The sequence below is a fragment of the Streptomyces parvulus genome (assembly GCF_014648855.1).
In the GTDB taxonomy this organism is placed as follows: domain Bacteria; phylum Actinomycetota; class Actinomycetes; order Streptomycetales; family Streptomycetaceae; genus Streptomyces; species Streptomyces parvulus.
On sequence record NZ_BMRX01000009.1, the window covers coordinates 1 to 55586 of the forward strand.

General features: G+C 73.2%; 56 protein-coding genes and 1 riboswitch (1 of these 57 running past the window's edge). Of the genes, 21 read left to right on the plus strand and 35 right to left on the minus strand.

The window, feature by feature from the left end; all coding sequences use genetic code 11:
• Positions 1–349 precede the first annotated feature (349 nt).
• A complete protein-coding gene (locus tag IE108_RS18215; RefSeq protein ID WP_064729472.1) occupies positions 350–1240 on the plus strand; it encodes a L,D-transpeptidase family protein in 891 nt (296 codons plus the stop codon).
• 139 nt (positions 1241–1379) lie between these two features.
• Here IE108_RS18215 and IE108_RS18220 read toward each other — a convergent pair whose 3' ends face one another.
• From IE108_RS18220 to IE108_RS18245, 6 genes are all read right to left on the minus strand, one after another.
• Positions 1380–2579, minus strand: coding sequence for a hypothetical protein (locus IE108_RS18220; protein WP_064729471.1), 1200 nt, complete (start codon positions 2577–2579; stop codon positions 1380–1382).
• A complete protein-coding gene (locus IE108_RS18225; protein ID WP_064729470.1) occupies positions 2579–3241 on the minus strand; it encodes an RNA polymerase sigma factor in 663 nt (220 codons plus the stop codon). The genes IE108_RS18220 and IE108_RS18225 overlap by 1 nt, the downstream gene beginning before the upstream one ends.
• 307 nt (positions 3242–3548) lie before the next feature.
• Complete coding sequence (locus IE108_RS18230; protein WP_107420255.1) at positions 3549–3956, minus strand: hypothetical protein; 408 nt, start codon at positions 3954–3956, stop codon at positions 3549–3551.
• Positions 3957–4082: 126 nt separating this feature from the next.
• Entirely contained in the window at positions 4083–4646 is a 564-nt protein-coding gene (locus tag IE108_RS18235; protein WP_064729468.1) for a hypothetical protein, read from the minus strand.
• An 87-nt stretch (positions 4647–4733) separates the two neighbouring features.
• Entirely contained in the window at positions 4734–5270 is a 537-nt protein-coding gene (locus IE108_RS18240) for a hypothetical protein (RefSeq protein ID WP_064729467.1), read from the minus strand.
• A gap of 95 nt (positions 5271–5365) precedes the next feature.
• Entirely contained in the window at positions 5366–6982 is a 1617-nt protein-coding gene (locus IE108_RS18245; protein WP_229852137.1) for a beta-N-acetylhexosaminidase, read from the minus strand.
• A 229-nt stretch (positions 6983–7211) separates the two neighbouring features.
• On the opposite strand from IE108_RS18245, the gene IE108_RS18250 reads away from it, so the two are divergent.
• The 5 genes from IE108_RS18250 to IE108_RS18270 all read left to right on the plus strand — a co-directional run bounded on the left by IE108_RS18250 (position 7212) and on the right by IE108_RS18270 (position 11360).
• On the plus strand, positions 7212–7763 hold the full coding sequence (locus tag IE108_RS18250; RefSeq protein WP_308433789.1) for a 2-oxo-4-hydroxy-4-carboxy-5-ureidoimidazoline decarboxylase: 552 nt from the start codon (positions 7212–7214) through the stop codon (positions 7761–7763).
• A 181-nt stretch (positions 7764–7944) separates the two neighbouring features.
• Positions 7945–8325: a succinate dehydrogenase, cytochrome b556 subunit gene (gene sdhC / locus IE108_RS18255; protein WP_079163643.1), complete on the plus strand. Its 381-nt coding sequence runs from the start codon at positions 7945–7947 to the stop codon at positions 8323–8325.
• A 5-nt stretch (positions 8326–8330) separates the two neighbouring features.
• Positions 8331–8813, plus strand: a complete 483-nt coding sequence (locus IE108_RS18260; RefSeq protein WP_064729465.1) for a succinate dehydrogenase hydrophobic membrane anchor subunit — start codon at positions 8331–8333, stop codon at positions 8811–8813.
• A 19-nt stretch (positions 8814–8832) separates the two neighbouring features.
• Positions 8833–10587, plus strand: coding sequence for a succinate dehydrogenase flavoprotein subunit (gene sdhA, locus IE108_RS18265; protein WP_064729464.1), 1755 nt, complete (start codon positions 8833–8835; stop codon positions 10585–10587).
• On the plus strand, positions 10587–11360 hold the full coding sequence (locus tag IE108_RS18270) for a succinate dehydrogenase iron-sulfur subunit (protein ID WP_064729463.1): 774 nt from the start codon (positions 10587–10589) through the stop codon (positions 11358–11360). Before sdhA ends, IE108_RS18270 begins: the two co-directional genes overlap by 1 nt.
• 104 nt (positions 11361–11464) lie before the next feature.
• Here the strand turns inward: IE108_RS18270 and IE108_RS18275 are convergent, their stop codons facing one another.
• From IE108_RS18275 to IE108_RS18285, 3 genes are all read right to left on the minus strand, one after another.
• Positions 11465–11731, minus strand: coding sequence for a TM2 domain-containing protein (locus IE108_RS18275; protein ID WP_064729462.1), 267 nt, complete (start codon positions 11729–11731; stop codon positions 11465–11467).
• Between the two features lie 204 nt (positions 11732–11935).
• On the minus strand, positions 11936–12352 hold the full coding sequence (locus IE108_RS18280) for a DUF2752 domain-containing protein (protein WP_079163642.1): 417 nt from the start codon (positions 12350–12352) through the stop codon (positions 11936–11938).
• A complete protein-coding gene (locus tag IE108_RS18285) occupies positions 12345–12809 on the minus strand; it encodes a TM2 domain-containing protein (protein ID WP_064729461.1) in 465 nt (154 codons plus the stop codon). The genes IE108_RS18280 and IE108_RS18285 overlap by 8 nt, the downstream gene beginning before the upstream one ends.
• A gap of 167 nt (positions 12810–12976) precedes the next feature.
• Between IE108_RS18285 and IE108_RS18290 the strand changes: the two genes are divergently transcribed.
• The 4 genes from IE108_RS18290 (at position 12977) to IE108_RS18305 (ending at position 15159) form a co-directional block, all read left to right on the plus strand.
• The gene (locus IE108_RS18290) at positions 12977–13387 is read left to right on the plus strand and encodes a VOC family protein (protein WP_064729460.1); all 411 of its coding nucleotides are present in this window, start codon (positions 12977–12979) and stop codon (positions 13385–13387) included.
• A 117-nt stretch (positions 13388–13504) separates the two neighbouring features.
• Positions 13505–13912 carry a hypothetical protein gene (locus IE108_RS18295; protein ID WP_064731938.1) on the plus strand — a complete coding sequence of 136 codons (408 nt, stop codon included), beginning with the start codon at positions 13505–13507 and terminating at the stop codon, positions 13910–13912.
• A gap of 4 nt (positions 13913–13916) precedes the next feature.
• Positions 13917–14405, plus strand: coding sequence for a thiol-disulfide oxidoreductase DCC family protein (locus tag IE108_RS18300; protein ID WP_064729459.1), 489 nt, complete (start codon positions 13917–13919; stop codon positions 14403–14405).
• A gap of 10 nt (positions 14406–14415) precedes the next feature.
• Complete coding sequence (locus IE108_RS18305; protein WP_064729458.1) at positions 14416–15159, plus strand: TetR/AcrR family transcriptional regulator; 744 nt, start codon at positions 14416–14418, stop codon at positions 15157–15159.
• On the opposite strand, the gene IE108_RS18310 is transcribed toward IE108_RS18305, so the two are convergent.
• Together IE108_RS18310 and IE108_RS35415 are read right to left on the minus strand one after the other, a co-directional pair.
• Positions 15150–16550 carry a metallophosphoesterase gene (locus IE108_RS18310; RefSeq protein ID WP_064729457.1) on the minus strand — a complete coding sequence of 467 codons (1401 nt, stop codon included), beginning with the start codon at positions 16548–16550 and terminating at the stop codon, positions 15150–15152. The two genes, IE108_RS18305 and IE108_RS18310, sit on opposite strands and share 10 nt — an antisense overlap.
• Before the next feature lie 36 nt (positions 16551–16586).
• Entirely contained in the window at positions 16587–17027 is a 441-nt protein-coding gene (locus IE108_RS35415; protein ID WP_505383702.1) for an SCO4848 family membrane protein, read from the minus strand.
• Between IE108_RS35415 and IE108_RS18320 the strand changes: the two genes are divergently transcribed.
• Positions 16918–18192: a D-alanyl-D-alanine carboxypeptidase family protein gene (locus IE108_RS18320; RefSeq protein WP_064729455.1), complete on the plus strand. Its 1275-nt coding sequence runs from the start codon at positions 16918–16920 to the stop codon at positions 18190–18192. The two genes, IE108_RS35415 and IE108_RS18320, sit on opposite strands and share 110 nt — an antisense overlap.
• Here IE108_RS18320 and IE108_RS18325 read toward each other — a convergent pair.
• The 4 genes from IE108_RS18325 to IE108_RS18340 are packed head-to-tail and all read right to left on the minus strand — an operon-like array spanning position 18140 to position 20988.
• Positions 18140–19084 (minus strand): YihY/virulence factor BrkB family protein, encoded by a 945-nt coding sequence (locus tag IE108_RS18325; RefSeq protein ID WP_229852140.1) that lies wholly within the window; start codon positions 19082–19084, stop codon positions 18140–18142. The two genes, IE108_RS18320 and IE108_RS18325, sit on opposite strands and share 53 nt — an antisense overlap.
• Positions 19072–19542, minus strand: coding sequence for a GtrA family protein (locus IE108_RS18330; RefSeq protein ID WP_064729453.1), 471 nt, complete (start codon positions 19540–19542; stop codon positions 19072–19074). The genes IE108_RS18325 and IE108_RS18330 overlap by 13 nt, the downstream gene beginning before the upstream one ends.
• Positions 19536–20486: a decaprenyl-phosphate phosphoribosyltransferase gene (locus tag IE108_RS18335; protein ID WP_064729452.1), complete on the minus strand. Its 951-nt coding sequence runs from the start codon at positions 20484–20486 to the stop codon at positions 19536–19538. Before IE108_RS18335 ends, IE108_RS18330 begins: the two co-directional genes overlap by 7 nt.
• On the minus strand, positions 20479–20988 hold the full coding sequence (locus IE108_RS18340) for a phosphatase PAP2 family protein (protein WP_064729451.1): 510 nt from the start codon (positions 20986–20988) through the stop codon (positions 20479–20481). The genes IE108_RS18335 and IE108_RS18340 overlap by 8 nt, the downstream gene beginning before the upstream one ends.
• Positions 20989–21121: 133 nt before the next feature.
• Here IE108_RS18340 and dprE1 point away from each other — a divergent pair, with 133 nt between their 5' ends.
• A complete protein-coding gene (gene dprE1 / locus IE108_RS18345; protein WP_064729450.1) occupies positions 21122–22483 on the plus strand; it encodes a decaprenylphosphoryl-beta-D-ribose oxidase in 1362 nt (453 codons plus the stop codon).
• Positions 22484–22498: 15 nt separating this feature from the next.
• Entirely contained in the window at positions 22499–23254 is a 756-nt protein-coding gene (gene dprE2, locus IE108_RS18350) for a decaprenylphospho-beta-D-erythro-pentofuranosid-2-ulose 2-reductase (protein WP_064729449.1), read from the plus strand.
• Positions 23255–23279: 25 nt separating this feature from the next.
• Here dprE2 and IE108_RS18355 read toward each other — a convergent pair whose 3' ends face one another.
• From IE108_RS18355 to pdxR, 6 genes are all read right to left on the minus strand, one after another.
• Positions 23280–23858, minus strand: a complete 579-nt coding sequence (locus IE108_RS18355; RefSeq protein ID WP_064729448.1) for a 2'-5' RNA ligase family protein — start codon at positions 23856–23858, stop codon at positions 23280–23282.
• 176 nt (positions 23859–24034) lie between these two features.
• Positions 24035–25048 (minus strand): tryptophan--tRNA ligase, encoded by a 1014-nt coding sequence (trpS, locus tag IE108_RS18360; protein WP_064731937.1) that lies wholly within the window; start codon positions 25046–25048, stop codon positions 24035–24037.
• A 58-nt stretch (positions 25049–25106) separates the two neighbouring features.
• A complete protein-coding gene (locus IE108_RS18365) occupies positions 25107–26552 on the minus strand; it encodes a glycine hydroxymethyltransferase (RefSeq protein WP_064729447.1) in 1446 nt (481 codons plus the stop codon).
• A gap of 29 nt (positions 26553–26581) precedes the next feature.
• Positions 26582–26669: riboswitch (ZMP/ZTP riboswitch) on the minus strand.
• Between the two features lie 117 nt (positions 26670–26786).
• A complete protein-coding gene (locus IE108_RS18370) occupies positions 26787–27971 on the minus strand; it encodes a glutathionylspermidine synthase family protein (protein WP_064729446.1) in 1185 nt (394 codons plus the stop codon).
• Positions 27972–27975: 4 nt separating this feature from the next.
• On the minus strand, positions 27976–28323 hold the full coding sequence (locus IE108_RS18375) for a hypothetical protein (protein WP_064729445.1): 348 nt from the start codon (positions 28321–28323) through the stop codon (positions 27976–27978).
• 78 nt (positions 28324–28401) lie between these two features.
• Positions 28402–29790: a MocR-like pyridoxine biosynthesis transcription factor PdxR gene (gene pdxR, locus IE108_RS18380; protein WP_064729444.1), complete on the minus strand. Its 1389-nt coding sequence runs from the start codon at positions 29788–29790 to the stop codon at positions 28402–28404.
• Between the two features lie 47 nt (positions 29791–29837).
• Between pdxR and IE108_RS18385 the strand changes: the two genes are divergently transcribed.
• From IE108_RS18385 to IE108_RS18395, 3 genes are read left to right on the plus strand one after another with little or no spacing between them, the layout of a single operon-like run.
• Positions 29838–30356, plus strand: coding sequence for a carboxymuconolactone decarboxylase family protein (locus IE108_RS18385; protein WP_064729443.1), 519 nt, complete (start codon positions 29838–29840; stop codon positions 30354–30356).
• Entirely contained in the window at positions 30353–30799 is a 447-nt protein-coding gene (locus tag IE108_RS18390; protein ID WP_064729442.1) for a carboxymuconolactone decarboxylase family protein, read from the plus strand. Before IE108_RS18385 ends, IE108_RS18390 begins: the two co-directional genes overlap by 4 nt.
• Positions 30793–31518, plus strand: coding sequence for an isocitrate lyase/PEP mutase family protein (locus IE108_RS18395; protein WP_373297002.1), 726 nt, complete (start codon positions 30793–30795; stop codon positions 31516–31518). The genes IE108_RS18390 and IE108_RS18395 overlap by 7 nt, the downstream gene beginning before the upstream one ends.
• Positions 31519–31521: 3 nt before the next feature.
• Here IE108_RS18395 and IE108_RS18400 read toward each other — a convergent pair whose 3' ends face one another.
• The 9 genes from IE108_RS18400 to IE108_RS18440 form a co-directional block, all read right to left on the minus strand.
• The gene (locus IE108_RS18400) at positions 31522–32478 is read right to left on the minus strand and encodes an ABC transporter substrate-binding protein (protein WP_064729441.1); all 957 of its coding nucleotides are present in this window, start codon (positions 32476–32478) and stop codon (positions 31522–31524) included.
• A gap of 1 nt (position 32479) precedes the next feature.
• The gene (locus IE108_RS18405) at positions 32480–34426 is read right to left on the minus strand and encodes an ABC transporter permease (RefSeq protein ID WP_064729440.1); all 1947 of its coding nucleotides are present in this window, start codon (positions 34424–34426) and stop codon (positions 32480–32482) included.
• On the minus strand, positions 34426–35640 hold the full coding sequence (locus IE108_RS18410; RefSeq protein WP_064729439.1) for a quaternary amine ABC transporter ATP-binding protein: 1215 nt from the start codon (positions 35638–35640) through the stop codon (positions 34426–34428). The genes IE108_RS18405 and IE108_RS18410 overlap by 1 nt, the downstream gene beginning before the upstream one ends.
• Positions 35637–37169, minus strand: a complete 1533-nt coding sequence (locus IE108_RS18415) for a GMC family oxidoreductase (protein ID WP_064729438.1) — start codon at positions 37167–37169, stop codon at positions 35637–35639. Before IE108_RS18415 ends, IE108_RS18410 begins: the two co-directional genes overlap by 4 nt.
• A gap of 58 nt (positions 37170–37227) precedes the next feature.
• The gene (locus tag IE108_RS18420; RefSeq protein ID WP_064729437.1) at positions 37228–38757 is read right to left on the minus strand and encodes an aldehyde dehydrogenase family protein; all 1530 of its coding nucleotides are present in this window, start codon (positions 38755–38757) and stop codon (positions 37228–37230) included.
• 269 nt (positions 38758–39026) lie between these two features.
• Positions 39027–40016 (minus strand): malate dehydrogenase, encoded by a 990-nt coding sequence (locus IE108_RS18425; protein ID WP_064729436.1) that lies wholly within the window; start codon positions 40014–40016, stop codon positions 39027–39029.
• A 360-nt stretch (positions 40017–40376) separates the two neighbouring features.
• On the minus strand, positions 40377–41768 hold the full coding sequence (locus IE108_RS18430; protein WP_079163640.1) for an XRE family transcriptional regulator: 1392 nt from the start codon (positions 41766–41768) through the stop codon (positions 40377–40379).
• A gap of 443 nt (positions 41769–42211) precedes the next feature.
• Entirely contained in the window at positions 42212–42856 is a 645-nt protein-coding gene (locus IE108_RS18435; protein ID WP_079163639.1) for a DUF3017 domain-containing protein, read from the minus strand.
• On the minus strand, positions 42846–43700 hold the full coding sequence (locus IE108_RS18440) for a bifunctional methylenetetrahydrofolate dehydrogenase/methenyltetrahydrofolate cyclohydrolase (RefSeq protein WP_064729434.1): 855 nt from the start codon (positions 43698–43700) through the stop codon (positions 42846–42848). The genes IE108_RS18435 and IE108_RS18440 overlap by 11 nt, the downstream gene beginning before the upstream one ends.
• A 252-nt stretch (positions 43701–43952) precedes the next feature.
• Here IE108_RS18440 and IE108_RS18445 point away from each other — a divergent pair, with 252 nt between their 5' ends.
• The 3 genes from IE108_RS18445 to IE108_RS18455 all read left to right on the plus strand — a co-directional run bounded on the left by IE108_RS18445 (position 43953) and on the right by IE108_RS18455 (position 46996).
• Entirely contained in the window at positions 43953–44555 is a 603-nt protein-coding gene (locus IE108_RS18445) for a hypothetical protein (RefSeq protein ID WP_064729433.1), read from the plus strand.
• Positions 44556–44687: 132 nt separating this feature from the next.
• Entirely contained in the window at positions 44688–45434 is a 747-nt protein-coding gene (locus IE108_RS18450; protein WP_064729432.1) for an FHA domain-containing protein, read from the plus strand.
• Complete coding sequence (locus tag IE108_RS18455; RefSeq protein WP_064729431.1) at positions 45431–46996, plus strand: serine/threonine protein kinase; 1566 nt, start codon at positions 45431–45433, stop codon at positions 46994–46996. Before IE108_RS18450 ends, IE108_RS18455 begins: the two co-directional genes overlap by 4 nt.
• Before the next feature lie 62 nt (positions 46997–47058).
• On the opposite strand, the gene purH is transcribed toward IE108_RS18455, so the two are convergent.
• Both purH and purN read right to left on the minus strand, forming a co-directional pair.
• Positions 47059–48624 (minus strand): bifunctional phosphoribosylaminoimidazolecarboxamide formyltransferase/IMP cyclohydrolase, encoded by a 1566-nt coding sequence (gene purH / locus IE108_RS18460; RefSeq protein WP_064729430.1) that lies wholly within the window; start codon positions 48622–48624, stop codon positions 47059–47061.
• A complete protein-coding gene (purN, locus tag IE108_RS18465) occupies positions 48621–49259 on the minus strand; it encodes a phosphoribosylglycinamide formyltransferase (RefSeq protein ID WP_064729429.1) in 639 nt (212 codons plus the stop codon). The genes purH and purN overlap by 4 nt, the downstream gene beginning before the upstream one ends.
• Positions 49260–49591: 332 nt before the next feature.
• Between purN and IE108_RS18470 the strand changes: the two genes are divergently transcribed.
• Complete coding sequence (locus IE108_RS18470) at positions 49592–50362, plus strand: hypothetical protein (RefSeq protein ID WP_064729428.1); 771 nt, start codon at positions 49592–49594, stop codon at positions 50360–50362.
• Between the two features lie 247 nt (positions 50363–50609).
• Here IE108_RS18470 and IE108_RS18475 read toward each other — a convergent pair whose 3' ends face one another.
• A complete protein-coding gene (locus IE108_RS18475) occupies positions 50610–52280 on the minus strand; it encodes a cell division protein PerM (protein ID WP_064729427.1) in 1671 nt (556 codons plus the stop codon).
• A gap of 96 nt (positions 52281–52376) precedes the next feature.
• On the opposite strand from IE108_RS18475, the gene IE108_RS18480 reads away from it, so the two are divergent.
• Positions 52377–53666, plus strand: coding sequence for a helix-turn-helix domain-containing protein (locus tag IE108_RS18480; RefSeq protein ID WP_064729426.1), 1290 nt, complete (start codon positions 52377–52379; stop codon positions 53664–53666).
• A gap of 93 nt (positions 53667–53759) precedes the next feature.
• Here the strand turns inward: IE108_RS18480 and sucD are convergent, their stop codons facing one another.
• Together sucD and sucC are read right to left on the minus strand one after the other, a co-directional pair.
• Complete coding sequence (gene sucD / locus IE108_RS18485; protein ID WP_064729425.1) at positions 53760–54644, minus strand: succinate--CoA ligase subunit alpha; 885 nt, start codon at positions 54642–54644, stop codon at positions 53760–53762.
• A gap of 28 nt (positions 54645–54672) precedes the next feature.
• Positions 54673–55586, minus strand: the 3' portion of a protein-coding gene (sucC, locus tag IE108_RS18490) for an ADP-forming succinate--CoA ligase subunit beta (RefSeq protein ID WP_064729424.1). It continues 271 nt past the right edge of the window; the window shows 914 of its 1185 coding nt (coding positions 272–1185); the start codon falls outside the window, past its right edge — the gene reads right to left on this strand; the stop codon is at positions 54673–54675.

Genomic DNA, 55586 nt, shown 5'->3' on the forward strand with positions numbered 1-55586 from the left:
TCGGCCGGGTCCCAGCCCTCCTGGTCACCGGGCCCGTAGACCGGCTCGATGGGCAGTCCACTCTCCGTGGTCCGGGCACTGCCCGACTCGCGCGCCATGGTGTGTTGCCTCCCGCTGAGCACCTGTTCGAACCGATCGGACCACCCGTCACCTACCCGCCAGTACAGGCCGATCCTCCGACGGACTGTATCCGCGCGCGTGCACCCGGTGGAGAGGCGCACCCTGGGACCTTGCTCACAGCCTGCATGCGGTCCCGGTCACAACGATGCCGTGCCGTTCGGGCCGCGTCATCCGCGGGGAACATCTCAGGGGACATCCGTGCGCAGCAGTGGGACGACGGGGGGCCGTGATGAGCGGGGCGGGTATGGGGAACGCGGGCAGGGCGGTCGCCCTCGCCCTGGGGGCCGCGCTGGTCGCGGCCGGCTGCACCGTGCAGGGCACGGGTCCGGACGGCAAGGGGCACTCGCCGGTGCGCGTCGACGTCACCGGCGACCCGCCGCGGCGCACGCCTCACGAGGGCCGGCCGTCGAGCGGGCCGCCGGACGAGCCGGGGGCGCGGGGCCCTTCGCGCGAGCCGGGTTCCGGTTCCGGTCCGGAGCCGATGCCGGCCCGGGTGCTGTGGACGCGCGGCGACTCCGGCCGCGACGTGCGCGAACTCCAGGCCCGGCTGCGCCAGGTCGAGTGGCTCGTCGACGGGCCCACCGGGACGTACGACGACCTGACCGAGCGCGCGGTGAGCGGCTTCCAGGGCAAGCGCGGGCTGCCGAGGACGGGCCGCACCGACACGGTGACCTGGCGGCGGCTGCTGGACATGACGCGCGAGCCCGGCGAGTGGGACCTGTACCTGATGGGCGGGCAGCCGGCCGCCGAGCCCGACCCGCGCTGTCTGACCGGCCGGGCCCTCTGCGTGAGCAAGTCGAGCCGGACGTTGCGCTGGATGGTGGACGGGCGGACCGTCTCGACGGTGTCCGTGCGCTTCGGCTCGCAGCGCACACCGACCCGCGAGGGCGTCTTCGAGGTGTACTGGAAGTCCCGCGAGCACTGGTCGACGCTGTACGACACGGCCATGCCCTACGCGCTCTTCTTCAGCGGCGGCCAGGCGGTGCACTACTCGTACGACTTCGCGGCCCGCGGCTACGCGGGTGCCTCCCACGGCTGCGTCAACGTGCGGGACGAGGCGGCGATGGCGGACCTGTTCGCGCAGGTGAGGAACGGCGACAAGGTCGTCGTCCACCGGTGAGGCGCGAGGGGCGGAGAGGAGTGGGATGGGGCGCGGGCGGGACCGGGGGAACGTGTCCCGCCCGCGCCAGGTGCACGAGCCGCAGGTACGGGGGGAACCCCGGCTCGGTGCGGAAGCCGATGACCAGTCGGCTCACTCATTACTGCGCCCGGGTGGCCGAAAGTGTCACACCCCCCGCGCACACCGCCCGGGAATCCTCGAAACCGCAGGTCAGAGGGTGGAGAGCCGAGGAGGCCGAGGGAGCGGAGCGGGTGTGGGCGCCGCGGGTGTCGCGGGTGTACGGAGCCGGGCCGCGGTCGTCGTCGCCGTCCTTGCCGTCGTCACCGTCACCCTCACCGCCGTCGCCCCGCTTGCCGCCCTTGCCGCTTTTGCCGCCTTTGCCGCCTTTGCCGTCGCCGTCCTTCTTCCCGTCCTTGCCGTCCCGGCCGTCGCGGCTGTCGCGGCTGTCGCGGCTGTCCCGGCCGTTCCGGCCGTCGTCCCGCCGGAGTTCGGCGTCCCGGGACTTCTCGCCGGAGTGCCGGGAGTCGCGGCCGTCGGCTTCGACGACGGCGAGGAGGCCCTTGCAGAAGCGCCCGACGCGCGACGAGCCGCCGGCCACCTCCTTCAGGTCGCGCCGGTGGGCTCCGTCGGGCTGCTGGCCGGCCCGCACCTTGCGGCAGGCGGCGACGAGTGCGGAGCGCCGGCCGTCGGACCCGCCGGTTCCCCGGTCGTCCGCGTCCCCGCGCTCGGCGGTGCCGTCCGCGGCGGTGCCGTCGGCGTCCGGGGCTTCCGTACCGGGCGGGCCCGAGGGGGTGTTCCCGGGGGCCGCACCGCCCTGCGTGTCGTCCATCGGCGGGGGCGTCACGAGCGGGCGGTCGGGCGACTCCGCGGTCGAGGCGCTGGCGGCGGGTTCCGGTTGGGTGTGGTGGAACGGGGAGGGCAGCACTCCGGTTCCGGCGGCCACGGCCACCCCGCCGACCATGCCGAGAGCCAGCGCGGCGACCAGCCCGAGCCGCAGCGGACCGGTCCTGCGGTTGCGCCCGGGTGTCTCGCGGCGCCGGGCGATGCGCACCAGAACGGTCTCGTGGGGGCGGTCCGCGCGGCCGGCCGCGAGGCTGCCGCGCGCCCCCGCGGAGAGGTCGGCGCGTTCGGCGCAGGCCTTGCGGAAGGCGGCCAACGCGGCTTCCTCACCCGGGAGTTCCTCGCCGTCCGGCGGGGGCGGCACGGAGAGCGCGCCCAGGGCCAGGGCGAGCCGTTCGGCGTGAGCGCGGGCCGGCGGGAGGACGGCGTCGGGCGACTCTCCGCGCAGCAGCAGCTCCGCCGTTTCGCGGTCCAGCCACTTGTCCTGCTCGTCGGCCATCACATGTCCTTCTGCGTCCGCGCACGCGTATGCGTCACACTCGCGGACGTCACCGCAGGACCGCGCGGTTCTCGCTGCGGCGGCAGGGCGTCGAGCCCGCGGCCGGATTCCGGATCGCAGGCGAGCAGTTCTGCCAGCCGCTTCAGGCCGCGGTGCGCGGCGGTGCGGACGGCCCCGGGCCGCTTGCCCAGCGTCTCGGCGGCGCTCTTGGCGTCGAGGCCGACCACCACGCGCAGGACGACGGCCTCGGCCTGGTCCTGGGGCAGCCGGGCGATGAGCGAGAGGGTGCTGTCGGTGGCCAGGGCCTCCATGGCCTCGCCCGCGGTGTCGGACTCGGCGGGCCTGCCGGTCAGCTCCGTCTCGTCGCCGCCGACGGCGGGCCGGCGGCCGCGCATCCGGATGTGGTCCAGCGCGCGGTTGCGGGCGATCCGGGCCGCCCAGCCGCGGAACCGGTCGGCGTCCCCGTCGAACCGCTCCAGGTCGCGCGCGATCTGCAGCCAGGCCTCGGACGCGACGTCCTCGGCGTCGTGATCGCCGACGAGCGTGCGGACGTACCCCAGCAGCCGCGGATGCACGGCGCGGTACACAGTCCGGAACGCGTGCTCGTCCCCGTCCTGTGCCGCGTGCAGCGCGGCGGTCAGCTCCGCGTCGTCCCCCAGCACAGAACGCGCCTCTCTTTGCGCCTCACGGATGGTTGCGGTGGTCTACCGCCACGCGAGCGGGATGCAGGCACTCGCTGGTCGGCGCGAATGGCACGTTACGTCTTGAAACCGCCAGTCGTCCATGTCCTGATCGCATTGCCGTACAAGATGCAACTAACCCGTGACGCGGTGAGGTGTGACAGAAAACGCACTCCCGGCGCTGAAGGGAGTACGGGCCGCCGCGCGGCCCGTGCCGCGCGACGGCCGGGGCCTCTCCTGTGGGGGGTGGCGGCCCCGGCCGTTGCCATGGCGGCCAGGGCCGACGGCCTCAGCGGGCCGCCGTCGCATCCCGGCACAGGAGCCGCAGCGAGCCGTGTCCGCCGAAGCAGCGGCGGGCCTCGTCGACGGGGTCCCACAGCCGTCCGTCGGGGGTGCGGATCCAGTGGTCGCCGCCGGTCGCCCACCACTCCCCGCCGGTCTCCCGCGCGATCACCTCGCCGGCGTAGGCCCCGAGGCCGCGCAGCGCCGTCTCCACCGCGGCGTACGGCGCGCCCTCGCGGCGGATGCCGTCGATCACGCGGTCCACGCGCCACAGACTCTGCGCCGAGTAGTCGAGGCGCAGCCGGGCGCCCTCGCGCATGGTGGCCACCGCGTCCGCGGCCCACCGCACCGGCTTGGCGGCGGCCTGCGGCCGGTTCTCCTGCTGGGTCGTCAATCCGCTGGTCACAGTCGTCACATGGGCTAGAGCGCCGTCCGGCGGAGTTTCGTCACAGGCTCGCGGCGGCCGTTCCCCAACCGGCGCAGGACCGCCCCACCTCCGCCACGTCCGGCGCACCGCCGCCGCGCGTTCCCCGCACGACCGTCACAGGCGGGCGTCGTGGCCCCGGGCCCGGCGGGAGACGACCGCGCGCAGGACGCGACGGCCCTCGGTGGAGGCCTCCAGGGCGGGGCGCACCCCGGCCGGGCCGTGCGCGGCGAGGAGTTCCAGGACCGCGGTCTGGCGGCGCAGTTCGCCCGCGACGAGGGGGGCGGGCCCGGCCGGGTCCGCCGCCGGGTCCAGCAGCCGGTGGACGCGGAGCGCGGCGGCGGAGCACGCGTCGGCCCAGGCACGCAGCGCCGGGACGGAGCGGTCGTCCGGGGCGCCGGAGAGCATCCCGCGGACCAGGAGCACCGCCTCGTCGTCGCCGTCCGTTCCCCCCGGTCCCCCGAGTCCCGCGACTTCGGCCCGCACCCGCGCCAACTCCTCGGCCCAGTCGGGACCGGAGGTGTCGGCGGTGTCGGCGGTGTCGACGGCGAGGGCCGCCCACAGTGGTCTGAGGACGTCGTCGCCGCCGTCGAGCAGCGGCAGACAGCGATCCAAACAAGCCAGTCCACTCGCGGCCAGTCCGCGCGCGTCGGCCCGCGCGACCAGTTCCACCAGGCTCATCGGTTGCCTCCCTGTTACCGCCGATTCGCCCCGCTCACCACCACGGAGCCCGCACTGCCCCTTACAGCGTGCGACGGTCCGGGAGTGTCACAGCGGCACGACGCCCAGCCGGTCGAGGAACCGGAAGAAGAGCTTTTCGGCCACCGGACCGGCGTCGTCTCCCCCGGCGTCCGGACCGGCGGCCGGGTCCGCCGCCAGCACCTCGGCCAGCTCGGCGGCGCTCGCGGTGCGCCCGGCCTCGGCGGCCCAGGCGACGGCGCGTTCGGCGGCGTCGCGGGGCTCCAGGAAGTAGTCCTCCAGCGTGAGCCCGTCCCGTTCGGCGCCGAGGTACCCGGCCATCGCGGACCGGGCCAGGCAGGTCGTCCACGCCCCGCTGCCGGGCGCCGCCGCCTCCACCACCACGCAGTCGCTGTCCATGACGTACCCGAACAGGGCGGGCGCGCCGCTCTGGCCGGCCAGGTCGTTCATGTTCCCGACGTCCCCGTCGCCGCCCGGGAACTCCCACACCTGCCAGCCGTCCGGCGCGGACTGGCGCAGGGTCATGTCCGCGGCGGCCGCCAGCGCGTCCATCTCGGCGAGCGGCCGCTCGCCGCGGCCCACGACGAAATACCCCCAGTACCCCATGTCCCGGTCCCCCCGGCGTGTCGGTTCGGCTGCCCAAAGACCACCACAGCCGTACGCCGGTTCGCAGCCGGACGGGACAATCTCGTACCGCCCGGTCAGTCGAGCCGGTCCGCCAGCGACTTGAACTGGGCCCAGGACAGTTCGGGTTCACCGGCGTCCCAGAGCTTCTGCACCGTCGCCGCCAGCGGCAGCCGGATGCCCTCGGCGACCTGCGCCTGGGTCTGCGCGCTCGGGATGTCGCCCCAGACCGCGAAGCTGCCGCCGAGTATCTGGTCGTCGTACTCGGCGTCGACGGGCGTGGTGCCGCGGATGACCCGCGGGGTCCACTGCTCGTAGATGCGCTCGCCGGTCGGGTAGACGAAGGTCTGCGGCTCGCCGAGCACGTAGTAGAGGAACTCGTCGTTGTAGTTGAGGACCTGGCGTCCCTCGGCGAGGTACTCGGTGGGCGGGCGGGCGCCGATCTCCTTGCCGGTCCAGTAGGCGACCTTGATGTCCTTGGACGGCTCGACGGAGGTGTCCTTGAAGAAGCCGTCGTTCCAGGCGCGCGGGACGCGGTCGTGGGCCTGCACGGTCTTGGCGCGGTCGTTCAGCCACTGGGTGGTGAGGTCGGCGACGGTGCCGCCGGAGCCGTAGGCCTTGCGGGCGGCGGCCGCCAGGTCCGGGTAGGACGCCTCGGGGTCGGGCACCACGAGCGCCTGGTACTCGTCGGCGCCCAGGTGGAACTGCGACCCGGGGAAGAGGTCGGCGTACTCGTCGAGCAGGTCGTCGACGATGTCGGCGGCCTCCGGCTTGGAGATGTCGATCGCGCCGCGCGTCGGGGTGCCCTGCGCGTTGCGCAGCTGGAGGTCCGGGTGGGCGGCGATCACGGCGCCGAGGTGTCCGGGCGAGTCGATCTCGGGGACGACGGTGATGTGGCGCGAGGCGGCGAGATCGATGATCTCCTTCATCTCGGCCTTGCTGAGGTGGTCGTCCGAGACGATCTCGGGGTGCGAGTCGGACTCGATGCGGAAGGCCTGGTCGTCCGAGAAGTGCAGGCCCAGCTCGTTGAACTTGAGGTCGCCCAGCTCGCGTATCCGGTCCTTGATCCAGTCGGCGTCGTAGTGCTTGCGCGCGATGTCCAGCGAGAACCCGCGCTTCGGCTTGGCCGGCGCGTCCTTCACCACGCCCTCCGGCGCGGTGCCGCCGCCGTCCACGGCCTGCTTCAGGGTGCGGGTCCCGTAGTAGACGCCGGCCTCGGCGGGCCCGGTGACGGTGACGCGCCCGTCGCGCACGGTCATGGTGTACGACTCCGGGTTCGCGCCCTTGTCGGCCTGTACGTCGAGCAGCACGTCCCCCGCGCGCTCGTCGTCCTTCTCCCCCGCGTACGTCATCCCGAGGTCGCCGGCGATCTGCTTGCCCTCGTCGGCGAGGGAGGCGTCCGCGACGACGACGCGGTGGTCCTTCTCCGGCTGCCAGCCGGGTCCGCGGGCCGCGGTGTGCTCGCGTACGGCGGGTATGGTGCGCGGTTCCGCCGACAGCGGGTAGGACCGGCTCGGGCTGGGCGCGGCCGCCTCCGCGGAGGAGGGGGCGGCCCGGCTCGCGGGTGCGCCGTCACCGTCACCGTCGGTGGCCCACAGGCCGACTCCCACGCCGAGCGAGGCGACCACCGCACCGGCGATGACGGCCCGCTGCCTCACCTTGTTCGCCGGCGTCCGGCGTCCGTGCTCGCTCACAGCGCCAACCTAAGGGCGCCGCTGCCGCAATGCGTCCACCACATGTTCTGAAACTCTCCCGTTCGGGTGAAATTCGGGCATCGGTCGGACACGTCATGCCGTCACTCGATAACGTGACGCCACATCCTTCGCACCATCCCCTGCCGACACGCACGTGACGCCCACGAGGACCACGCTTCCTGTGCACCGCCTCCCAGATCTCTCCGGCCGAGTGGCCATACCGGTACCGGTGCAAACACGCGCCACTCCGGCAACGCCCTCCACCCTGGAGCACTTCAACGCGGCCCCCGCGGACGAGGCCGTCCGCACCCTCCTGGCCTGCCTGCGAAGCCGCGACTGGGCCCTGCGCCTGTCGGCCCACCGGCCGTATCCCGACCTCCCCGCCCTGCTCGCGGCGGCCGACGAGGCGGCGTACGACCTGACACCGGCCGCCCTGACCGAGGCCCTGTCGGCCGAGGCGCTCCCCGCCCTCCCGCCGGACACCTACGCCGCGGCCCACACGGCCCTGAGCGCGGCCCACGCGGCCTACGAGTCCCGCTTCGGACACGTGTTCGTCATCTGCCTGGACGGCTTGAACCCCGACGAGTCACTGGACCAGGTACTGGCAGCCATCCGGTCACGATTGGCGAACGATCCGGACGAGGAACGCCTGGTGGCAGCGGAGGAACTCCGCCGCCTGGCAGGAGCGCGGCTGAGCAGCGCCCTCCAGGGGCGCGGGGAACGGCGCGACCGGCCACAGACCACGCGCACCCGGCAAAGCACCCAAACCCCCACCCCCTGAGCCGCCGCGCCCCCCGTCCGCTGCTCCTTTGAGTGCAACTTTGATCACACCGGCAGGCCCCCCGTAAGCGCCGCAGGCAACCGTCGCTACCATGCTGGGGGCCGGTGGACCGTACCCGGCCGGGCCCGACCGACAAGGAAAGCCGGCGCGGCCCCAATCCCCGCTCCCGGAGGAAATTTCCGTGCCGGCTGGAACGCTGTACCGCGGCCGGGAAGGAATGTGGTCCTGGGTGGCTCATCGAGTCACCGGCGTCCTCATTTTCTTCTTCCTGTTCGTTCACGTGCTGGACACCGCTCTCGTGCGGGTGTCCCCCGAGGCCTACGACACCGTCGTGGCCACGTACAAGACGCCGATCGTCGCGCTGCTGGAGTACGGCCTCGTCGCCGCCATCCTCTTCCACGCGCTCAACGGCCTGCGCGTCATCGCCGTCGACTTCTGGGTCAAGGGCGCCCGCTACCAGAAGCAGATGCTCTGGACCGTCGTCGCCCTGTGGGTCGTGCTGATGATCGGGGCGATCTACCCCGTCCTCGGCCACGCCGCTCGTGAACTGTTCGGGAGCTGACGCCAATGTCCACGACTGAATCCACCGCGTCCGGGATCGGCCCCGTCGAGGGCGCCTCCCTCTACACGGTCGACAACCCGGCGCCGCTCATCGAAGCCCCCCGCGCGCGCACCAAGAAGACCCCGAAGTCCACCCGTGGCAACTTCGAGATGGTCGCCTGGCTGTTCATGCGCCTGTCCGGCGTGGTGCTGGTCGTCCTGGTCATCGGCCACCTGCTCATCCAGCTGGTGCTGGACGGCGGCGTCTCGAAGATCGGCTTCGCCTTCGTGGCCGGCCGCTGGGCCTCGCCGTTCTGGCAGGTCTGGGACCTGGCGATGCTCTGGCTCGCGATGCTGCACGGCGGCAACGGCCTGCGCACGGTCATCAACGACTACGCGGAGCGCCCGAACACCCGCCTGTGGCTGAAGGGCCTGCTCTACACCGCCACGGTGTTCACCATCCTGCTGGGCACGCTGGTGATCTTCACCTTCGACCCGAACATCCGCTAGGCACGGGGCTGCGAAAATCATGAAGGTACACAAGTACGACACCGTCATCGTCGGCGCCGGTGGCGCCGGCATGCGCGCGGCCATCGAGTCGACGAAGCGCAGCCGCACCGCCGTCCTGACGAAGCTCTACCCCACCCGCTCCCACACGGGCGCCGCGCAGGGCGGCATGGCCGCCGCGCTGGCCAACGTGGAGGAGGACAACTGGGAGTGGCACACCTTCGACACGGTCAAGGGCGGTGACTACCTGGTCGACCAGGACGCCGCCGAGATCCTGGCGAAGGAGGCCATCGACTCGGTCCTCGACCTGGAGAAGATGGGCCTGCCCTTCAACCGGACGCCCGACGGCACGATCGACCAGCGCCGCTTCGGCGGGCACTCCCGCAACCACGGCGAGGCGCCGGTCCGCCGCTCCTGCTACGCGGCCGACCGCACCGGCCACATGATCCTCCAGACGCTGTACCAGAACTGCGTCAAGGAGGGCGTGGAGTTCTTCAACGAGTTCTACGTCCTGGACCAGCTGATCACCGAGGTCGACGGCGTCAAGAAGTCGTCCGGCGTCGTCGCCTACGAGCTGGCGACCGGCGAGATCCACGTCTTCCAGGCGAAGTCCGTGATCTACGCCTCCGGCGGCACCGGCAAGTTCTTCAAGGTGACCTCCAACGCGCACACCCTCACCGGCGACGGCCAGGCGGCCGTCTACCGGCGCGGACTGCCGCTGGAGGACATGGAGTTCTTCCAGTTCCACCCGACCGGCATCTGGCGCATGGGCATCCTGCTGACGGAGGGCGCCCGCGGTGAGGGCGGCATCCTGCGCAACAAGGACGGCGAGCGCTTCATGGAGAAGTACGCGCCGGTCATGAAGGACCTCGCCTCCCGCGACGTCGTCTCGCGCTCCATCTACACGGAGATCCGCGAGGGCCGCGGCTGCGGTCCCGAGGGCGACCACGTCTACCTGGACCTCACGCACCTCCCGCCGGAGCAGCTGGACGCCAAGCTCCCGGACATCACGGAGTTCGCGCGGACCTACCTCGGCATCGAGCCCTACACGGACCCGATCCCGATCCAGCCCACCGCGCACTACGCCATGGGCGGCATCCCAACCAACGTCGAGGGCGAGGTCCTCGCGGACAACACCACCGTCGTCCCGGGCCTGTACGCGGCCGGCGAGGTGGCCTGCGTGTCGGTGCACGGCGCCAACCGCCTGGGCACCAACTCGCTGCTCGACATCAACGTCTTCGGCCGCCGGGCCGGCATCGCCGCCGCGGAGTACTCCCAGAAGGCGGACTTCGTCGAGCTGCCCGCCGACCCGGAGTCCCTGGTCGTCGAGCAGATCGAGCGGCTGCGGTCCTCCACCGGCACCGAGCGGGTGGCGGTGCTCCGCCGCGAGCTGCAGGAGTGCATGGACGCCAACGTCATGGTGTTCCGCACCGAGCAGACGATCAAGACGGCCGTCGAGAAGATCGCCGAACTGCGCGCCCGCTACAAGAACGTGTCGATCCAGGACAAGGGCCGGCGCTTCAACACCGACCTGCTGGAGGCCGTCGAGCTGGGCAACCTGCTCGACCTGGCCGAGGTGATGGCGGTCTCCGCCCTCGCCCGCAAGGAGTCGCGCGGCGGTCACTACCGCGAGGACTACCCCAACCGCGACGACGTCAACTTCATGCGCCACACCATGGCGTACCGCGAGGTGGGCGACGACGGCGCCGAGTCCATCCGGCTCGACTACAAGCCGGTCGTCCAGACCCGCTACCAGCCGATGGAGCGTAAGTACTGATGGCTACCCCTGTCATGGAGAAGAGCGACTCGGCCCCCGAGCCCGGCTTCGCCGACTCCCCTTACATCACGGTCACCTTCCGCGTCCGCCGGTTCAACCCGGAGGTCGCCGCCGAGGCCGCCTGGGAAGACTTCCAGCTGGAGATCGACCCCAAGGAGCGCGTCCTCGACGCGCTGCACAAGATCAAGTGGGACCTGGACGGAAGCCTGACCTTCCGCCGCTCCTGCGCGCACGGCATCTGCGGGTCGGACGCCATGCGGATCAACGGCAAGAACCGGCTGGCCTGCAAGACGCTGATCAAGGACCTCAGCCCCGAGAAGCCGATCACGGTCGAGCCCATAAAGGGCCTGACGGTCCTGAAGGACCTGGTCGTCGACATGGAGCCGTTCTTCCAGGCGTACCGGGACGTGATGCCCTTCCTGATCACGAAGGACACCAACGAGCCGACGCGCGAGCGCCTGCAGTCCGCCGAGGACCGCGAGCGCTTCGACGACACGACCAAGTGCATCCTGTGCGCCGCCTGCACCTCGTCGTGCCCGGTGTTCTGGAACGACGGGCAGTACTTCGGCCCCGCCGCGATCGTGAACGCCCACCGCTTCATCTTCGACTCGCGCGACGAGGCCGGGGAGCAGCGGCTGGAGGTCCTCAACGACCGCGACGGCGTCTGGCGCTGCCGTACGACCTTCAACTGCACGGACGCCTGCCCGCGCGGCATCGAGGTCACCAAGGCGATCGCGGAGGTGAAGCGGGCGCTGATCACGCGCCGCTTCTGACCCGCGGGACGACCGCCACGGCCGAGGGCCCCGATCGACGCGATCGGGGCCCTCGGCCGTTGTGCGCCCCCGGGCGGCGGCGGTGCCGCCCGGACGACGGGGCGTCAGCCGCGCAGCGGGCGGCCTTCCTTGTCCGTGCGGTCGTTGCTGACCAGGAAGATGATGCCGTCGATCAGCGCCCAGAAGCCGAGACCGCCGCAGGTGAGCAGCTGGGCCACGCCGACGCCGACCGAGCCGACGTAGAAGCGGCCGATGCCCAGGGTGCCCAGGAAGAGCTGGAGGATGCCGGCGACGATCTTCGACTTGTCCGAGTACGGACGGCCCTGCGGGTCGACACCGTAGGGAGCGGCGGTGTTCGGGGGGACGGTCATGGTGGTGCTCCTGGAAGGATGTGGGACGGACCGGGGCGGGATGGCCCCGGCGGCCCAGGAGGGAACACCGCTGATCGCACGCTCGACGCACGGCGGCTCACGTCAGTGACGTGGCCGTCCCCCCCTGTGCGTGACGAAGCGTAGGAGACGGGTGGGTCAGTTGGGAAATATTATGATCCAACGTTCCCGTTTCGTGATCATTGCTCATACGACGTTGCGTACGACCGTCCAGGCCACCGCGGTCAGCAGGATCAGCGCCTGGCCCCACGGGGCGATCGCGGGGCGGTAGGAGCGGCCGCGCAGGCCCTCCACCGTCCAGCGGGCCCACAGGGCCAGCGCGAACGGCGCGGCGAGCAGCAGGGCGCGGTTGTCCAGCCAGGCCGCGGCGAGGTGACCGTGCATCAGGTCGTAGACCATGCGCGTGGCGCCGCAGGCCGGGCAGAGCAGCCCGGTGACGAAGCGGAAGGGGCACTGGGGCAGCGGATGGCCGCCCTCGTGCGGGTCGGTGCCCCACAGGTACCCCGCACCGGCGGCGCCCGCGACGAGCACCGCGAGGGGTGCGGCCGCGGGATGCCACCGGCGCCGCCGGCCGGACGGCGCGGTCGGCACGGCCTCAGCCACGCAGGACGCGGCCCTGGTCGTCCGTGCGGTCGTTGCTGACCAGGTACATGATGCCGTCGATCAGTGCCCAGAAGCCGAGGCCGCCGCAGGTCAGCAGCTGGGCCACGCCTATGCCGACGGAGCCGACGTAGAAGCGGCCGATGCCGAAGCTGCCGAGGAAGAGCTGGAGCACACCGGCGACGATCTTCGACTTGTCCGAGTACGGGCGTCCGTAGGGGTCGTAGCCGTAGGGGGCGCCCGGGTCGGTGACGTAGTAGCCCGGCCCCGGCGGGGGGTAACCGGGGGTCTGGTAGCCGGGAGCGCCCTGCGGGTAGCCGGGGGTCTGGTAGCCGCCGGGCGGGGGCTGCTGGCCGCCCTGGGGGTAGCCGTAGGGGCCGGACTGCCCTGCCGGGCCCGCGCCCTGGTTCGGGTAGCCGTAGCCGGGCGGCTGGGAAGGCTGGGGCGGCTGCTCGCTCACAGTGGGTCACTCCTAGGGACGGGAAAAGCTGCCGGTCATATTGCAGGACCGGAGCCGCGAAGGAGAAGCCGGGGCCGGGAACGGCCGTCCGTCCGGGCGGGTGACGGCGCCGCTGCGTCGCCGCCCGGTCCGTCCGTACGGCGCCCGCGCACACCTAATCTGACGTCATGTCAGATCATGAGTCGTACGAACTGCTCGGGTTCGACAACGTGCTGCTGCCCGTCGGGAACCTCGGCGAGGCCGTCGACTTCTACGCGCGGGCCGGCTTCACCGTCGCCTACCGGCTCGACGAGGCCGGGATCGCGCTGCTGAAGGTGGGCGGCGAGACGCCCGGTCTGCTGCTGCGGGCGGAGGAGGAGTTCGGCCGGCAGCCGCCGATGTGGCCCTCGGCCCGGGTGTGGCTGGAGACGACCGACGCCCGCCGGGCCACCGCCGCGCTGCGGGAGGCCGGGGTGCCGACGCTCGACGAGCCGTTCCCGGTGGCCACCGGCTGGACGGTGGAGTTCGCCGACCCGTGGGGCAACGTCATCGGCCTGACCGACTACTCCAAGCGCCCGGAGCTGGGCCGCCGCCCCTGAACCGTGCCGGCGCGGCGCCCGTGACGCGGGCCACCATCCCCCGTGTTGAACATGTTCAAAAGCAGGTCTACAGTCAGTCCTGTCAGCGTTTTGAACGCGTTCAAGAAGGGGTGGGGCATGGACCGCACCGTCATCGCCTACGTCATCTACCTGGCCGTCAGCATCGGTCTGACCGTCTGGGTGGCCCGCACGCTCAGCCGCAACGGACGGGTCTTCCTCTCCGACGTCCTGCACGGCAACGAGAAGCTGGCCGACGCCGTCAACCACCTCCTGGTGGTCGGCTTCTACCTGGTCAACCTCGGCTTCGTCGCCCTCTACCTGAGCGGCGACGAGACCATCACCGACACCCGCGGCATCTTCGAGGCCCTCTCGACCAAGCTCGGCGTGGTGCTGCTGGTCCTCGGCGTGATGCACCTGGGCAACGTCTACGTGCTCAACAGGATCCGGCGGCGCGGCATGATGGAGCGGGAGCAGGTGCCCCCGGTCCCGCCGCAGGGCTGGGTGGCCCCGACGGCCGGAGCCTGAGCCGATGGCTCCCGCTCCCGGGACGACGGCCGGCGCCCCCGTGCGCCGGCTCACCGTCCTCTACGACGCCGAGTGCTCCCTGTGCACCCACGTACGGGACTGGCTGCTGCGCCAGCCCCGCCTGGTGGAGCTGGACCTGGTCCCGGCCGGCTCCGACGAGGCCCGCCGGCGGCTGCCCGGCCTCGACCACGCGGCCACCCTGGACGAGGTCACCGCCGTCGGCGACGCCGGCCAGGTCTACCGGGGCGCCGCCGCCTGGGTCGTCGTCCTATGGGCCCTGCGCGAGCACCGCGCCCTCGCCCACCGGCTCAGCACCCCCGCGGGCGCCCGGCTCGCCCGCGGGGCCGTGCTGGCCGCCGCGAAGTGGCGGGGCGGGGGGCAGCGGTGGGGCGGCAACGGGTACCGCCGGGCCGACGGGTGGGTGTACGAGCCGGGCCTCGGCTGGAGGTACGCCGGACCCGGGTGTGACGACGGCGCCTGCGCCACTGGTTAGGCTCGCTCCCGTGCCTGCGAAGAACGACGGCCCCGACGACGGCGCCCCCCTCACCAAGTCCGAGCAGACCCGCGCGCTGATCCTGGAGACGGCCATGCGGCTGTTCCAGGAACGCGGCTACGACCGGACCACGATGCGGGCCATCGCCCAGGAGGCCGGGGTCTCCGTCGGGAACGCGTACTACTACTTCGCGGGCAAGGAGCACCTGATCCAGGGCTTCTACGACCGGATCGCCGCCGAGCACCAGGCGGCGGTCCGCGAGGTGCTGGCCGCGGAGAGCGACCTGGAGGCCCGGCTGGCGGGCGTGCTGAAGGTCTGGCTGGACATCGCCACGCCGTACCACGAGTTCGCGGTGCAGTTCTTCAAGAACGCCGCCGACCCGGACAGCCCGCTCAGCCCCTTCTCCCCCGAGTCGGAGCACGCGCGCCAGGAGGCCATCAGCATCCACCGCGCGGTGCTGGCCGGCGCGAAGACCAAGGTCCCCGAGGACCTGCGGGAGATCCTGCCGGAGCTGATGTGGCTCTCCCAGATGGGCCTCGTCCTGTACTGGATCTTCGACCGGACGGAGGGGCGCGAGCGCAGCTACCGGCTCGCCGAACGCGGCGCCCGGCTCACCGCGCGCGGTGTCGTGCTGGCCCGCTTCCGGGTCCTGCGGCCCCTGGTGCGCGAGGTGCACGAACTGTTCAGGGACTTCCTGCCGGGCATGACGCGGGCGCTGCCGGACCCGGGCCGCAGGTCCTCCGGTCAGGCCTGACGGGACGCCAGCTCGATCACCGTGATGTCCGACTCCGCCCCCACGCGCGTGGGCGGGCCCCAGGCTCCGGCGCCGCGGCTGACGTAGAGCTGGGTGTCGCCGTAGCGCTCCAGTCCCGCCAGGGTGGGGTTGGCGGCGCCCGCGACGAGGTTGCCCGGCCAGAGCTGGCCGCCGTGGGTGTGGCCGGAGAGCTGGAGGTCGACGCCGTGGTCGACGGCGTCGTGGATCTGCACCGGCTGGTGGGCGAGCAGCACGCACGCGCGGGCGCGGTCCCGGTCGCCGAGGGCCTTGGCGTAGTCGGGGCCCTGGCCCTCGTCCTCGCCCGCGACGTCGTTGACGCCGGCGAGGTCGAAGTGGCGCAGTTCGGTGCGGGCGTTCTCCAGCGGCAGCAGGCCGAGCCGCCGCACCTCGGCGACCCACTGCTCGGCGCCGGAGAAGTACTCGTGGTTGCCGGTGACGAAGTACGCGCCGTCCCGGGCCTTCAGACCCGCCAGTGGGGCCGCCGCCGGGCCGAGGTCCTTCACGCTGCCGTCGACCAGGTCGCCGACGACGGCGATGAGGTCGGGCTGCGTGGAGTTGATCGTGTCGACGACCATCCGCGCGAAGCCCCGGCCGAGCACCGGGCCGAGGTGGATGTCGCTGACCACGGCGATGCGGTAGCCGTGCGCCGCGCGCGGGAGCTTGGCCAGCGGCACGGTGACCCGCTTGACGGACGGGCCGTTCAGCACGCCGTACGTGCCGTGGGCGACCGTGCCGACGGCGGCCGCGGCGGCGGCGCCGGCGACCACGCGGGAGACGAAGAGCCGGCGGGAGGGCAGCGCGAGGGAACCGGCGGGGGCCTCGGCCGGCGGCGGCGCGCCGACGGGGCCGTCCGTGGCGGCGGGTTCGTCACTGGCGACGGGTCGGTCCCCGGCGGTGGGGCCGTCCGTGTCCGTGGGTCCGACCGTGTCCGTGGGGCCGTCCGTGCGGGCGGGCCCGGCCGTACCCGTGGGCTCCGGTCGTTCGGACGGGGCCGTGCCGGCCGGTATCCGCTCCTGGCCCGCGGGCCCGGCGCTCGCGGGCGCACCCGCCCGCCGCTCCAGGAACCGCCGCAGCAGCGGGCGGACGACCTCGCCGGCCAGCAGCGCGAGCAGCAGGTACATGGAGAGCGCCAGCCACAGGAAGCCCGGCCAGGCCAGGATCTGCTGGAGCCGGAAGGGGGCGCCCGCGCGCTCGGCGACCAGGGCGCCGACGGCCAGCACCCAGCCCCCGGCGATCACCGCACCGCCGACGCGGCGTGCGGTGCCGGGGCCCCGCGTCGTGTCGCGGAACAGGCGCCGCCACAGGTACCAGTTGGACGTCACGAGGACGCTCACCACTGCCAGCGCGACCAGCGCGAAGACGACCACCATGCCGTCGTATCCCCTCGGTTGTGACGTCCGTGACGCCTATGACCTTCGGCGCAGTACGCGCACGGAACGCAACCCGACGACCCCGACGACCGTCCCCAATACGAAGGAGACGACGGCGAGCAGCAGGTGCACCCAGAAGTACGCCGTGGGGTCGCCGTCCTCGAAGGCGAGCCCGCTGCTGTCCTTGATCAGATTTTTGACGAAAGTGATCCAGATGATCCAGCTCCACACCCCGAAAGCGAGCAGGAACCAGGAGACGGGGCGGCTGAGCTTCATGGCCTCAGTATCGCCGCCCGCCGTCCTGCGCCGTGCGCGGGGTGGGGAGGGGGGTGGGACGGGCTCGCTCCGGGGCGGTACGTTCTCGCTCGTGCCCGCACCCAAGAAGGCCCTCAGGCGCAGCCTGACGGTCACCTCAGCCGCCCTGACCGCACTCGCCGTGCTCTCCCCCGCGGCGCTCGCCGCACCCGACCCGTCCACGAGTCCGACGCCCACTCCCCCCGCGTCGATGTCGACCAAGGGCGGCGCGCGGCTCGGGAAGCCCGGCACGCAGGTGGACCTGGCGGGCGGGGCGCCGGTGCTGCCCAAGGACATCACCGCCCGTTCCTGGATCGTGGCCGACGCCGAGTCCGGCGACGTGCTCGCCGCGCACAACGCGCACTGGCGGCTGGCCCCGGCGAGCACCCTGAAGATGCTGTTCGCGGACACGCTGCTGCCGAAGTGGCCGAAGACCACCGAGCACAAGGTGGCCGTCTCCGACCTCGCGGGCATCGGCGCGGGCTCCAGCCTGGTCGGCGTCAAGGAGGAGGAGACGTACTCCGTCCACGACCTGTGGCTCGGGGTCTTCCTGCGCTCCGGCAACGACGCCGTGCACGTGCTGTCGGCGATGAACGGCGGGGTCGACCAGACCGTCGCGGACATGAACGAGCATGCCGAGGAGCTGCAGGCCCTCGACACCAACGTGGTCAGCCCCGACGGCTACGACGCGCCGCACCAGGTCTCCTCCGCGTACGACCTGACGCTGTTCGCGCGCTCGGGGCTGCAGAAGAAGGACTTCCGGGAGTACGCCTCGACGGTCCGCGCGAAGTTCCCCGGCCAGACGGAGAAGGACAAGAAGGGGAAGACGACCCGCAAGCCCTTCGAGATCCAGAACACCAACCGGCTGCTGTCCGGCGACTCGGACATGGACGTGTACCCGGGCATCGCGGGCGTGAAGAACGGCAACACCACCAACGCGGGCGCCACCTTCACCGGCGTCGCCGAGCGGAACGGCAAGGTGCTGCTCGTCACGGTGATGAACCCGGCCAAGGACGAGCACAACGAGGTCTACAAGGAGACGGCCCGACTCTTCGACTGGGGCTTCGCGGCGGCGGGCAAGGCGCGGCCGGTGGGCGAGCTGGTGCGGCCGATGAGCGCCGCGCAGGCGAGCCCCGCGCCGGACGCCTCCGGTGAGGCCGGCGGCACCGGCAGCGGCGACGCGGGCACCAAGCCGGTGGCGGGGGCGACGGCCTCCGAGGGCGGCGGCGGGGTCGGTGTCGCGGCCGCTGTCGTGGCCGGGGTGCTGGCACTGCTCGCGGGCGGCGCCTACCTGGTCAACCGGAGGTGGCCGCTGCCGGACCTGGTCCGCCGCCGGACCCGCCCGTGACGTCCGGGGCGCCGTCGCCGTCGTCCCCGCTCCCGACCTCCTGCGCCTTGCTCCCGGTCGCCGTCCAGGAGGCGGCGAACAGCAGCAGCTTCGAGGTGAAGTTGATCCACAGCAGCAGGGCGACGGGGACGCCGAAGGCGCCGTACATGCTCTTCGCCGCGACCCCCTGGATGTAGCCGCTGATCAGCAGCTTCAGCAGTTCGAAGCCGATCGCGCCGATCAGCGCCGCGACGACCAGGCGGCGGCGCTCGGGGTGCACGCCGGGGAGCAGCGTCAGCACGTACAGCAGCAGGAGGAAGTCGGCGAGGACGGCCACCGCGAAGGCGGCGACGTAGAGCAGGACGCCGCCGACGCCGCCCTCGGCCAGGCCGACCGAGCGGATGATCCAGCCCACCAGCGCCGAGGCGACGGTGGAGATGGCGACGGTGATCAGCAGCGCGCCGCCGAGACCGAGGAGGACGCCGGCGTCCTTGGCCCGGTGCAGGACCGGGTTCTCCTCCTCGTCGGGCAGCTCCCAGACGGCGCGCAGACAGCCGCGGGTGGCCTCGACCCAGCCCATGCCGGTGAAGAGCAGCAGCAGACCGGAGATGAGGCCGACGGTGCCGGCGTTGTCCACCAGGCCCTGGATGTTCAGCTGGTCGGCGATGCCGGGGATCTGCTCGGCGATCTTGTCCTGGAGCTGGTCCTGCTGCTTCTTGCTGAGCGTCGCGGCGGCCACGGCGGCGGCCAGGCTCAGCAGCGGGAAGAGCGCCACGAAGCTGGTGAACGTCATGGCGGCGGCCAGCCGTGACCACTTCACCCGGTCGAGCCGTTCGTACGAGCGCCACGCGTGCGTGGTCATCAGGCGTGCGATCCACGGTCCCACGACGGGGAGCTTCTTCAGCCAGTCCATGATCCGACCCTGCCCCCGCTCGTCCCGGTCCATGATCTCGTCGGGCCCCCGGATCCGCCCGCGGCCCGGAAGACCAGTGTTCTTGTGCCCCAGAAGCGCAGGATCGTGCCCAGGACCATGCCGACCCCGGCGCCCGAGACGGTGTCGGCGCGCTGCGAGGTCAGACCGAGCCCGTAGTGGCTGACGGCCAGGCACAGCAGCTGCACGCCGGCCCCGGCGAGGTTCACCGCGAGGAACACGGCGCAGGGGCGCAGGCCCCGCGGGCGGGTGTGCCGGTAGGTGCCCAGGGCGTTGCCCGCGTAGGCCACCGCGCAGCCGGCGACGAAGGACAGCGTCTTGGCGCCGAGCGGGCCGAGGCCGGCCGGGCCGCGCAGCCAGGTGAAGAGGCCGAGGTCGACGGCGTAGGCGAGCAGGCCCACGGCGGCGAAGCCGGCCAGCTCGCGCCGGTCGCCTACCAATTGGCCACCGCCAGGGCGTACATCGCCACCCAGACCAGGCCGATCAGCGCGAGCGCCCGGTCGCGCAGGACGACGTCCTCGGGTTCGCCCGCGGTGCCGCGGTCGGCGAAGACGGCGTAGCGCAGGACGGCGAGGACGAAGGCGACCATGGACAGCTGGCGCCAGGGCAGGACGCTGGTGTGCGGGACGCCGCCCTCCTCCATGGCCCACAGGCAGTACCCGAGGACCGCGACGCCGGCCGCCAGCTGCCAGACGAAGCGGAGGTAGCCGGTGGTGTACTCGGTGAGCAGCGCCCGGGTGGCACCCGCCCGGCCGGCCATCTGGACGGCCTCGGAGTACCGCTTGGCGGCGACCATGAAGAGCGCGCCGAAGCCGGTCGTGATGAGGAACCAGCGCGACAGCGGGATGCCGAGGGCGAGTCCGCCGATCATCGCCCGCATCAGGAAGCCGGTGGTGACGACGGCGAGGTCGACGACCAGGACGTGCTTGAGGGTGACGCAGTACGCCAGCTGCATCGCGAGGTAGGCCGCCAGCAGGCCCGCCACGGACGGCGGGCACAGCCAGGCCGCGACGAGGGGCGCGAGGACGCCCAGGAGGCCCCCGACGGCGTACGCGAGCGGCACCGGGACCTGTCCGGCCGCGACCGGGCGGTGCCGCTTGACGGGGTGGGCGCGGTCGGCGTCGGCGTCGCGGGCGTCGTTGACGAGGTAGACGGCCGAGGCGCAGGCGGTGAAGAGGACGAAGACCAGGGCGAGGCGGCTCAGGGCGGGCACCGAGAACAGCTCGCCCGCCGCGGCCGGGGCGGCGACGACCAGGACGTTCTTGACCCACTGCCGGGGCCGGGCGGTCCTGAGCAGCCCGCCGAGCACGCCCTTCGGGCCGGGCGGGGCGGGCTCCCCGGGGCGCTGCGGGGTGCGCTGCCGCAGGACGGCCGTCTCAGTCACGGGTGCCTCCCCGCATCCAGCCGGCGCCGAGCCGGGCCGTCAGGGCGCCGAGGGCCGCGCCGGCCGCGACGTCGGAGGGGTAGTGGACCCCGGCGACCAGCCGGGAGGCGCACACCGCGGCGGCCAGCGGCCGGACCGCGGGCACGCCGAGCGCGCCGAAGGCGACGGCGGCGGCCGCCGCGGAGGTGGCGTGGGAGCTGGGGAAGGAGTGCCGGCCCGCGGTGCGCACCAGCGGTACGACGTGGGCCGGACGCGGACGGCGCACGACCCGCTTCACGGCCATGCTGACGAGGTGGGCGCCGGCGGTGAGCGCGGTCCCGCGCAGCCAGGCCCCGCGCCGCCCGCGGTCCACGGCGGCGCCGGCGAGACCCGCGGCGAGCCAGAGGGCGCCGTGCTCCCCGGCCCAGGACAGGGCGCGCGCGGCGCCGGCCACGCGCGGGTCCGTGCCGCAGGCGCTGAGCACCGTGACGATCCGGTGGTCCATGTCGTCGAGGTCGTCCATGCCGACTCACTGTTCACGCCTCCCGGACCGGAAGTACGGCACGATCGAGCGACATACCATTAATCACCCGTTTCGGGTATGAGCGTGATGTTTTGGAACTAATCATTCGCATAGGGGCGATACGGTCACCGGCATGTCTGCCGACACCGACTGGGGCCCCGTCACCGGCTGGGGCCGCACCGCACCCACCGCGGCCCGGCTGATCCGCCCGCGGACGTACGAGGAGGCCGCCCTGGCCGTCCGGGAGTGCGGGGCCCGCGGGGGCATCGCACGGGGGCTGGGACGGGCCTACGGGGACGCCGCGCAGAACGCGGGGGGCGCCGTGCTGGACATGACCGCCCTGGACCGCGTGCACGCCGTGGACGTCGCGGGCGGCACCGTGCTGTGCGACGCGGGGGTCTCCCTGCACCGGCTGATGGAGCTGCTGCTGCCGCTCGGCTGGTTCGTGCCGGTGACGCCCGGCACCCGCTACGTCACGGTCGGCGGGGCGATCGGCGCGGACATCCACGGCAAGAACCACCACGTCTCGGGGTCCTTCGCCCGGCACGTGGCGGCGCTGGAGCTGCTCACCGCCGACGGACAGGTCCGCACCGTCACCCCGGGCACGCCGCTGTTCGACGCGACCGCCGGCGGCATGGGCCTGACCGGGGTGATCCTCACCGCGACCCTGCGGCTCCAGCCGGTCGAGACGGCGCTGATGTCCGTCGACACCGAGCGCGCCGCCGACCTGGACGACCTGATGGCCCGTCTGACGGCCACCGACCACCGCTACCGCTACTCGGTCGCCTGGATCGACCTGCTCGCCCGCGGCCGGGCGACCGGCCGCGCGGTGCTCACCCGCGGCGACCACGCCCCGCTGGACGCGCTGCCCGCCCGCTCCCGCGCCCGGCGGGCGCCGCTGGCCTTCCGCACCTCCCGCCTCCCGGCCGCCCCCGACCTCGTCCCGGACGGCCTCCTCGGCCGGACCACGGTGGGCCTGTTCAACGAGCTGTGGTACCGCAAGTCCCCCCGCCTCAGCCGGGGCCGGCTCCAGCGGATCTCCACCTTCTTCCACCCCCTGGACGGCGTCCCGCACTGGAACCGGATCTACGGCCGCGGCGGCTTCGTGCAGTACCAGTTCGTCGTCGGCGAGGGCCGCGAGGAGGCCCTGCGCCGGATCGTGCGGCGCATCTCGGACCACCGCTGCCCGTCGTTCCTCGCCGTCCTCAAGCGGTTCGGCGAGGCCGACCCGGGCTGGCTCTCCTTCCCCCTGCCCGGCTGGACCCTGGCCCTGGACATCCCGGCCGGCCTGCCCGGCCTCGGCGCCTTCCTGGACGAGCTGGACGAGGAGGTCGCGGAGGCCGGCGGGCGCGTCTACCTCGCCAAGGACGCGCGGCTGCGCCCCGAACTGCTCGCCGCGATGTACCCGCGCCTCGACGACTTCCGCGCGCTGCGCGCGGAGCTGGACCCGCACGGGGTGTTCGTGTCCGACCTGGCCCGCCGCCTCACCCTCTGACTCCCTGGAGCTGTCGTGAAGGACGCCTTCGGCATCCCGCAGTCCCTGCTCGTCCTCGGCGGTACGTCCGAGATCGCGCTCGCCACCGCGCGCCGCCTGGTGGCCCGCCGCACCCGCACGGTGTGGCTCGCCGGCCGCCCCTCCCCCGCCCTGGACGCGGCCGCCGAGCAGCTGCGCGGCCTCGGCGCCGAGGTGCGCACCGTCGCCTTCGACGCGCTCGACCCCGAGTCCCACGAGGCGGCGCTCGGCAAGGTCTTCGCCGAGGGGGACGTGGACCTCGTCCTGCTCGCCTTCGGCATCCTGGGCGACCAGGCGCACGACGAGCGCGAGCCGCTGAACGCCGTGCGGGTCGCGCAGACGAACTACACCGGCGCCGTCTCGGCCGGCCTGGTCAGCGCCCGCGCGCTCCAGGCGCAGGGCCACGGCTCCCTCGTGGTGCTCTCCTCGGTGGCCGGCGAACGGGCCCGCCGGGCCAACTTCATCTACGGCTCCAGCAAGGCCGGCCTGGACGCCTTCGCCCAGGGGCTGGGCGACGCGCTGCACGGCACCGGTGTGCACGTCATGGTCGTACGCCCCGGGTTCGTCCGCTCGCGGATGACCGCCGGGATGGAGGAGGCGCCGCTCGCCACCACGCCCGAGGCAGTCGCCACGGCGATCGAGCTGGGCCTGCGGCGGCGCTCGGAGACGGTCTGGGTGCCCGGCGCGCTGCGGGTGGTGATGTCGGCGGTGCGGCACCTGCCGCGGACGCTGTTCCGACGGCTGCCGGTGTGACGTCAGGCTGCCGGGCGGGCCGGTGTCACCGGCCGGGCAGCGAGCCGCTCTCCACGCGTCCGGCCTGCGGGGGCACGGTGGCGCTGCCGAAGGGGAACTCCCGGAGCTTGCGCCACACCCCGTCGGAGCCCTGCTCGTAGAGCGCGAAGCCGGTGCAGGGCCACTGGGCCGCGTAGTCGGACAGCTCCTCGTAGGCGCGGTCCATCGCCGCTTCCTCGATGCCGTGCGCCACGGTGACGTGGGGGTGGTACGGGAACTGCAGTTCGCGTGGCACCGGGCCGGAGGCGTCCCGCACCCGCTTCTGGAGCCAGGCGCAGGCGGCGGCGCCCTCGACCACCTGGACGTAGACGACGGGCGACAGCGGACGGAAGGTCCCGGTGCCCGACAGCCGCATCGGGAAGGGGCGGCAGCGGGCCGCGACCTCCGCGAGATGCGCCTCGACGGCGGGCAGCGCGCCGGCCTCGACCTCGGTCGGCGGCAGCAGGGTGACGTGCGTGGGGATGCCGTGAGCCGCGGCGTCGCCGAAGCCCGCGCGCAGCTGCTGGAGCTTGCTGCCGTGAGGCTCCGGGACCGCGATCGACACGCCGATCGTTACGGTCCCCACGTCGTCTCCTTCGGTACGTGTCACTCGTCGTATGTCGCTGTGTCGGACACCCGGCTATCGACTGTACGGCCACGACCGTGCCCGGGGCAGGCGCAACCGGAGTGATGTGCAGCGCTACGGCGGCATGCCGGGGCGCACGGCGGGGCCGGGACCAGGGCCGGGGCGGCGGCCCCGGGTCAGTGCTTGGCGGGCAGGAAGCCCACCATGTCGTACGTCCGGGAGAGGGTCTCGGCGGCGACGGCGCGGGCCTTCTCGGCGCCCTTGGCCAGGATCGAGTCCAGCGTCTCCGGGTCGTCCAGGTACTGCTGGGTGCGCTCCCGGAAGGGGGTCACGAACTCGACCATGACGTCGGCGAGGTCCGTCTTGAGCGCGCCGTAGCCCTTGCCGGCGTACTTCTCCTCCAGCTCGGCGACGCTCGCGCCGGTGAGCACCGAGTAGATCGAGAGGAGGTTGCTGACGCCCGGCTTGGCCTCGCGGTCGAAGCGGATCACGGTGTCCGTGTCGGTGACCGCGCTCTTCACCTTCTTGGCGGTGGCCTTGGGCTCGTCCAGGAGGTTGATCAGGCCCTTCGGCGTGGACGCCGACTTGCTCATCTTGATCGACGGGTCCTGGAGGTCGTAGATCTTCGCCGTCTCCTTGAGGATGTACGCGGAGGGCACGGTGAAGGCCTCGCCGAAGCGGCCGTTGAACCGCTCGGCCAGGTCGCGGGTCAGCTCGATGTGCTGGCGCTGGTCCTCGCCGACCGGCACCTCGTTGGCCTGGTAGAGCAAGATGTCCGCGACCTGGAGGATCGGGTACGTGAAGAGGCCGACGGAGGCGCGGTCGGCGCCCTGCCTGGCGGACTTGTCCTTGAACTGGGTCATGCGGCCGGCCTCGCCGAAGCCGGTGAGACAGTTCATGATCCAGGCGAGCTGGGCGTGCTCGGGGACGTGGCTCTGCACGAACAGGGTGCAGCGGTCGGGGTCCAGGCCGGCCGCCAGGAGCTGGGCGGCGGCCAGCCGGGTGTTGGCCCGCAGTTCCTTCGGGTCCTGCGGGACCGTGATGGCGTGCAGGTCGACGACCATGTAGAACGCGTCGTGGGTCTCCTGGAGGGCCACCCACTGGCGGACGGCGCCGAGGTAGTTGCCGAGGTGGAACGAGCCTGCGGTGGGCTGGATTCCGGAGAGTACGCGCGGGTGGTCAGTCGCCATGCCCGTCATTCTCTCAGAGAGAGTGGCGGGTTCCGTGCGTGGGGAACCGCGGGGCGCTTCAGCCCAGGTCGATCTCCGGATACAGGGGGAAGCCCTGCACCAGGTCGGTCGCCCGCTGCGCGATCTCCTCCGCGACCTTGTCGTCGAGGACGTGGGACGCCTTCGACGGGGCGCCCGACTTCGTGGTGCCCTGTTCCGTGGCCGTCAGGACGCGGTCGATCAGGCCGGCGACCTCGTCCATCTCCGCCGTGCCCAGACCGCGGGTGGTGAGGGCCGGGGTGCCGACGCGGATGCCGGAGGTGTACCAGGCGCCGTTCGGGTCGGACGGGATGGCGTTGCGGTTGGTGACGATGCCGGAGTCGAGGAGCGCGGCCTCGGCCTGGCGGCCGGTGAGGCCGTAGGAGGACGCCACGTCGATCAGGTTGAGGTGGTTGTCGGTGCCGCCGGTGACCAGGGTGGCGCCGCGCCGCATCAGGCCCTCGGCGAGCGCGCGGGCGTTGTCGACGATGCGCTGGGCGTAGTCCTGGAAGGCGGGCTGCCGGGCCTCGGCGAGGGCGACGGCCTTGGCGGCCATGACGTGCGGCAGCGGGCCGCCGAGGACCATCGGGCAGCCGCGGTCGACCTGGTCCTTGAGGGAGTCGTCGCACAGGACCATGCCGCCGCGCGGGCCGCGCAGCGACTTGTGGGTGGTGGTCGTCACGATCTGGGCGTGCGGGACGGGGTCGAAGTCGCCGGTGAGAACCTTGCCCGCGACGAGACCGGCGAAGTGCGCCATGTCGACCATGAGGGTCGCGCCCACCTCGTCGGCGATCTCCCGCATGATCCGGAAGTTCACCAGGCGCGGGTACGCGGAGTAGCCCGCGACGATGATCAGCGGCTTGAACTCGCGGGCGGAGGCGCGCAGGGCCTCGTAGTCGATGAGGCCGGTGGCCGGGTCGGTGCCGTAGGAGCGCTGGTCGAACATCTTGCCGGAGATGTTCGGGCGGAAGCCGTGCGTGAGGTGGCCGCCGGCGTCCAGGGACATGCCGAGCATGCGCTGGTTGCCGAAGGCCTGGCGCAGCTCGGCCCAGTCGGCGTCGGAGAGGTCGTTGACCTGGCGGGCGCCCGTCTTCTCCAGGAAGGGCACCTCCACGCGGGCGCCGAGGACGGCCCAGAAGGCGACCAGGTTGGCGTCGATGCCGGAGTGCGGCTGGACGTAGGCGTGCCGGGCGCCGAAGAGTTCGCGGGCGTGCTCGGCGGCGAGGGACTCGACGGTGTCGACGTTGCGGCAGCCGGCGTAGAAGCGGCGGCCGACGGTGCCCTCGGCGTACTTGTCGCTGAACCAGTTGCCCATCGCGAGGAGGGTGGCCGGGGAGGCGTAGTTCTCCGAGGCGATCAGCTTGAGCATCTCGCGCTGGTCGGCGACCTCCTGGCCGATGGCGTCCGCGACGCGGGGCTCGACGGCGCGGATCGCTTGCAGCGCGGCTCGGTAGGCGACGGACTCGGGGGTGAGGTCTGCGGACATGGGGGCCTCCGGACGTTGGAATCAGCGTTCAGGTCGGCCCAGGCGCTCGGCACTCGTTCTTCTTGGGCCGCTCCCCGATGGTTGGTCCATCCCAGCGCGCCAGTCACGGCCCGGGGCCAGGCTACCGGAAAGCGTCTGCGGGGTTGCTGTCCGTCGCGGAGTGCGGCGTCGTCGTGGCTGGTCGCGCAGTTCCCCGCGCCCCTTGAAGCCCCTACGGGGCCGATCAAGGGGAAGCTACAAGATCACGTGGGGCAGGAAGCGGGCGTATTCGTCCGTCACCAGGCCCGACGACTCCCTGATGCCCAGGCCCGCCGACTCGTTCTCCACCACCCAGGCGCCGAGGACCACGCGGTTGCCGTCGAAGTCGGGGAGGGGGGCGAGGGCCTGGTAGCAGCAGGGCTCGGTGCGGGGTGTGGGGTCGGTGCCCGGTTCGTGGATCGTGACGCCGGCGCCCTCGCGGCCCAGCAGTGGCTTGGCGACCCAGCCGGTGGTGCCGGCCAGCTCCCTCGGGCCGTCCAGGTAGGCCGGCAGGAGGTTGGGGTGGTCCGGGTACAGCTCCCAGAGGACGGCCAGCAGGGCCTTGTTGCTGAGCAGCATCTTCCAGGCGGGCTCGATCCACAGGGTGGTGCCGGTGCCGCCGCCGTTGTCGAGGGTGTCCAGGACGTGGCCGGCGAAGCGGTCGGTGGTGAGCCACTCCCAGGGGTACAGCTTGAACAGGCTGCGGATGAAGCGCAGCCTGTTGTCGACGAAGCGGCCGGAGAGGCGGTCCCAGCCGATCTCCTCCATGGAGATCCAGTCGGTCTCCAGGCCGGCCTGCTCGGCGGTCTCCTTGAGGTAGGCGACCGTCATCAGGTCCTCGCCCAGCTCGTCGTCCGAGGAGTGCGCGAAGTACAGGGGGTTGCCGGGCGGGAGCAGCGCGGCCTGCTTCTTCCAGGCGTCGACCAGCCGCTCGTGGAGGCTGTTCCACTGGTCGGCGCCGGGGAAGCGCTCCTCCATCCAGAACCACTGCGGGGACGCGGCCTCGACCAGCGAGGTCGGGGTGTCCGCGTTGTACTCCAGCAGCTTGGCGGGGCCGGTGCCGTCGTAGCGCAGGTCGAAGCGGGCGTAGACGGAGGGGAGTTCGGCGCGCCGGTGCCAGGCCTCGGTGACCGCCGTGACGATGCGGGGGTCGGTGATGCCCAGGTCGGCGAAGCGGTCCTCGGCGACGATGTGCGCGGCGGCGGCCAGGCACATGCGGTGCAGTTCCTCGACGACCTCCTCCAGCGCCTCGACCTCCGGCAGGGAGAAGACGTAGTGGGCGCTCTCGTCCCAGTAGGGGCGCAGGGAGCCGTCGGGGTAGCGGGTCAGGGGGTAGATCAGGCCCTGTTCCTCGACGGTCTCCTGCCAGCCGGTGCGCGGGGCGATGGTGCGGCGTTCCACGCGCTCAGCCTCCGCCGCTGCCGCCCGAGCAGCCGAAGCCGCCCCGGTCCACGGCCTCGTCCCGGCTGAAGGTGCCGTCGTCGGCCCAGCCGCCGCTGACGTCGGCGTCGTAGTACCAGTCGCCGTCGGCGGACTTCTTCTTCTTGCCGCCCTTGCCGTACGAGCCGCCGGACGAGCCCGACTTGCAGTTCTGGTCGGAGACGACCTTGTAGCCGTTGAGGTAGTCGTAGCTGTCGCGGTCCACGCAGCGGCGGTCGGGATCCGAGCCGCATGCGCTCAGGGCCGCCGCGAGCATTCCCATGCCGCCGAGCACCACGGTGCTCGACCGCAGCCGTCGCCGGGTCTCTGCCATGTCCTCGTCTCCCCGTTGTCCGTGCGCTTGTACGACAGTTGGGCCGGTCGAGTGTACGGCCCCCGTCGCGGGTGGACTTTACGGCAGCGCCCGGCACAGGGCGTCCAGTGCCCCCGCCCAGGCGTGGTCCGGCGGGGTGCCGTAGCCGACGACGAGGGCGTCCAGCGGGGGGACGGCGGCTTCGGGGTGCCGGAACATGGCCAGTCCGTGGACCGCGAGTCCGTGCCAGGCGGCGGCGCGGACGGTCTGCCGCTCGGTGCCGGGCGGCAGTTGGAGGACGGCGTGGAGTCCGGCGGCGATGCCGGTGACGCGGACGCCGGGCGCCCGTTCGGCGAGGGCGGCGACCAGGGCGTCGCGGCGGCGCCGGTAGCGCAGCCGGGCGGCGCGGACGTGGCGGTCGTAGTCGCCGGAGGCCAGGAACTCGGCCAGGGTCAGCTGGTCCAGGACGCCCGGGGTGCGGTCGGCCATGCCGTCCATGACCTCCTCGACGAGCGCGGGCGGCAGGACCAGCCAGCCCAGGCGCAGGGCGGGGGCGAGGGACTTGCTGGCGGTGCCCAGGTACACGACGCGGTCGGGGTCCAGGCCCTGGAGGGCGCCGACGGGCTGGCGGTCGTAGCGGAACTCGCCGTCGTAGTCGTCCTCCAGGACCAGGCCGCCGGTGCGGCGGGCCCGGTCGATGAGCGCGGTCCGGCGCGCGGGGAGCAGCGGGAGGCCGAGAGGGAACTGGTGGGACGGGGTCAGCAGGACGGCGTCGGGGGCGGCCGGGCCGTCGGGCGGCAGCGTGCCGCGGTCGTCGAAGGGCAGCGGGGGCGTGGCGCAGCCCGCCTTCGCGAGGAGCCGGCGGTGGTGGGGCAGGCCGTAGGACTCGACCGCGACGGTGCTGCCGCCGCGGCGGCGCAGCAGGTCCGCGAGGACGCCGAGGCCGCCGAGGAAGCCGGCGCACACCACGATCCGGTCGGGATCGGCGCGCACGCCCCGGGCGCGGGACAGGTACCCGGCGAGCGCCGTGCGCAGTTCGACGCGGCCGCGGGGGTCGCCGTAGCCGAGGGCCTGGTCGGGGGCGGCGGACAGGGCGCGGCGGGCGGCCCTGAGCCACTGGGCGCGGGGGAACGAGGCGAGTTCGGGGGTGCCGGGGATCAGGTCGTAGGCGGGGCGGCCCGGTGCGCGCGGGTGCGGCGCCGGGCGGGGGTCGGGGGCGGCAGGGGTGCGGTCGGCGACCCGGGTGCCGGAGCCCTGGCGGGCGGCGAGCCAGCCCTCGGCGATCAGGTCGGCGTAGGCCTCGGCGACCGTGTTGCGGGCCAGGCCGAGGTCGGCGGCGAGCGAGCGGGAGGAGGGCAGCCGGGTGCCGGGCGCCAGCCGGCCGCCGCGGACGGCCTCGCGCAGCGCGTCGGTCAGGCCCCGCCGCAGCCCCGGTCCGGAGCGGTCCAGGTGCAGGTCGACCCCGAAAGTGGCCCATGATTTCGCCATGGGAATGGACCATACCCCTGGGCTGCATCGCTCTTAGGGTCGGTCGTATGACGACGCACACGACGACCGACGCGAACACCACCCCCGAGCCCTTCGCCGCCGAGCACGCTCCCCGGCTGGAGTGGGCCAAGCACGCACCCGAGGTCTGGAAGGCGATGCTGCGCCTGGAGAAGGCCGCCGGGCAGGGGCTCGAACCGAAGGTGCGGGAGCTGGTGAAGATCCGCGCCTCCCAGCTGAACCACTGTGCCTTCTGCCTCGACATGCACACCAAGGACGCGCTGGCGGCCGGTGAGAGCGTGGAGCGGATCGTGCAGCTCGCGGCGTGGGAGGAGTCGCGGCACTTCTACACGGAGCGGGAGCTGGCGGCGATCGAGCTGACCGAGGCCGTCACGGTGCTGACCGACGGCTTCGTGCCGGACGCGGTGTACGAGAGGGCCGCCGCGCACTTCGACGAGCCCGAGCTGGCGCAGCTGATCGCCGCGATCACGGTGATCAACGCCTGGAACCGCTTCGGCGTGAGCTGCCGGCTGACGCCGGGCCACTACACGCCGGGGCAGTACGCGTGACACCTCGTACGACGCGCCTGGACGCGGAGGTCCGCACCGCGCTCCGGGCGGTGGGCGCGGCCGCGAAGCGGGGCCTCGGTGACGCGGGGCTCGCGGAGCTGGTGCAGGTCCGCGCCTCGCAGCTGAACCACTGCGCCTACTGCCTCGACATGCACCTGGGCATCGCCCGCGAGCAGGGGGTGGACGGGCGGCGGCTGGATCTGCTGGCCGCCTGGGAGGAGGCCGGGGAGGTCTTCGACGCCCGGGAGCGGGCCGCGCTGGCGCTGACCGAGGCGGTCACGGTGCTGACGGAGGGCTTCGTGCCCGACGCGGTGTACGAGGAGGCGGCCCGGCACTTCGACGCCGGCGAGCTGGCCCACCTGATCGGCCTCATCTCGGCGATCAACGGCTGGAACCGGCTGATGGTCGCCCGGCGCATCCCGGCGGGGGGCACGGCGTGGTGACGGCCGGGGCGGAGCGGTTCCGCGCGCTGCACCGCGGCCGTGCGCCGGAGGACCCCCTGGTGCTGCCCGGCCCCTGGGACGCGGCGAGCGCGCGGGCGTTCGCGGAGGCGGGGTTCCCGGCGCTGGCGACGCCCAGCGCCGGGGTCGCGGCCAGTCTCGGGTACGCGGACGGGCGGACCCCGGCCGGCGAGATGTTCGCCGCCGTGGCACGGATCGCGCGGGCCGTGGACGTGCCGGTGTCGGCGGACGTCGAGGGCGGCTACGGGCTGGCGCCAAAGGAGCTGGTGGAACGGCTCCTGGAGGCGGGCGCCGTGGGGTGCAACCTGGAGGACTCCGCGGACGGGGTGCTCAAGGACCCGGCGGAGCACGCCGAGTGGCTGGCCGGGGTGCGGGCGGCGGCGGGCGGCGACCTGTTCGTCAACGCCCGCGTCGACACGTTCGTCAGGGGCGTCGACGACCCCGGTGCGGCGATCGGGCGGGCGGCCGCGTACGTGGCCGCGGGTGCCGACTGCGTGTACCCGATCGGCGCCCCGGCCGCCGTACTGCCGCTGCTGCGGGCGGGGATCCAGGGCCCGCTGAACGTGCTCGCCCGGCCCGGAGAGGGCCCCTCGCCCGCCGAACTCGGCGGACTCGGGGCCACCCGGGTCACCTTTGGGCCGGGTCTCCAGCGGTACGCCGACGCGGCGGTGCGGAAGGTCGCGGCCCGGCTGGCGCGGTGAGGGTCAGGACAGCCACGCCTTCCAGACGGACTCGTGGCTGTCCACCCACTTCTTCGCGGCCTCCTCGGGCCGCATCTTCTGCTCGGCGATCATCAGGGAGACCTGGTTCTGGTCCTCGGTCGTCCACTTGAACCTCTTGAGGAGGTCCGCCGCCCTGCCGCCCTTCTTCGCGAAGTCGGCGTTGAGGTACTTCTGGAGCGGGGTGACCGGGTAGGCGCAGTCGACCTTCTCCGGGTCGGCGTCGCAGCCCTCCTTGTACGGCGGCAGCTTCACCTCGGTCATCGGGACCTTCTCGAACAGCCACTGGGGGGTGTACCAGTAGCTGAGGAAGGGCTTCTCCTCCTTGGCGAACTGCTTGATCTGGGTGATCTGGGCGGCCTCGGAGCCGGCGAAGACGACCTGGTAGTCCAGGTCCAGGTTCTTCACCAGCGCCTTGTCGTTGGTGACGTAGGACGGGGAGCCGTCCAGGAGCTGGCCCTTGCCGCCGCTCTCCGCGGTGCGCAGCAGGTCGGCGTACTTGTCGAGGTTCTTCCAGTCGGTGACGTCGGGGTGCTTCTTCGCGAAGTACGTCGGGACGAACCAGCCGATGTGCCCGGTGACGCCGAGGTCGCCGCCGGCGGCGATGGTCCCCTTGTCCTCGACGTACCGCTGCTCCTGCTCGGGGTGGCCCCAGTCCTCCAGGATGGCGTCGACGCGGCCCTGGCTGAGCGCGTCCCAGGCGGGCACCTCGTCGACCTGGACGGTGTCGACGCGGTAGCCCAGCTCGTGCTCCAGCAGGTACTGGGCGACGGCCACGTTGGCCTGGGCGCCGACCCAGGACTGCACGGAGAGGGTGACGGTCTTGGCGCCCCGGGCGTTGGCGAACGGGGACGCCTGCTTGGTCATGTCGGCGGCGCCGCAGCCGGTCAGCAGCGTGAGCGCGGCGGCCGAGGCGACGGCCGCGGTGGTGCGTACGCGCATGTCAGGCTCCCTTCCTGGTGCGGCGGGCGGTGGGCTGGGTGACGCGGTCGAGCATCAGGCCGAGGCAGACGATGGCCGCGCCGGCCACCAGCCCGCTCGCCAGGTCGCCCTGGGCCAGGCCGAAGACGACCTGGTAGCCGAGCGCGCCGCCGCCGACGAGGCCGCCGATGATGACGACGGCGAGGACCAGGACGACGCCCTGGTTGACGGCGAGCAGCAGGGCGGGGCGGGCCAGCGGGAGCTGGACCTGCCGCAGTTGCTGTCCGCTGGTCGCGCCGAGCGAGCGCGCCGACTCCAGGGCGGCCGGGTCGACCTGGCGCAGTCCCTGGGTGGTGATGCGGACGACGGCCGGGAGGGCGTAGACGACCGCGGCGGCCACGGCGGGCGCGCGGCCGACGCCGAACAGGGCGACGACGGGGATCAGGTACACGAACTGCGGCATGGTCTGGAAGACGTCCAGGACCGGCCGCAGCAGGCGCTCGAAGCGGTCGCTGCGGGCGGCGGCGATGCCGGTCGCGAAGCCGATGACGAGGGTCACCGCGACGGCCGCGAGGACCTGCGAGAGCGTGTCGAGGGACGGGGTCCAGACCCCGAGCACGCCGATCGCGGCCATGGCGAGGACCGCGGTGAGGGCGGTGCGCCAGGTGCCGATCAGCCACGCCAGGGCGGCGACGGCGAGGAGCACCGACCACCAGGGCAGCCACTGGAGGCCGTCCCGCAGCGGGTTGAGGACCCAGCTGGTGAAGTGCGCGGCCCAGTCGGCGGTGCCGCCGACGACGGGGACGCCGGAGTAGAGGTGGGCGGTCATCCAGTCGACGGCCCGGTTGACGGGCTCGGCGATGTTCACCTCCCAGCCGTCGGGCCAGTCGAGGAAGCCGGCGAGGCGTCCGGCGACCGCGACGGCCGCGGCGGCGCCGAGGGCGTACAGCCAGGTCAGCGGGGACCTGCCGGGCTCCCCGTCGTGCTGCTCCCCCGCCGCGCCGGTCACGCGGTCCAGGACGACGGCGAGCAGCACGATGGGGATGCCGGCGGCGAGGGCGGCGCCGACGTCGACCGAGGCGAGCGCCTGGTAGACGCGGTCGCCGAGGCCGCCGGCGCCGATGACGGAGGCGATGACGGCCATGGAGAGCGCCATCATGATCGTCTGGTTGACGCCGAGCAGGAGTTCCTTGCGGGCCAGCGGGACGCGGGCGGTCAGCAGCCGCTGGCGGGCCGTGGTGCCGAGGGACTCGACGGCCTCCAGGACCTCCTTGTCGGCGCCGCGCAGGCCCAGCGAGGTGAGCCGGGCCATGGGCGGGGCGGCGTAGACGACGGTGGCCAGGACGGCGGCGGGGACGCCGATGCCGAAGACCAGGACGACCGGGAGCAGGTAGGCGAAGGCGGGCAGCACCTGCATAGTGTCGAGCACCGGGCGCAGCACGCGGTCCATCCGGTCGGACAGGCCGGCGGCCAGGCCCAGCAGGGCGCCCACGACGACCGACGCGAGGACGGCGACGACCATCAGGGCGAGGGTCTGCATGGTCGGCACCCACATGCCGAGCAGTCCGCAGGCCAGGAACGCCACGGCCGTGCCCAGCGCCAGCCGCACGCCGGCCACCCGCCAGGCGACCAGGGCGCCGATCGCGGTGACCCCGGCCCAGCCGACGGCGAGGAGGGCGAGGTACACGGCGCGTACGGCGAGGACGACGACGTTGCTGACATGGCCGAAGAAGTAGAGGAACAGGGGGTGGCTGTCGCGGTTGTCGATGATCCAGTCGCTGGCCCTGCCGAGCGGCTCGGAGACGTCGACGGTCAGGGCGCTCGGCCAGGTGGCGCCGCCCCACTGGGTGACGGCCAGGGGGACGAGGATCGCGGCGGCGATGGCGAGGGCCAGCAGCTTGCGGACGGCGGGGTGGGTGAGGAAGCCCGGCGGGGCCGTCTTCTGGGTCGACGCGGTGAGCGTTGCCATCACGCCGGCTCCTCGCTGGTGGCGGGGGGCGGGGTGGGTGGCTCTCGGCGCTCGGCCGGTGCCGCTCTCGGTGGGACGGGTGCCGCCCCAGCGGCACGACTGCCCGCAGCCGCGTCGGCGCCGTCCGCCGCGGTGGCCGCGGCGGCCGTGCCCGCCACCACCGACAGCAGGGATTCCGCGTCGACCACGCCCAGGCAGCGGCCGTCGGACATCACGCGGGCCGGGGAGCCGGCGCGGGCGACGGCCTCGATGGCCTCGGAGACGGTGGCCCCGGGGCGGATCGCCGGGCCGGTGCCGGCCTCGTCGGCCGAGGACGCGGGGCGCATCGCGGTCCGCACGGTGAGGACCTGCTCGCGCGGCACATCGCGGACGAACTCGCGGACGTAGTCGTCGGCGGGCGAGCCGACGATCTCCTCCGGGGTGCCGAGCTGGACGACGCGCCCGTCGCGCATCAGGGCGATGCGGTCGCCGAGCTTGAGGGCTTCCTGGAGGTCGTGGGTGATGAAGACCATCGTGCGGCCCTCCTCGCGGTGCAGCCGGACGACCTCCTCCTGCATGTCCCGCCGGATCAGCGGGTCGAGCGCGCTGAACGGCTCGTCGAAGAGCAGCACCTCGGGGTCGACGGCGAGGGCGCGGGCGAGGCCGACGCGCTGGCGCTGGCCGCCGGAGAGCTGGCCGGGGCGGCGCTGTTCCAGCCCTTCGAGGCCGACCTTGGCGACGATGGCGGCGGCGCGCTCGCGGCGCTCGGCGCGGCCGACGCCCTGGACCTCCAGGCCGTAGGCCACGTTGTCGAGGACCGTGCGGTGCGGGAGCAGACCGAAGTGCTGGAAGACCATCGCGGCCCGGTGCCGGCGCAGTTCGCGCAGCCGGGACTTGTCCATGGCGCGGACGTCCTCGCCGTCGATGGCGATGGAGCCCGCGGTCGGCTCGATGAGCCGGGTCAGGCAGCGTACGAGGGTGGACTTGCCGGAGCCGGACAGGCCCATGACGACGAAGACCTCGCCCTTGCGCACGTCGAAGGAGACGTCCGCGACGGCGGCCGTGCAGCCGGTGCGCGAGCGCAGCTCGGCCGGGCTCAGGGCGGCCAGTTCGGGGTCGGCGGGTACCCGGTCCGCCTTGGGGCCGAAGACCTTCCACAGTCCGTCCACGGCGAAGACGGGGGCCGTGCCCTCGTCGGTACCCGGCGGCGTACTGGCGCTGGTGGCGGTACTCATCGGGCGTCACCACCGATCAGCTCGACGGCGCGCTCGCCGACCATGAGGACGCCGATCATCGGGTTCACGGCGGGCATGGTCGGGAAGACGGAGGCGTCGGCAATGCGGATGCCCTCCAGGCCGCGGATGCGCAGTTCGGGGTCGACGACGGCCCGTTCGTCGGTGGCGGCGCCCATCCGGCAGGTGCCCGCCGGGTGGTAGACGGTGTGGGCGACCTTGCGGGCGTACTCGCTCAGCTCCTCGTCACCGGTGACGTCGGGGCCGGGGCAGACCTCGCGCTTGAGCCACCCTGCCAGCGGCTGGGTCTTCGCGATCTCGCGGGCGATCCTGATGCCGTCGACGAGGGTGCGGCCGTCGTAGTCGTCCTCGTCGGTGAAGTAGCGGAAGTCCAGGGCGGGCTTCACGGACGGGTCGGCGCTGGTCAGGGAGAGGCGGCCGCGGGACTTGGGCTTGGGGATGTTCGGGGTCATGGAGACGCCGAACTCCGGGCGTTGGTAGCCGAGGCGCTCCGGATTGTCCGTGAACGGGATCTGGTAGAAGTGGAACATCAGGTCGGGGCCCGGGTGTTCGGGGTCGCGGCGCACGAACAGGCCCGCGTCGGAGTCCATCGCGGAGTTGTCCGGGATCGGCCCGTCGGTCTCCCAGACGATCACCGACTCCGGGTGGTCGAGCAGGTTCTCGCCGACGCCGGGCAGGTCGAGCGCCACGGGTATGCCGAGCGCTTCGAGGTCGGCGCGGGGGCCGATGCCGGAGTGCAGCAGCAGGCGCGGCGAGTCCACGGCGCCGGCGCAGAGCACGACCTCCTTGCGCGCCTTGACCAGGATCTCCTCGCCGTCCTTGGTGCGGACGTGGACGCCCTCGGCGCGGGTGCCGGCCAGCTCCAGCCGGTACGCCCAGGTCTCCAGCATGAGGGTGAGGTTGGGGCGCTCGTCCATCACCGGGTGCAGGTACGCCACCGAGGCGGAGGAGCGCTTGTTGTCCTCGGGGTGGTAGGCGAGGTCGAAGAAGCCGGCGCCCTCGCCGAAGGGCTTCTTGTTGAACCCCTCGATCACGGGCACGTCCAGCGCCTTGTGCGCGGAGTCGACGAAGTCCCGGGCGATGGCGTTCCGGTCCTTCTCGTCGACGGGGACGATGTTGTTCTTCAGCCGCGCGAAGTAGGCCTCCATCTGGACCGCGCCCCAGCCCTTGGCGCCGGCGGCCTCCCACTCGTCCCAGTCGGACGGCAGCGGCTTGAAGGCGATGAGGGTGTTGTGCGAGGAGCAGCCGCCGAGCACGCGGGCGCGGCTGTGCCGGATGTGCGAGTTGCCGCGCGGCTGCTCGGTGGTGGGGTAGTCGTAGTCCAGCTCGCCGCCGAGCAGGCCCATCCAGCGGCGCAGGGTGAGCACGTCGTCGCGGCCGACGTCGCTGGGGCCGCCCTCGATGACGGCGACGGTGACGTCCGCGTTCTCGGTGAGCCGGGAGGCGATCACCGAGCCCGCCGTGCCGCCGCCGATGACGACGTAGTCGTAGACGTGGTGGGTGTCTGGCATGGGGGTACTCCAGTGGGGCGAGCGGATGGTGCGGGGAGGTCCTGGGAGGGGCGCGGTGTCAGCCGGTGAACCAGCGGACGGGCTTGGGCGCGAGGTTCTGGTAGACGTGCTTGCTCTCGCGGTACTCGGCGAGGCCGGCGGGGCCGAGTTCGCGGCCGACACCGCTCTTGCCGAAGCCGCCCCACTCCGCCTGGGGCAGGTAGGGGTGGAAGTCGTTGATCCACACGGTGCCGTGCCGCAGCCGGCCCGCGACCCGGCGGGCCCGTCCCGCGTCGGCGGTCCAGACGGCACCGGCCAGACCGTACTCGGTGTCGTTGGCCAGGGCTACGGCTTCGTCCTCGGTGCGGAAGGTCTCGACGGTGAGGACGGGTCCGAAGACCTCCTCGCGCACGACGCGCATCTCGCGGTGGCACTGGTCGAGGACGGTCGGCTCGTAGAAGTAGCCGCCCTCCGGCCGCTCGGGGGACGGCTCGGGGCGCTTGCCGCCGCAGCGCAGCACGGCGCCCTCGGCGAGGGCGGAGGCGACGAAGTCCTCGGTCTTGGCGCGCTGCTGCTCGGAGACGAGCGGGCCGCACTCGACGCCGTCCTCGGTGCCCCGGCCGAGGCGGATCTTCCGGGCGCGGCGGGCGAGTTCGGCGACGAAGCGCTCGCGCACGGACTCCTCGACGATGAGCCGGCCGCCCGCGGAGCAGACCTGCCCGCTGTGGATGAAGGCGGCGTTGAGGGCCTGGTCGACGGCGGTGTCGAAGCCCTCGTCGGTCTCGCAGGCGTCGGCGAAGACCACGTTGGGGTTCTTGCCGCCGAGTTCCAGGGCGACCTTCTTGACCGTGACGGCGGCGGCCTGGGCGACCTTGGTGCCGCTGACCAGGCCGCCGGTGAAGGAGACCAGGTCGACGTCGGGGTGCTCGGCGAGCCGGGCGCCGACGGTGTGGCCGGGGCCGGTGACGATGCCCGCGACGCCGGTGGGGAGCCCGGCCTCGACGAGCAGGTCGATCAGGGCGACGGTGGTCAGCGGGGTGATCTCGCTCGGCTTGATCACGAAGGTGTTGCCGGCGGCGAGGGCCGGAGCGATCTTCCAACTGGCCTGCAGCAGCGGGTAGTTCCAGGGCGTGATCATGGCGCAGACGCCGACCGGCTCGTGCACGACGACGCTGTGGATCTCGGGCGAGCCCGCGTCGACGACCCGGCCGGGGGCCTCGCCCGCGACCAGGTCGGCGAAGTAGCGAAAGGCGTCGGCGACGCAGTCGATGTCGACCCGGCCCTCCTCCACCGTCTTGCCCGCGTCGCGGCTCTCCAGCAGTCCGAGCCGCTCGCGGTCGCGCACGAGGAGGTCCGCGACCCGGCGCAGCAGGGCGGCCCGTTCGGCGACGGGGGTGTGCGGCCAGGGCCCGTCGTCGAACGCCGTCCGGGCGGCGGCCACCGCGAGGTCGGTGTCCTTCTCGTCGCCCTCCGCGACCACGGCGAAGGGCAGGGCGTCGGCGGGGTCGAGGATGTCGCGGGTGGCGCCGGAGGACGCGGCCAGCCAGCGGCCGCCCGCGTGGATCGTCCGGTGACCCCGTTCCGCCTGGGGTTCCGTGCTGTTCGCCATGGTGGGATTGCCTTCCGTTCCTGATCAACACCCCTGTGTCACACGCGTGTCACTCCCGGGGACCGAGCCCCTGCCCCGGAGCCCTCCAGGCATGCCGATTCGGGCATCGAAAGTGCGGCGCATCACTGAGGAAGGGAACGAAGAAGGCATTGCGGTCCCGGGACGGGTCCGCGGAGGGGAAACGGGTGCGGCAATGGAAAGGGTCCGGAAACGGGAACGGGCCCCGCGCCGGTCGTACCGGTGCGGGGCCCGTTCGGGGCGGGGCGGGGTCAGAGCAGACCGAGACCGCGGACCGCGTCGCGCTCCTCCGACAGCTCCTTGACGGAGGCGTCGATGCGGGCGCGGGAGAACTCGTTGATGTCCAGGCCCTGGACGATCTCGTACTTGCCGTCCTTGGTGGTGACGGGGAAGGAGGAGATCAGGCCCTCCGGGACGCCGTAGGAGCCGTCGGACGGGATGCCCATGGAGGTCCAGTCGCCGTCGGCGGTGCCGTTGACCCAGGTGTGCACGTGGTCGATGGCGGCGTTGGCGGCGGAGGCGGCCGACGAGGCGCCGCGGGCCTCGATGATGGCCGCGCCGCGCTTGGCGACGGTCGGGATGAAGTCCTCGGCCAGCCACTTCTCGTCGTTGACGGTCTCGGCCGCGTTCTTGCCGCCGATGGTGGCGTGGAAGATGTCCGGGTACTGGGTGGCCGAGTGGTTGCCCCAGATCGTCAGGCGCTTGATGTCGGCGACCGTCGAGCCGGTCTTCTTCGCGAGCTGGGTCAGCGCGCGGTTGTGGTCCAGGCGGGTCATCGCGGTGAAGCGCTCCGCCGGTACGTCCGGGGCGGCGGCCTGCGCGATGAGGGCGTTGGTGTTGGCCGGGTTGCCGACGACGAGGACCTTGATGTCGTCCGCGGCGTGGTCGTTGATGGCCTTGCCCTGCGGCTTGAAGATGCCGCCGTTGGCCTCCAGGAGGTCGCCGCGCTCCATGCCCTTGGTGCGGGGGCGGGCGCCGACGAGGAGGGCGACGTTGGAGCCGTCGAAGGCCACGTTCGGGTCGTCGGTGATCTCGATGCCCTGGAGGAGCGGGAACGCGCAGTCGTCCAGCTCCATCGCGGTGCCCTCGGCGGCCTTGAGCGCCGGGGTGATCTCCAGGAGGCGGAGCTTGACCGGCACGTCCGCGCCGAGCAGCTGGCCGGAGGCGATGCGGAAGAGCAGGGCGTAACCGATCTGGCCGGCCGCGCCGGTGACGGTGACGTTCACGGGAGTGCGGGTCATGGCGTTCTCCGTATGACAGCTGGCGGTGGGGCGTCCCTGCCCCGGGCGTCTGATCGATCTCTTGGTATCAAGAGATCGATCCAGCCGTCAGGCTATCGCGCCCGCGGTGTCCGGGACGTCCGGGTCGGTGTGGCCCGGCCCACAGGGCCGCGGGGACGGCGCCGGACGCCGGGGTGCGGGCAACGGAAAGGCGGCCGCTCGTCCGGGAGAGGGTGGACGTGAGCGGCCGCCGTTTCGGGGGATACCGTTGCCGGACTCCCGTGGGGGTACTCCTCGCCTGCCCGACTCGGCGCCGGACATGCGTGCCCGGGGCGAACTTTCTGCGCGGCCCCGTCCGGAGGCGGCGGGGCTCCCCGAGGGCTACTGCGTGCAGCCCTGGACGCCGGAGGCGGTCGTCACGCACGCCTCGGCGTCGGCCGGGGACTTCACCGCCACCATCGGCGTGTAGGCGACGGTGTCGCCGACGCCGGAGACGGTGCCCGTCTGCTGGTTGCGGCCGGCGGCGCTGATCCTGACCTCGTCGCCCTGGGCGGCCTGGGTCACGCGGGCCCAGGCGGTGCCGCAGGTCTTGCTGTAGCGGACCTCGACGGCGGCCGTGCCGACGGTGGCGGTGGCCGCGGTGGTCACCAGGTCGCCGCCGCAGCCCATGGCCTCCGGGTCCTTGCCGGTGCAGTCGTCGCCGCCGCACTTCACGCCGGGCGGCAGCTTCTGCTCGCGGCTCACCGTGGGGGACGGGGAGGGCTTGGCGCCCTCGTTCTCCTCGCCGCCGCCGTCGTTCAGCAGGAAGAAGGCGCCCGCGATCACGACGAGCACGCCGACGACGCCCGCGACGAACGTCGTCATCCGCCTGCTGCCGCCCCCGGAGGGCCGGCCGCGCCGGTCGGAGCCGCGGTGCGGGGGCTCGCCGTGACCGGACGGGGGGCTGCCGTAGCCGGCCGAGGGACTGCCGTAACCGGCCGACGGGCTGCCGTAACCGGCCGAGGGGCTGTGCGCGGCGGGGCCGGGGGCCGCCGCCGGGCCCGTGGTCGTCGCGGGCGTGCCGGAACCGGCCCGGTGGCCGGGGCGCGCCGTGCGGTCGCCGGTCGGCGCGGGTCCCCGGTATCCGGCGAGGCCCCACGAGTTGCCCTCGGTCGCGCCTCCCGCGGACGGTTCGCCCGGGGACGGTGCGCCGGTCGTGCCGCCGCCCCGGACCGGGCCGGCGGCGGAGTCGGGACTCTCCGCGGCGGTCGGCTGGACGGGCACCGTCGGCCCCAGGGTGGGTGTCGCTCCGGCCGGCCCGGCGAGCCCGGCGACGGGAGCGCCGCCCGCGTGCCGGCCGGAGGAGCGGCTCCCCCGGCCGCCGCCGGCGCCGTTGCCCGGCTTGGCGTCCCTGGACTCCTTGGCGTCCTTGACCGGTTTGCCGGTGGAAGCGCCCAGGTCGCCGAGCGCGGCACGCGCCTGGGATATCCGGATGGCCTCCATGGTCATGTCGTGCCGCATCTCCGAGCGGCTCCAGGCGCGCTCGGCCAGCTCCCACATGGTGGTCAGGTGCAGCGGGTTGGTCCCCGTGACCTCGGCCAGGGCCACGATGGCGCCCTTCGGGGCCAGCAGCCGTCCGTTCAGATACCGCTCCCAGGACGTCTTGCTGTAGCCCGTGGCGTCGGCCACCGACGCGACGCTCAGCTCACTGCGGTCCACGAGTCGGCGCAGCTGGCCGGTGAACTCTTTGATCTGCGGATCGAGTTCCTCCGGCAAGGCCTTCCAACGAGGCACTACGTCCCCCCTCTTCCCCCGGTACGTGCTGGTCGTTCCCCCGCTGGATCCCGCGCGCGGCGACTCGCGCGGGCCCCGTTCTGGCTACCCACAGGGATGCGCCCGGTCAGGAGCTCAGTTCCCGGGGTGGGGGCGCACAGGAGCGCAGAGGCCGCGGGCCTGCACGGTCGCACGCCCACCGACACCTGGTCCAGTCTCCCACCGGCGTTCCGGTGCTCGTGACGGAACCCCGGAACGGGATCCCCGAACGCGGCCCGCGGACGGAGCCGTTCGCGGGTCCGCGTAGCGGAGTAGCGGAATGGTCACTTCCGTGCCACAGCGCCCGGACAGGCGTTGAACAGCGCGTTCGACGTGCAGGAGTGTGTTCCCGGCGACGGCCCGTCCTTCCACGGGGGTGGGGACGGGCCGTCGTCCGAGCGGGCTCCCTGTCGATGACCGCTTCGCTAGCTACTTACGGTGAAGTGCAGCAGATCGTTCAGGAACGGGATCTTCAGCGGCGCCTCCGGCTGGGCCATGAGCGCCAGCATGGCGATCACGGCGCCCAGGACGCCGTAGGTGACGATGTCCGTGAAGCGCGAGCGCACCGCGAGCATGCCCACGTCCGGCACGGCCCAGCGCAGCGCGGCGCCGATCAGCAGCGCGACGCCGACCAGCACGAGGCCCCACCGGAACACGTCGAGGCCGGTGATCAGCAGGCCGATCCCGACCAGTCCGGCCACGGTGAGCACGGGCCACTGCCGGGCCGGCGCGGGGGCGTCGCCGCCCGCGGCCCGGCCGCCGCCCTCGGGGCGCGCGGTGTCCCGGGTGAACAGCGGGAACCGGCGCGTGGCGCGTTTCGGCCGGCCCTGGGCGTCGGGCGCGCTGACGGGGTCCCGGACGGTGATGCCGTCGGGGTCGTGCGGGCCGCCGGGGTCGTCGTCGGCGCCGGACCCACCGGAGGCGTCCGCGGCGTCGGGGTCCCCGGCCGGCGTCACCGCCTCGCCGGTGTCCCGCGCGCGCTCGGTGCCCTCGGTGCTGTCGGTGCCGTCGGTGCCGTCGGTGCTGTCGGTGCCGTCCGCGCGCCCGGCCCGGGTGTCCTCAGCCGGCACGGCGCTCCGCCGCCTCCACCACGTTGACCAGCAGCTCGGCCCGGGTCATGGGGCCGACGCCGCCCGGGTTCGGGGAGATCCAGGCGGCGACCTCGGCCACGTCCGGGTGGACGTCGCCCACGATCTTGCCCTCGGCGTTGCGGGAGACGCCCACGTCGAGGACGGCGGCGCCCGGCTTGACGTCCTCGGCGCGGACCAGGTGCGGGGAACCGGCGGCGGCGACGATGATGTCGGCGCGCTTGAGGTGGGCGGCGAGGTCCCGGGTGCCGGTGTGGCACTGGGTCACGGTGGCGTTCTCGCTGCGCCGGGTGAGCAGCAGCGGCATCGGACGGCCGATGGTGACCCCGCGGCCGACGACCACGACCTCGGCGCCCTTGATCTCCACGCCGTAGCGGCGCAGCAGGGTGAGGATGCCGTTGGGGGTGCAGGGCAGCGGCGCCGGCTCGTTCAGGACGAGGCGGCCGAGGTTCATCGGGTGCAGGCCGTCCGCGTCCTTGTCCGGGTCCATCAGCTCCAGGATGCGGTTCTCGTCGATGCCCTTGGGCAGCGGCAGCTGGACGATGTAGCCCGTGCAGGCCGGGTCCTCGTTCAGCTCGCGGACGACCGCCTCGATCTCCTCCTGGGTGGCCGTGGCCGGCAGTTCGCGCTGGATGGAGGCGATGCCGACCTGCGCGCAGTCGCGGTGCTTGCCCGCGACGTACTTCTGGCTGCCGGGATCGTCGCCGACCAGGATCGTGCCGAGGCCCGGTGTGACACCCCTCTCCTTCAGCGCCGCCACGCGGGCGGTCAGTTCGGACTTGATCGCGGCTGCGGTGGCCTTGCCATCGAGAATCTGGGCGGTCATGCCCCCATCCTCGCGGATGACCGGCCCCCGGTTCCAATCCGGCCGGCATCCGGCCATCGCTCCTTGATCGACGTTGTTGCACTTGCACAACACCTTGCGAGCGCTCTGGACAAGTAAGAGACCGGTCAAGAACGATTGGGGGGCACAGTGCCGCGGGGCCGTACCGGGGGGACGAACCGCAACGAAGAAACTCCTCCGACTCGCGCCGCGCGCCGTCCCCGCACCTGAGACAGCGACGGAGGAAGTCCCGCCATGAGTTTCGGCGATCCGAACAACCCCTACGGCCCGCCCCAGGGCGGCCAGCAGCCGAACTACGGCTACCCCCAGCAGCAGCCCCAGGGCCAGCCCGGCTACGGCTACCCGGCGGCCCCTCCGGTCCAGCCCTACGGCGGCGGCTACCCGCCCGCCCCGGTGGCGATGCCCGGCTCGGTGAAGGCCGCGCGCGTGATGCTGTTCGTCCTGGGCGGCTTCCAGGTGATCGGCGGCCTGCTGATGATGATCGCCAGCGCCTGGTTCTCCGAGGAGTTCGAGGACGCGGTCAACTCCGACCCGAGCCTGTCCGCGGAGGACGCGGACGCCGCCGCGAGCATCGGCACCGGCATCATGATCGTCCTCGGCGTCATCGTGCTGGCGTTTGCGTTCTGGGCGATATTCACGGGCGTCAAGTTCGCCACCGGCCGGGGCGGCGTGCGCGTCTCCGCGATCATCTACGCCTCGGTGGTCACGCTGTTCAGCGTCATCAGCCTGTTCGCGGCGAACGTCTTCGCTCTGCTCAGCGTGGTACTCGGCATCCTGATCATCGTCTTCTGCGCCAACCGGAACGGCAGTTACTGGTTCACCCGCCCGCAGTACTGAACCGCCCTACGGCGGTGCGTACTTCTCGCCAATCACGTCACAGGGCCGTGTCTCACCCGTACGAGGGGGGCACGGCCCCGGTGCGTCGCAATAGTCTGACGTGGGTAGCCGTCAGGCACGGGGAGACGCACCTTGTTCAGCATCATCGTGGTACCTCCGCCGACCTCGGAGGACGAACGCAGCGGCGCACAGCTCCGGCTCGCACCCGGTGAACGGCTCGTCTTCGGACGCGCCGTACCCGAGGGCGGGCTGCTGATCGCGCACGACGGGGTGTCCCGCCGGGCCGGTGAGATCACCGCCCACGGCACCTTCTGGACCGTGAGCAACCTCTCGGCCCGCCAGACCTACGTGGTGGAGAACCCGGAGGGCGCGGGCGAGCACATCAAGGTCGCGCCGGGCCGGCTCGACGCACCGGTGCCGTTCGAGTTCTCGCGGATCGTGCTGCCCGCCGCCGGCGACCTGCTGCCGGTGGAGGTGTGGGCACCGCGCCACGACTACGTGCGCGCCGCGGACGGCACCGACGGCGAGCCGACCGCCCCCGCCTTCTCCGTCGACCGCACCAAGCGCTACTTCGCGGTGCTGGCCGCGCTGTGCGAACCCCGGCTGCGCGGGGCGCCGCACGCGCCGCTGCCGACCATGGACCAGGTCGTGGAGCGGCTCCGCCCGGCCTGGCCCGCCGCCTCGCGCACGTCGGTGCAGTGGAACATCGACTACCTCGCCGTGAAGCTGCGCCTGAAGCCGGGCCCGGAGACCGCCGACCCCGGTCCGCGGCTGAACGGCAAGAAGGAGTCCCTGGTCTCCCTCGCGCTCCGCTTCGACCTGGTCCGCGAGGACGACCTGGTGGTCCTCGCCGCCCCGTCCGGACAGGCGCTGCGATGACCGAGCCCTACGCCGTACCGGTGCCGCGCGGGTACCGGGTGGGTGTGTGGGAGGTCCGGGAGCCGATCGCCACCGGCGCCTTCGGCAGCGTGTACGCCGCGCGCCGCACGGACGCCGCCGCCGGGCACCTGCCGGAGACCGCCGCGCTGAAGTTCCTGCCCACCGGCACCGGCACCCCGCGCCAGCTCGCCCACCTGCGGGACCTGATCGAGCGGGAGGTCGCGCTGCTGCGCCGGCTGCGGCAGCCCCGGCTGATCCGGATGTACGAGACCCTCACCGTCGACGACCCCGCCCGCCCCCGGCTGGACGGCGCCACCGTGCTCGTCCTGGAGCGCGCGGAGGGCTCCCTGTCCGCCCTGATCGGCGCCGCGCCCCGCCCGCCTGCCGGGCCGGCGCTGCTCGCCCAGGTCTGCGCGGGGCTGGCCCAGCTGCACCGGGCGGGCTGGGTGCACGGCGACCTGAAGCCGGCCAACGTGCTGCTGATGGCGGACGGTTCGGTGCGGCTCGCCGACTTCAACATGGCCGCCGAGCTGGAGGGCACCCACGCCTACACGCCCGCCTTCTCCACCCCGGACTACACGCCGCCCGAGCTGCTCTGGTCCGAGATCGGGGACCGCGGCCGCCGCATCCGCCCGTCCGCGGACGTGTGGGCCTTCGGCGTCCTCGCCCACCTCGTCCTCACCGGGTCCTTCCCGCTGCCCGGCGCCACCCCGACGGCCCGCCGCGACGCCGCCGTCGCCTACGCGCGCGGCACCCACGAGCTGCGCCTGTCGCCCGAACTGCCGCAGGCGTGGCGGGAGATCGTGCGGGACTGCCTGACCCGTACGCACGCGGACCGGACCGGCACGGACGCGCTGCTGCACCGGGTGACGGCCGCCGCGGCGGGCGTGAGCGGTACGGCGGGGTTCTCGCTGCGGGCCCGCGCCCGCACCCGGCGGGGCGTCCTCGCCGCCTCGGCGGCGGGCCTGGTGGCGCTGGCCGGGCTCGCGTACGGCGTCGTCTCCTGGGCCGGTGACGGCCGCCCGCCCGCCGCGGGCCCGCGCGGCGGCGGCACCGCGAGCCTCTCCGCCGCCGCCTACGGCGCGGACGTCCTGCGCACCGACCGGGACGTTCCGCCGGCCTACCGGCTGCTGATCGTCGAGACGGCGGACGACTGCGACCGCGAGGAGGTCAGCCCGGCGCTGCTCGCGGCCATGCTGAAGGTGGAGAGCGACTTCGACCCGGACCTCTCCGACCCGGCCAGGAACGAGTACGGCATCGCGCGCTGGACGCCGAGTGTGCTGCGCTGGTGGATGAACGAGGACGGCACACCCGGCGAGACCGTCCCGGAACCGCCGTTCCCGCCCGCCGAGTCCATCCCGGCGATGGGCCGCTACCTGTGCTGGATCACGCCCCGCCTGGACGCCGGCCTGCCCGGCGACCGCTCCGTCCTGGTCGCCGTCGCGTACCGGACGTCGTACCGGAAGGTGAACGACGCGGGCGGGGTTCCCCCGAAGTACCGTGACTACGCCGACCGCGTCGCCCACCACCTCAAGGAATACACGCCCCCGGGCCGCGAGTGACCCTGTGATGTCCGAGGTACGCGCCGGGCCGGCCCCACGACCGGCCCGGCGCGTCCGGCGCCTCAGTGGAAGAAGTGCCGCGTCCCCGTGAGGTACATCGTGACGCCGGCCTTCTCGGCGGCCTCGACGACGAGTTCGTCGCGGACCGAACCGCCGGGCTGGACCACGGCCTTGACGCCGGCCGCGGTGAGGATCTCCAGGCCGTCCGGGAAGGGGAAGAACGCGTCGGAGGCGGCGTACGCCCCCCGGGCGCGCTCGGCACCGGCCCGCTCGACCGCGAGCTTCGCCGAGTCGACGCGGTTGACCTGGCCCATGCCGACGCCGACGGAGGCGCCGTCCTTCGCGAGGAGGATGGCGTTGGACTTGACCGCCCGGCACGCCTTCCAGGCGAAGGCCAGGTCGGCCAGCTCGGCCGGGGAGAGGGCCTCGCCGGTGGCCAGCGTCCAGGTCGCGGGGTCGTCGCCCTCGGCCTGGAGGCGGTCGGTGACCTGGAGGAGGGCGCCGCCGTCGACGGGCTTGACCTCGACCGGGGCGGCGGGCGCCTCGGGGGCGCGCAGGACGCGGATGTTCTTCTTCTTGGTGAGCGCCTCCAGGGCGCCCTCCTCGTAGCCGGGCGCGACGACGACCTCGGTGAAGATCTCCGCGACCTGCTCGGCCATCTCCCTGGACACCGGGCGGTTGACCGCGATCACGCCGCCGAACGCGGAGAGCGGGTCGCAGGCGTGCGCCTTGCGGTGCGCCTCGGCGACGTCCGCGCCGACCGCGATGCCGCACGGGTTGGCGTGCTTGATGATCGCGACGCAGGGCTCGTCGTGGTCGTACGCGGCACGGCGGGCGGCGTCCGTGTCCGTGTAGTTGTTGTACGACATCTCCTTGCCGTGCAGCTGCTCGGCCTGCGCGAGGCCGCCGCCGCCGGGCGAGGTGTAGAGGGCGGCGGGCTGGTGCGGGTTCTCGCCGTAGCGCAGGGTGTGCGCGCGCTCGTAGGTGGCGCCGAGGAAGTCCGGGAACGACGTGTCGTCGACCGGGGCGTACTCGGAGGCGAACCAGGAGGCGACGGCCACGTCGTAGGCGGCGGTGTGCTGGAAGGCCTCGGCGGCCAGCCGCTTGCGGGCGGTCAGGTCGAAGCCGCCGTCCTTGACCGCCGCGAGCACGTCGGCGTACCGGGCCGGGCTGGTGACCACGGCGACGGAGGGGTGGTTCTTGGCGGCCGCGCGGACCATGGAGGGGCCGCCGATGTCGATCTGCTCCACGCACTCGTCGGGGGTGGCGCCCGAGGCGACGGTCTCGCGGAACGGGTACAGGTTGACGACGACCAGGTCGAACGGCTCCACGCCCAGCTCGCCGAGCTGCTGCCGGTGGCTCTCCAGGCGCAGGTCGGCGAGGATGCCGGCGTGCACCTTGGGGTGCAGGGTCTTGACCCGTCCGTCCAGGCACTCGGGGAAGCCGGTCAGCTCCTCGACCTTGGTGACGGGCACGCCGGCGGCGGAGATGCGGCCGGCCGTGGAGCCGGTGGAGACGAGTTCGACGCCCGCCTCGTGCAGCCCGCGGGCCAGCTCCTCCAGACCGGTCTTGTCGTAGACGCTGACGAGCGCCCGTCGGACGGCCCGCTTGTTGCTCTCGGCGGTCACTGGATAACTACCTTTCGTCCCTCGATGCGATAGCCGTTGCGGGCGAGCCGCCCCACGACATCGACGAGCAGCCTTCGCTCGACTTCCTTGATGCGCTCGTGCAGAGCGCTCTCGTCGTCCTCGTCCCGGATCTCCACCACGCCCTGCGCGATGATCGGCCCGGTGTCGACGCCGTCGTCGACGAAGTGGACGGTGCAGCCGGTGACCCGGGCGCCGTACGCGAGCGCGTCCCGTACGCCGTGGGCTCCCGGGAAGCTGGGGAGCAGGGCGGGGTGGGTGTTCACGAACCGCCCCCCGAAGCGGGCCAGGAACTCCTTGCCCACGATCTTCATGAACCCGGCCGAGACGACCAGGTCCGGTTCGTGCGCCGCGACCGCCTCGGCGAGCGCCGCGTCCCACTCCTCCCGGTCCCCGTAGTCCTTCACCTTCCGCACGAAGGACGGCAGCCCGGCGCGCTCGGCGCGGGCCAGTCCCTCGATGCCCTCGCGGTCGGCGCCCACGGCCACGATCTCGGCCCCGTAGGCCTCGACGCCGGTGGCGGCGATCTCGTCGAGCAGCGCCTGGAGGTTGGTGCCGGATCCGGAGACCAGCACGACGAGGCGCTTGGCTCGCGGGGCCACGGGCTTGGCGGCCACGGTGGGGGCCTTTCTCGGGGAGGCGGTCGGTACGGGTCGGCTTCGTGCGGCTGCCGGTTCTGTACGTCTCGGCGCCTTCGCCTGTTTGTACAGTCGTACGAATGCTTCGCGCCCCGGGATACGGGGAAGTCTACGAAGCGGCCGACCGTCAGCAACGATACCGGCACACCGGACGGCCCCCTCGGGACGGGGGCGTGGCCGGAAGGTAGCGTCTGCGTGGAGCCGGACCGGGAACGCGACCCGCGCGTCGAGCGTTCACCTGTCGTGCCGACCCGTTCGCCCGGTCCACATGATCGCCCGTCCATCGTCGCCAAGGGGAAGACGCTCACTTGATGCCGGACCGCAGCCTGAGACCGCTCACGAGCACCGTGTTGCTGCGGGAGCGCCCCTCGTCACCGCCCGACACGCCCTCGGACCGCGGGAACGGCGGGCAGGACGGCACCCCGGACCGCGACCGCGACAATCCCTTCGCCCCGCCTCCGGAGGGCACGCCGGACCGCCCCTGGCAGCCGCGGCACCCGTCGGGCGACGGCGGCGACTCGCAGGACTCGTCCGGTTCGCGGGGCGGCGGGCGTTCACCGTGGGGCGGCCAGTGGAGCGACCGGCAGCCCGGCCGCTCGTCCGGCGGCTTCGGCGAGCGCCCCGGCGGTTCCGCGCCCGAGGGCCAGGGCGGCGCCCCGGGCCCGCGCTGGGACCCGACGGACCCCGCCCAGCGGCGGGCGCGGTACGCCCTGCTGACCGGTATGTGGGCCCTCTTCTTCGCGCTCTTCACCTGGCCGTACGTGGCCCTGCTGCTCGGCGCGCTCGCCCTGTACTGGGGCATCAGCGCCCTGCGCGCCAAGCCCCGGGCCGCCGCGGACCCCGACGCGCCGGCCGGCCCCGCCGCCGACCAGCCGCCCGCCCGCCCGCAGCGCACCGCGGCGATCAGCGGCCTGGTCACGTCGTCCCTGGCCATCCTCCTGGTCGCCATGTCCTTCGGCGCGCAGCTCGTCTACAACGACTACTACACGTGCCGCGAGGACGCCCTGACCAGGACGGCGGAACAGGGCTGCGAACGCCTGCTCCCGGAGCAGCTCCGCGACGTACTGGGCACGGAGGGCTAGCCACCGCCTTCCCAGCCCCCTCCTGCCCGGGCGATCCGGATTCTTCAGCCCGTCCGGCGGGGTGCTTGGCGGCGTCCGGTTCGGATTCTTCAGCCCGTCCGGCGGGGTGCTTCGTGGCGTCCGGTCCGGATTGTTCAGCCCGTCCGGCGTTTGAGGACGAGGCCGTGCAGGCCGAAGCGGGGGTCCGGGGGCGCAGCCCCCGGGGTCGGGAAGGGAAGGGGCGGCGGGGGCGACAACATCCTCCCCGCTACCCCCGCGACGGCGGCTCCGCCGGCGGATCGGCGGGCAGCAGATCGTAGGGCGCGTCCCCGTCCTCGTCGTCGTACAGCCCGTACGGCACGGCCGCGTCGTCCTCCCCCGCCTTCCCCACCTCCGCATCGGAGGCGGCCTCCCGCTTCCACCACCGCCCCGGCGCCGGCACCGGCACCCGCACCGGCACAAAACCCCACCCCCACCGACGACCACCCTCCTCGGCCGCCTCCCCCGCCTCCGGCGCAGCCCCCACGACAGCCCCCCGCCCCCGCCAGGCCCGTACCACCAACGCCACCGGCACCGCGGGCACCACGATCCACGCCAGCGCCGCTCCCCCGGCCTGCCACCACACCGGCCCAAAACGGGAGAGGCCCGCGCTCCCCAGCGGCCCGCCGGCGAACGCGGCCAGCAGGGCGACGAGCCCGCCGCACAGCACGGCGGCCACCACCGCCGCCCAGACGGTCCGCCGCCAGGACCACACCCCGGCGTCGCCACCGGCCCCGCCCGCCGGACCCGGCGCTACTGCCGCGACCGGCGCCCCCGTCGCCGCCCGCGCCGTGAACCACCCGACCACCACCCCCGCCACCAGCGGCACCGCCCCCGCCGCCCAGTGCAGCGGCGTACCGGGCCCCGCCTGCGGCACCGCCGCCAGCAGGGGGAACGGCGGCAGCAACGGCGCCGGTGCCGAGGAGAAGGGGCCCACCACGTGCCCGGCGCCGAGCACGAACCCGGGGCCGAGGGCGTAGACCGCCGCCCACACGGCGGCGTTCGGCACCAGCGCCAGACAGAGCAGCAGCACGGCGAACCGCCCCGACCAGCCCTCGGTCAGCCGCAGAAAGGCATCCTGCGCGGCGCCCCCGTGCCACACCAGCGACACCGCCACCAGCAGCGCCCCGCCCCCGACGAGCACCGCCGCACCGGCGCCCGCGGCACGCGTGGCGGCACCCAGGCGGGCGTCCGGTTCCACCATCAGCTCGCGCAGGTCGCGGGGCAGGACCCGCAGCGCCCGGCCCACCGGCCCGCCCGGCCGGCCGAACGCCGTCCACACGCCCGCGCCCGCCGCGCCCATGGCGACCAGCGGCAGGCAGAGGGCCGCCCACCACGGGGAGGGCCGCAGTTCGCCGCCGGACGCGTACGCCAGGACCGGCGCGGCGACGCAGAGGTAGCCCGTGACGACGCCCACCCAGGCGAAGCGCGAGGAGACCGGCGGCGGTGCCGCGTCCCGCAGGCCGCTCTCCCCCGCGAGCCGCGCCGCGGCGCCGGCGCCGACACCGGAGCCCACGGCCAGCCCCACCCCCTCCCCGGGGTCGGTGGCGTCGCGGGCCGCGCGGTGCAGCAGCCACACCGGCAGCAGCACCAGCAGCAGGGGCGTGACGCCCATCGGCGCGGGGGCGCCGGACAGCGTGTCGGCGCGGACCAGTTCGGCCCCGTGCGCCAGCACCCACAGCGAGGCGGCGACGTGCAGGGCGCCCTCGGGTCCGCTGTCGGGGTACGGCGAGCTGATCCACAGCAGGGTGACCACCGCGGCGCACGCGGCCAGCCCCAGCACCCCGGCGACCGCGCCGCCCAGGAGACCGGCGCCGAGACCGGGCGACCGGTCGCGCCAGCGGTCGCGCAGCAGGGTCAGCGGGTCCGGGCGGGCGGTCGTCTGGGTCACGCCCGCCATGCTCCCAACGACACGCGCTTTCCCGGCGTAACAGGCGAAGCCCCGTTGTGTCGCTCAATATATGTTTATGTACTTTTTCGTACGAAGGGGTGCCCTGTGACACGGAGCCCTGGAACCCCGCTCCCACCTCCCAAGGCGCGCCGACGCCTGCGTGAGGCGGCCGCGCTGACGCAGACTCAGCTCGCCGACCGGATGGGCGTCACCCGCGCGACGGTCCGCACCTGGGAGTCCGGCCGCACGACACCACGCGGCCGGAAACGGGAGGCGTACGCGGAACTGCTGAAGTCCCTGGCCGAGGACGAGGCGGCACGGGCCGCGAAGCCGGCGCCGGAGCACGGGGCGGCGGCGGAGTCCGCGGCCGGCGCCCAACCGGCTCCGGTCCCCGTCGTCGTGGCCGTCCGCACCGGCCCGGGCAGCCCGGCCGAGGACGCCGACAGCCTCGTCCTGCCCGCGAAGCCACTCGCCGCGCGGGACTCGTGCGAGGCCGGAACGGCAGCGGCCGCACCGGAAGCCGCACCGGCACCGGCCCCGGAGCCGGCACCGGAGAAGGAGCCGGCTCCGGAGCGGGAACCGGAGTCCGCACTCGCCGCCCTGACGCCCGCTCAGGCGTTCGACGCTCTCTACGAGTTCGGCACGCCCGCCCTCGTACGGCAGACCTTCCTGCTGACCGGCCGCCGGGAGCTGGCGCGCGAGTCGGTGGAGCGGGCGTTCCAGACCGCCTGGGAGAACTGGCCCGAAGTCGCCCGCGACCGCGACCCGGTGGGGTGGGTGCGGGCGGTGGCGTACGAGTACGCGCTCTCGCCCTGGCAACGGTTCCGCCCGCGCAACCGGCATCCGGAGCCGCCGCCCGCCGACCCGGGCGACCGGACCCTGCTCAACACCCTGCTCCGGCTGCCCGCACGGCACCGCCGGACGCTGCTGCTGTACGACGGTGTGGGCCTGGACCTGCCCGAGACGGCGGCGGAGACGGAGGCGAGCACTCCGACCGCGGCGAACCGGCTGCTGAACGCGCGCCGGGCGATGGCCGACCGGCTGCCCGAGCTGGGCGACCCCGAGGTGCTGCACCGGCGGCTGGCCGAGGTGGCGTCGAACGAGCGGCTGCGGGCTGCCAAGCCGCCGACGGTCCGGGTGGGCAGCGAACGCCGCGCCCGGTTCTGGACGCGGGCGGCGATCGCCTTCACCGCCGCCCTCATCGGCACCACCGCGCTGACCCTGCGCACCGCGCCCACGCAGTACGAGCCGCCGGTCTCCCCCGGCGAGACGGTGCGCGGGGTGCCGCCCAAGGTGGCGCCGGGCGCGCTCTCGGACGAGGAGCTGGAGCTGCGGCAGAAGCTGCGCGACGCGCTGCAGGCCGGGCCTGAGCGGCTGACCCCGCGGCTGGAGTGACGGCCGCCGGGGGCCGAACCGTCCGGCGGAACACCGAGTGGGCCCGTCCTCCGCGAGGACGGGCCCACTCGGTGCCGTACGACGGGGCTGGGGTCAGCCGGCCAGGATCTCCCGGGCGAGCTTCGCCGTCTCGGTCGGGGTCTTGCCGACCTTGACGCCCGCGGCCTCCAGGGCCTCCTTCTTCGCCTGGGCGGTGCCGGACGAACCGGAGACGATGGCGCCGGCGTGGCCCATGGTCTTGCCCTCGGGCGCGGTGAAGCCGGCGACGTAGCCGACGACCGGCTTGGTCACGTTGGCCTTGATGAAGTCGGCCGCGCGCTCCTCGGCGTCGCCGCCGATCTCACCGATCATGACGATCAGGTCGGTCTCGGGGTCGGCCTCGAACGCGGCGAGCGCGTCGATGTGCGTGGTGCCGATGATCGGGTCGCCACCGATGCCGACGGCGGTCGAGAAGCCGATGTCGCGCAGCTCGTACATCATCTGGTACGTCAGCGTGCCGGACTTCGAGACCAGGCCGATGCGGCCGGGCTTGGTGATGTCGCCCGGGATGATGCCGACGTTGGACTGGCCCGGGGTGATGATGCCGGGGCAGTTCGGGCCGATGATGCGGGTCTTGTTGCCCTTCTTGCCGGCGTACGCCCAGAACGACGCCGAGTCGTGCACGGCGATGCCCTCGGTGATGACGACGGCCAGCGGGATCTCGGCGTCGATGGCCTCGACGACGGCGTCCTTGGTGAACTTCTCCGGCACGAAGATGACGGAGACGTTGGCGCCGGTCTTCTCGATGGCCTCCTTGACGGTGCCGAAGACCGGTACCTCGGTGCCGTCGAAGTCCACGGAGGTGCCCGCCTTGCGCGGGTTCACGCCGCCCACGACCTCGGTGCCGTCACCCAGCATGAGCTTGGTGTGCTTCATGCCGGTGGCGCCGGTCATGCCCTGGACGATGACCTTGCTGTCCTTGTTGAGCCAGATAGCCATGGTGTGTTGGTGTCCTCGTCCTGAGTGCTTACTTGGCGGCGGCGTGAGCCAGCTCGGCGGCCTTGTCGGCCGCGCCGTCCATGGTGTCGACGCGCTGGACCAGCGGGTGGTTGGCGTCGGTGAGGATCTTGCGGCCCAGCTCGGCGTTGTTGCCGTCGAGGCGGACGACGAGCGGCTTCTCGACCTTCTCGCCGCGGTCCTCCAGGAGCTTCAGCGCCTGGACGATGCCGTTGGCGACCTCGTCGCACGCGGTGATGCCGCCGAAGACGTTGACGAACACGGAGCGGACGTCCGGGTCGCCGAGGATGATCTCCAGGCCGTTCGCCATGACCTGGGCGGAGGCGCCGCCGCCGATGTCCAGGAAGTTGGCGGGCTTCACGTCGCCGTGCTTCTCACCGGCGTACGCGACGACGTCCAGGGTGCTCATCACGAGACCCGCGCCGTTGCCGATGATGCCGACCTCGCCGTCGAGCTTGACGTAGTTGAGGTTCTTCTCCTTGGCGGCCGCCTCGAGCGGGTTGGCGGCGGCCTTGTCGTGGAGTTCCTCGAAGTCGGGGTGACGGAACTCGGCGTTGTCGTCGAGCGACACCTTGCCGTCGAGGGCGATGACCTCGCCGGAGGCGACCTTCGCCAGCGGGTTGACCTCGACCAGGAGGGCGTCCTCCTTGATGAAGGTGTCCCACAGCTTGACCAGGACGTTCACGACCTGGTCGGCGACCTCGGCCGGGAACTTCGCGGCCTCGACGATCTCGCGCGCCTTCTCGGGGGTCACACCCTCGATGGCGTCGATCGGGGTCTTGGCGACGGCCTCCGGACGGGTGGCCGCCACCTCCTCGATCTCCACGCCGCCCTCGACGGAGGCGATGGAGAGGAAGGTGCGGTTGGCACGGTCGAGGAGGAAGGAGACGTAGTACTCCTCGACGATCTCGGGGGCGGTCTCGG

Bases quoted from the DNA above. Each gene is read 5' to 3' on its own strand.
- IE108_RS18215 (WP_064729472.1), top strand. From the start codon at position 350: ATGAGCGGGGCGGGTATGGGGAACGCGGGCAGGGCGGTCGCCCTCGCC.
- IE108_RS18220 (WP_064729471.1), bottom strand. From the start codon at position 2,579: ATGGCCGACGAGCAGGACAAGTGGCTGGACCGCGAAACGGCGGAGCTG.
- IE108_RS18235 (WP_064729468.1), bottom strand. From the start codon at position 4,646: ATGAGCCTGGTGGAACTGGTCGCGCGGGCCGACGCGCGCGGACTGGCC.
- IE108_RS18240 (WP_064729467.1), bottom strand. From the start codon at position 5,270: ATGGGGTACTGGGGGTATTTCGTCGTGGGCCGCGGCGAGCGGCCGCTC.
- IE108_RS18260 (WP_064729465.1), top strand. From the start codon at position 8,331: ATGTCCACGACTGAATCCACCGCGTCCGGGATCGGCCCCGTCGAGGGC.
- sdhA (WP_064729464.1), top strand. From the start codon at position 8,833: ATGAAGGTACACAAGTACGACACCGTCATCGTCGGCGCCGGTGGCGCC.
- IE108_RS18270 (WP_064729463.1), top strand. From the start codon at position 10,587: ATGGCTACCCCTGTCATGGAGAAGAGCGACTCGGCCCCCGAGCCCGGC.
- IE108_RS18275 (WP_064729462.1), bottom strand. From the start codon at position 11,731: ATGACCGTCCCCCCGAACACCGCCGCTCCCTACGGTGTCGACCCGCAG.
- IE108_RS18290 (WP_064729460.1), top strand. From the start codon at position 12,977: ATGTCAGATCATGAGTCGTACGAACTGCTCGGGTTCGACAACGTGCTG.
- IE108_RS18295 (WP_064731938.1), top strand. From the start codon at position 13,505: ATGGACCGCACCGTCATCGCCTACGTCATCTACCTGGCCGTCAGCATC.
- IE108_RS18300 (WP_064729459.1), top strand. From the start codon at position 13,917: ATGGCTCCCGCTCCCGGGACGACGGCCGGCGCCCCCGTGCGCCGGCTC.
- IE108_RS18310 (WP_064729457.1), bottom strand. From the start codon at position 16,550: ATGGTGGTCGTCTTCGCGCTGGTCGCGCTGGCAGTGGTGAGCGTCCTC.
- IE108_RS18325 (WP_229852140.1), bottom strand. From the start codon at position 19,084: ATGGACTGGCTGAAGAAGCTCCCCGTCGTGGGACCGTGGATCGCACGC.
- IE108_RS18340 (WP_064729451.1), bottom strand. From the start codon at position 20,988: ATGGACGACCTCGACGACATGGACCACCGGATCGTCACGGTGCTCAGC.
- dprE1 (WP_064729450.1), top strand. From the start codon at position 21,122: ATGTCTGCCGACACCGACTGGGGCCCCGTCACCGGCTGGGGCCGCACC.
- trpS (WP_064731937.1), bottom strand. From the start codon at position 25,048: ATGGCGACTGACCACCCGCGCGTACTCTCCGGAATCCAGCCCACCGCA.
- IE108_RS18365 (WP_064729447.1), bottom strand. From the start codon at position 26,552: ATGTCCGCAGACCTCACCCCCGAGTCCGTCGCCTACCGAGCCGCGCTG.
- IE108_RS18375 (WP_064729445.1), bottom strand. From the start codon at position 28,323: ATGGCAGAGACCCGGCGACGGCTGCGGTCGAGCACCGTGGTGCTCGGC.
- pdxR (WP_064729444.1), bottom strand. From the start codon at position 29,790: ATGGCGAAATCATGGGCCACTTTCGGGGTCGACCTGCACCTGGACCGC.
- IE108_RS18385 (WP_064729443.1), top strand. From the start codon at position 29,838: ATGACGACGCACACGACGACCGACGCGAACACCACCCCCGAGCCCTTC.
- IE108_RS18400 (WP_064729441.1), bottom strand. From the start codon at position 32,478: ATGCGCGTACGCACCACCGCGGCCGTCGCCTCGGCCGCCGCGCTCACG.
- IE108_RS18405 (WP_064729440.1), bottom strand. From the start codon at position 34,426: ATGGCAACGCTCACCGCGTCGACCCAGAAGACGGCCCCGCCGGGCTTC.
- IE108_RS18410 (WP_064729439.1), bottom strand. From the start codon at position 35,640: ATGAGTACCGCCACCAGCGCCAGTACGCCGCCGGGTACCGACGAGGGC.
- IE108_RS18415 (WP_064729438.1), bottom strand. From the start codon at position 37,169: ATGCCAGACACCCACCACGTCTACGACTACGTCGTCATCGGCGGCGGC.
- IE108_RS18420 (WP_064729437.1), bottom strand. From the start codon at position 38,757: ATGGCGAACAGCACGGAACCCCAGGCGGAACGGGGTCACCGGACGATC.
- IE108_RS18425 (WP_064729436.1), bottom strand. From the start codon at position 40,016: ATGACCCGCACTCCCGTGAACGTCACCGTCACCGGCGCGGCCGGCCAG.
- IE108_RS18440 (WP_064729434.1), bottom strand. From the start codon at position 43,700: ATGACCGCCCAGATTCTCGATGGCAAGGCCACCGCAGCCGCGATCAAG.
- IE108_RS18445 (WP_064729433.1), top strand. From the start codon at position 43,953: ATGAGTTTCGGCGATCCGAACAACCCCTACGGCCCGCCCCAGGGCGGC.
- IE108_RS18455 (WP_064729431.1), top strand. From the start codon at position 45,431: ATGACCGAGCCCTACGCCGTACCGGTGCCGCGCGGGTACCGGGTGGGT.
- IE108_RS18470 (WP_064729428.1), top strand. From the start codon at position 49,592: ATGCCGGACCGCAGCCTGAGACCGCTCACGAGCACCGTGTTGCTGCGG.
- IE108_RS18475 (WP_064729427.1), bottom strand. From the start codon at position 52,280: ATGGCGGGCGTGACCCAGACGACCGCCCGCCCGGACCCGCTGACCCTG.
- sucD (WP_064729425.1), bottom strand. From the start codon at position 54,644: ATGGCTATCTGGCTCAACAAGGACAGCAAGGTCATCGTCCAGGGCATG.